The following is a 56,059-nucleotide window of genomic DNA, read 5'->3' as shown; positions in this document are numbered from 1 at the left end:
CGACGCCTTCGTGCGTCGTGCAAGTCAAGTCCATGGAGTCGCCAATGGCTGAAATGCTCAACGTTGAAGTTTGCTATGCCATGAGCAATAAGCAGGAGCTCGTTCGTGTTCGTGTTCCGGAAGGGGCAACCTTGCAGCATGGGCTTGATGCATCCGGATTGTTGGGGAAATACCCCGAGATTGATACCAAGAAAAACAAGTTCGGCATCTGGAACAAGTTGTCGAAGCTCGATGCCGTGTTGCGAGACAAGGATCGGATCGAGATCTATCGTCCCTTGATCGCCGACCCCAAGGAGGTTCGCAAGCAGCGTGCGGCGGAAGGCAAGGTTATGAAAAAAGGCGCCGGTGATGCCGATGCCTCCGAAAGCTGATTTCGGTAGCGGCTATTTGCAGGTTTCGGCAATTACCCGTCGTGCGCGTTCAAGTTCCTGATCGCGCTGCGTCGTATCCATAGTTTTCTGCTGTCCCTTGTCATCTAGCGTGGCGATAGGATTGTCGCTCTGGAGGGCGGCTAGATTTTGTTTTGCCCGTTCGCAGTTATCTTTTCGATCTGCTTCGGCGGCTTGCTCCTTGGCGAGTTTTTCTGCTTTTTCCTTGTTTTCCTGCTGCCGCTTCTTGAACTCCATGTCTTTCTCGGCTGTCGTTTTCGGGCCTTCGGCGGCTTTTTCGGCAGGCTTCTCGCTTACGACTGACGGTTGCCGTGCATTAATGGCGCGACGGCTTTTTGCATTGGAGGGTGGAGGCGTGTCTGAAATGACTGTTTGCCCGCTGCTATCCTTCCACTGATAGGTTTCGGCGTGGACTGCGTTGTTTGCGGCAACGAGAATGGTCACGGCGGCGGCAAGTACGATGATTGGTTTCGAGGTCATCTGGGTTTCCTGAGCTTTTCTGTATAATACGATTTTGTGACCTTGGATTAAAGGCCATGCGACTGCTGCAAAAAGCCCTTACTTTCGACGACGTATTGCTCGTCCCCGCACATTCTCAAGTCCTCCCGCGCGATGTCAGTCTCGCTACCCGGCTGACCCGCAACATTACCCTGAATCTGCCGCTGCTCTCGGCCGCCATGGATACCGTGACGGAAGGGCGTCTCGCTATTGCGCTCGCCCAGGAGGGTGGGATCGGTATTGTTCACAAGAACCTGACCGCCAAGGCCCAAGCTGCCGAAGTGGCAAAGGTCAAGCGCTTCGAGTCGGGCATCCTGAAGGATCCTATTACCGTTTCGCCGCTGATGACGGTTCGCGACGTGCTTGAGATCACCCGTCAATACCGGATTTCCGGCCTCCCCGTGCTCGATAAGTCGGGCAAGGTGGTCGGTATTGTGACTAACCGCGATCTGCGTTTCGAAACCAACCTGGATCAGCCGGTGAAGTCGATCATGACGCCAAAAAAGCGTCTGGTGACCGTCAAGGAAGGTGCCAGCGTCGAGGATGCCAAGGAGTTGATCCGCACCCATCGCCTGGAGCGCGTGCTGGTCGTCGATGACGATTTCAATTTGCGTGGCCTGATCACCGTCAAGGACATCTTGAAGTCGACCGAGCACCCGCTGGCCAACAAGGATGCCTCCGGGCGCCTGCGCGCCGGTGCGGCTGTCGGTGTCGGTGCCGGTACCGAGGAGCGTGTCGAGTTGCTGGCCGAGGCCGGCGTTGACGTGGTTGTCGTCGATACGGCGCACGGTCACTCGCAAGGCGTACTCGACCGAGTCAAGTGGGTCAAGAAAAATTTCCCGCAGATCGAAGTGATCGGCGGCAACATCGCCACCGCAGATGCTGCCCGTGCGCTGGTCGACATGGGCGCTGACGGCGTCAAGGTTGGTATCGGTCCCGGCTCCATCTGCACGACGCGGATCGTCGCCGGTGTTGGCGTACCGCAGATCACGGCCATCCAGAACGTATCCGAATCGCTGAAGGGTACCGGCGTTCCGATGATCGCCGACGGCGGTATCCGCTACTCCGGTGACATCGCCAAGGCCATCGCGGCTGGTGCCAATACGGTCATGCTCGGCGGCTTGTTTGCCGGTACCGAGGAGGCCCCGGGCGAGGTCGAACTATTCCAGGGCCGTTCTTACAAGTCGTATCGCGGTATGGGTTCGTTGGGCGCGATGCAGGCAGGTTCCTCTGATCGCTACTTCCAGGAAGCTACTGCCAACGTCGACAAGTTCGTGCCGGAGGGCATCGAAGGCCGTGTTCCCTACAAGGGATCGGTGCTTGCCGTGATCCACCAGTTGATGGGCGGCCTGCGTTCGTCGATGGGTTATCTCGGCAGCCCGACCATCGCCCACATGCATGAAAATGCCTGTTTTGTCGAAATCACTTCGGCCGGCATTCGCGAGTCGCACGTCCACGACGTGCAGATCACCAAGGAAGCGCCGAACTACCACCTCGACTGATCGTCCTCATGGTCCTCAGGGCGGCTCGCGTAGCCGCCCTTGTTCATTCAAGCATTGAAAATGTCCCATCAAAAAATCCTCATTCTCGATTTCGGTTCTCAGGTCACGCAGTTGATCGCCCGTCGCGTGCGCGAAGCCAAAGTCTTCTGCGAAATCCATCCGTACGACGTGTCCGACGAGTTCATCCGCAACTACGGCGCCAAGGGCATCATTCTCTCTGGCGGCCCCAGTTCGGTGACCGAAGGCGATACGCCGCGTGCGCCGAATATTGTGTTCGAGTTGGGGATTCCGGTGCTCGGCATCTGCTACGGCATGCAGACCATGGCCCAGCAACTGGGCGGCAAGGTGATGACTGCCGAGGCCGCTGGTAAGGCACGCGAATTCGGCTATTCGGAAGTTCGCGCCCATGGCCACACGGCGCTGCTGAACGATATCGCCGACTTCTACAGCCCGGAAGGCCACGGCATCCTGAAGGTTTGGATGAGCCACGGCGACTCGGTCATGGAGCTGCCGCCTGGTTTTGTCAAAATGGCCTCGACTGCCTCTTGCCCGATTGCCGCGATGGCCGACGAGAGTCGCAAATTCTACGCCGTCCAGTTCCACCCGGAAGTGACGCACACCCAGCAGGGCCGCGCCATTCTCGAACGTTTCGTGCATGGCATCTGTGGCTGCGGCACCGATTGGGTGATGGGCGACTATATCGCTGAAGCGGTGGATGCCATCCAGCGCCAGGTCGGCGACGAGGAGGTGATTCTTGGCTTGTCAGGTGGCGTCGATTCGAGCGTAGCCGCGGCGTTGATCCACAAGGCGATCGGCGACCAGTTGACCTGCGTCTTTGTCGATCATGGCCTCCTGCGCCTCAACGAAGGCGACATGGTCATGGAAATGTTCGCCCGTAACCTCGGCGTCAAGGTCATTCGCGTCGATGCGGTCGATGACTTCATGGGCAAGCTGGCCGGCGTCTCCGACCCAGAGCAGAAGCGCAAGATCATCGGCAAGGAATTCGTCGAGGTCTTCCAGGCCGAATCGAAGAAGCTCTCCGCTGCCAAGTGGCTGGCCCAGGGCACGATCTATCCGGATGTGATCGAATCGGCCGGCAAGGGCAAGAAGGGCGCACACACCATCAAGAGCCACCACAACGTCGGCGGTCTGCCGGAAGACATGCATCTGAAGCTTCTGGAGCCGCTACGCGAGCTGTTCAAGGATGAGGTCCGCGAACTTGGTGTCGCCCTCGGTCTGCCGCGCGAGATGGTTTATCGCCATCCGTTCCCCGGGCCAGGCCTGGGGGTGCGTATCCTTGGCGAAGTCAATCGAGAGTCGGCCAGTCTGCTGCAGCGTGCTGACGCCATCTTCATCGACGAGCTGCGCGCCACGCACGCCACCGAGCGCGATGTGGCGGCAGGTGCCTGTACTGCAGCCGACATCGGCAAGAGCTGGTATGACCTCACCAGTCAAGCCTTTGCCGTCTTCCTGCCGGTCAAGAGTGTTGGTGTGATGGGCGACGGCCGCACCTACGAGAATGTCGTTGCCTTGCGCGCCGTAGTGACCAGCGACTTCATGACCGCCCATTGGGCTCACCTGCCGTACGAACTGCTCGGTCGGGTGTCAAACCGGATCATCAACGAGGTTCGCGGTTTGAACCGTGTCGTCTACGATGTATCCGGCAAGCCGCCGGCAACGATTGAGTGGGAATAAAGCAATATCGTTCAGCACCGTTCAAGGACGTTCTAAAAATCCGTTTTTTCACCAAGTAAATCAACGGGCTGTCGTTCAACGTCGTTCAGCGTCGTTCAACAAGAGCTTTATTTGGATGACGGTATTTAGGTCGGTAAATTTTCGGTGTCTCGAAACTGCCCGAGGCGATACCGTCAGGCCCTTCTGACGGTATCGAGAGGCAGCAGAAAGGAACCGATATGCTGACCGATACTCAACTCAGAAGCCTCAAACCCCAAGACAAGGCGTACAAGATCGCCGACGCTTTGGGCCTATACGTTACCGTCGCCGCTTCCGGCACCCGGTCATTCCGGTACGACTACCGCCTCGACGGTAAACGGGAAACTCTTACCATCGGCCGTTATGAGGAAGGCACGCCCAGCCGGGCAGCCGATGAACTTGACGGCCTAGACTTTGGCAGCGTGCTGTCCTTGGCCGATGCACGGGCGCTGCATGATCGAGCCCGACGTATGGTCAAAGCCGGTGTCTCGCCTTCCAAGACCAAGATCGAGAAGCGCACCGTGGCCGCCGATGCTCAGACGTTCGGGGCTTGGGCCGACAAGTACTTCGAGTTCAAGGCCGACTCCAAGAGTGGGGGCGAGCAACTGGCGGACTCCACCTTGGCGCTGCGCAAGTCAATTTATCGGCGCCTGCTTGAGAAGCCCCTCGGCAAAAAGAACCTAGACGACATCAAACCGAAGGTGCTCACCGAACTGTTTGACAAGGCGAAGGCCGAGCGCGGGCCGGGGCCGGCCGTGCATGCGCGGGAATTGGTGCTGCTGGTCTATCGCTTCGCCATTGGCAAGGGGGTGGAAGTCACTAACCCGGTGGATTCGATTCAGCGCAAGACCATCGCCACCTTCCAGCCGCGAGAGCGCAACCTCGACCGCAAGGAAATCAAGACGTTTTTTGACGCCTTGCAGCACACGGCCACGCTGCCCACGCTGCGCCTGGCGGTCAAGTTCATGCTGCTGACCATGGTTCGCAAGGGCGAGTTCATCGGCGCTACCTGGAAAGAGATTGATTGGGATCGCGCGACTTGGACGATTCCGGCCGCGCGAATGAAGGCCGATAGAGCCCACACGGTCTATCTCAGCGAGCAGGCCCTCGACATCCTGACCACGTTCAAGGCGTGTTTTCCTTCGAGCCAATACCTGCACCCCAGCCGGTACGAATCAGACGAAACAATCAGCAACGCGACGTTGAACCGGGTCATCGACGCGACGGTGGCCCGCATAAACGAGAGCCTGCCGGAAGGCGCCGAGCCGTTCGAGACTTTCAGCGTGCATGACCTGCGCCGAACCGCCTCAACTCGACTCAATGAGGCGCTGTTTCCCGAGGCGCTGGTCGAGGCGTGCCTTGCGCACCAGAAGAAAGACCAAGTGGCAGCCGCGTACAACCATGCGAAGCTACCAGGGCCTCGCCGGGCTCTCATGCAGGGGTGGGCCGATATGGTCGAATGCTGGTTGCGCGGCGAAAGCGCCAAGGGGATCATTGCGGCCACTAAGGTGAAGATCGACGAGGCCGCGCACGACGACGCAGATATGGATCTTTGAGAGGTAATACCGCCGCCTGACGGTATCAGGCGAAGCGGGCCGAGGTGCTGCGCCAACAGCGCCCCGACCCTAACCACAATCGACTAAGTAGGAGTCAATGATGGCTGAGCAAGAGAATACCAAACCTGTTACCGATCACCTCAACGACGTGCTTGCGCGAATCGCTCAAGCAAAGGCCGTGTTGCGCTCGCTGGCGGAAAACTGCAAACAGGACAACGAGGGTATCCACTTCGGGGATGGGATGCCGTTAGAGGAAGTGGTCAACGTGTTTTGGGCGGTCGACGATCTATTGGAGCAGGCAAGGGATTTTTGCCACGGTGGCTATAAGGCCGCATGTGATAAACGATTCTCAAACCTCGTTGCGGCGTAGCCAACATGTTTCTCACCCCCGAAGAGCTTGTCGAACTGACCCACGCCAAGCGCCGCGACACACAAATCCGCGCGCTACGCATGATGGGCATTGAATTCAAGCTGCGACCAAACGGCACGCCGGCAGTGCTGTGCTCGCATATCGAGAAGGTTTTCGGGGGTGTTCAAACCCAGGCGCCGGTAGTCGGGGGCCTGCCGAATTTTGCTGCTCTTGACGATCCACCGGAACCGAAGCTGCGACTGCGCAAACGTTGAGAACGGCCGCTTTCGGGCGGTCTTTTTCATACGTACAAGCATAATTTTGTATTCCGTTATCGTTCATTGACGTTCAGCGCCGTTCAGGTGCTAGTGTGTCGGCATTGAGTCGCGTGTCTTGTTACCACACGTGGGCTGAGTGGCAGCGGCCAAACGAACTGTCCACCGTGCGGTAGTACGCCAACGTTTTCACATCCCGTTGGGGCTATCGGCCAACACGTTGCGGAGCACTCCGGGCGAGGGGTAGGCATGTGCCAATTCGCAAGGAGTTGCACCATGCAAATCTTTCAGGGCCGCCGTACCCTTCGCCGCGACCAAGTCCTGCAAAAAACTGGCCTCAAGCGGACGAGTCAATACAACCTAGAAAAAGGCGGTGACTTTCCGCGCCGCGTGATGCTGACGCCACGCCTCGCCGTGTGGTTCGAGGATGAAATCGACGCTTGGCTGGAAGATCGCCGGGCCAAGGCTCTGGCTGCTATGCCCCTGGGCGGCTTGATAAACCGATGGGCCAAGAGCGAAGCGGGGGCTGCAGCGTGAATGCCAAAGAGAAAGCCGAGGCGCATCTGGTTGCGGCACACGGCAAGCTGCTTGATTTCGCCGCCGAGCTTGGTCAAGGCAAGTGGGCCGGTCGTGAGGCTGACGCAGCAATGGCCGTTTGCGGCATCAGCGCAGAAATCCAGAAAGCAACAGCCCTGATATTTGCCACCGATGACGACGCCCCATCTCTCGATCTGCATTGACGTGGTGGCAGGCTGCTGTGGTGCCCGTACCCAAGTGACACAACGCGACACTGTGCGCACACCCAAGGAAAGGAGCGTGCAGTGAAACTCATCAACTACGAGGCGACCCGGTGCAAGCTGGACGCCACCAAGCCGCCCAGCCGACGAACCGTCGAGCGGATGGTAAAGCGCGGAGAGTTTGTCCAGCCCGTGCAGATCACGCCCCGGCGCGTGATGTTCGATGAAGCCGAGGTAGACGCCTGGCTCGAAGCCCGAAAGCGCAAAGGGGGTGAGCGATGAGCAACCACCTGAAAGCGATGGCCCGGCGAAACGTCATCAACACCGCAAAAGAAAACGCCCCGGCCGCAGAAGCGAGCGAGGCGCACGAAGAAAAGCACATGAATGACCGCGAAAATCTTACCGCCGAGCCAGCGGCGGGATGGGCACCCATCGCCCTTGAATTCAGCATTTTCCACGACACGAAGGCCGCAGAAATTAAGCGGCGCCGTGCTACCTGGGGCGAGCTGGTCAATGCTCTGCAAGCGCCAAAGGAGCACCCCAGCAAAGACAAATGCCCGCTCATAAAGTTGGCGACCTTCGGTGACAAACGCACCGCGAAGAATGCGCTGCGCCACGACGACAACATGCTTGCCGTGTATGGGGTTGAGGGTGACTATGACGGCGAGGAAATCAGCATCGAGCGTGCTGGCGATATGCTGGCCGTGCATGGAGTTGAAGCGCTGATTTACACGAGCCCGAGCCATACCGACGAGAGGCCGCGCTGGCGTGTCCTGGCGCCGCTTTCCAAGGCGCACACGCCGGCCGAGCGGCGACGGATGGTGGCAATGTTGAACGATGCCCTGGGCGGCATTCTGTCGCGCGAGAGCTTCACAGCCAGCCAAACGTATTACTACGGCAGGGTGCAGGGTGCGCCGTACCGCTTTCGGCACATTCAAGGCGAACCGATCGACCTCAGCCTGGTGCTGCGCGAAACCTACCCGCCCGAGGAAAAACGGCCGATCACAAAGCCCGCCGTCGACGAAGAAGAAAGCGACCTTGACCGATTGGCAGCGCTGCAAGGTGTAACCGACGAAACCATCGAGCACCTGCGCTCGGCTCTGCTGGCGCTGCGCCCGCACCGTGCTGACGACCGCGTTGCCTGGATTCAAGTGCTCGAAGCCCTGGCGAGCCTCAAGGAGACCGCCTGGGCGGACGAGGCGCACAGCTTGGCGCACGAGTTCAGCGCGCGCTGCCCCGAGAAGTATGACGGGGGCTACTTGGACGAGAAGTGGGAGGGGATGAATCCGAACCGCATCACCTACCGCACGATCTTCGACATGGCCGAGCAGGACGGGTGGTCAAACCCCTGGAAGAAGCCGAAGGTGCCGAGCGCTGCCGAGGTCATCGAGAAGCTGCGCAAGCTGGATGCCGACGACGTGCTCGCCACCTGGCTGGCGGATGCTGCGCAACTTGGCAAGGGCGCGGCGCACGAGGTCGTCGAGGAAGTCGCCCGGCTGACCGGCAAGGGCAAACGCATCCTCAGCGCCGAACTGACCGAAGCCAAAGCCGAAGCCGCCCAGGAGCGCAAGCGCGAGCAAATGCGCGAGAGGGCAGGGAAGCGTCAGATCCTGTATTACCGGCCGGAAGATCGCACGAAGCAGGCCCAGGAAGTCGAGGCCGCCATCATCAAGACGGCGAAGCCTGGCGAGTACATCGCCTTCGGCGGCCTGCTGTCGCACGTTGCCCTCAAGCCGCTGCCCTACACGCACCTGATTGACGACGCCGAGGGCGTGGCGCCACCTGTGCCGCAGATCGAGCCGCTGGGCAAGGTGGCAGTGCTGGGCATGGTCGAGAAGGTTGCAGCCTTCTGCGACGTGCGCGACGGCGCGCCGGCCATCATCGCGGTGCCGGACAAGATCGTCGACATCCTCATCGACAAGCCCGAGCACCAAGCGCCCCAGGTGGCCGGCCTCGTTACGCACCCGATTGTCCTGCGCACTGGCGAGATTTTGGCCGACGACGGTTTGCATGCTGGTACCGGGCTGTTCCTGTCGGGTGCTGCCGTGGCCGGCGTGAAGCCCTACAGCCAGGATGAGGCGCGGGCCGCGTTGCTGCGATTGCGCGCGGATTTTCTGGAAGGTTTCGAGTTCTACAGCGACCTGGATACCGATGTGGCGGTGGCCGGCCTATTCACCGGAGTGCAGCGCCGCGTGTTGGACATGGCGCCCGGCCTTGGAATTCTGGCGAGCACCCAGGCCAGTGGAAAAACGACTCTTGCGCGGCGCATTCACGTACTGCTGACCGGCCGCGATATGCCGGTGAGCACTTTCCCCCAGGGCGACGAGGCCGAGGTGCAAAAACGCCTGCTGTCCCTGCTGCTGCGCTCGCCCGCCATGGTTTGCTTCGACAACATCACGGACGGCACGACGTTCCGGTCGGGCTCGATTGCGGCCGCGATGACCGGGCCATCCATTGAGCAGCGCGTGCTGGGCCTGTCGCGGGATGCGAATTGCCTCACCAACGTGCTGTTCGTCATCACCGGCAACAACCTGGGCCTTGGGCCTGACGAGGTAACGCGCTGGATGGTGGCGCGCCTCGCGCCGGGCACCGCCCGGCCGGAAGAGAGGACATTCAAGCACCCCGATGTTGTGGGGCACGCCGTGCGCATGCGCGCGGCCATCCTGCGCGACGTGGTGGGAATTGTCGCCGGTTACTTGACCAGCGGCGCAGCCTTGGATACCCGCAGCCGGTTTGCGCGGTGGGATCACATGGTGCGGCAGCCGATGCTTTGGGCCGGGGCTTCGGACGTGGCCGACGTGTTCAGCCGCAATACCGAATCTGCCGAGCACGTGCTTGCGCTCGAAAGCCTGCTCACCGGGTTGGACTTGGCCTTCGGTGGCAAGAAGTTCCTCGCCGCCGATGTTGTCGCCGTGATTCGCAGCGACTACGAGTTCGCGGTGGGTGAGTCGGTGGCTGTCGCCGCCCGTTTGGCGGCCGCGCTTGAGAATCTGCGCGCCAAGGACGTGCGCAGCACCAAGTCAGTGGGGCGGGCGCTGGCCGGCCTCGAAGGGCGTGTCGGATTCATCGGTGCGGACGATGCACGGCGCGCGGTGCGCCTGCGCAAGGACACTTCGCGCGGCGAATCCTTCTATTCGGTCGAGGACGCCGAGGACTGATGCCCGCCGCCGTTCGCTTGATGCGGTGAGCGGGCGGTGGTGGGTTTGGTGGATTTCAAAGGCTTTTTTCTACTCGCTACTTGGTTGAAACCATGAAATAGAAATTCAAGTCATTGGTCTGTCGTCGTAGGAAAAATGCCCCAAATAATCCACCAAATCCACCACGCAAGGCTTTGCGGATGCGGCGAACACGTAAAGAACTGCACGAAAGCCCAAGGCCGAGCGCCGACGTGTGCAGGCCAATGCGGAAGGCACGCGTTAGCGCATATCGGTAAGAAGATGCGAACCGCATAGAGGCCGGGCCGCCCCGGTGCGGCTTGCAGTTCCCCTCACCATTCATAACGAATCATCAACGGCAACACGCAAACCCTTACAAAGAGCGGGTTTCTGGCGTGGCGCCTTGCGCCTTACCGTCACAAATACCGCGATTCATGCGCGGCGAACGTGCCGCGTAGGGGTGCCGATGTTGCCGAGGGGTGCCCGTACCTTCTAGGGCGACAAATACAGTCAATCCCTGACAACACCGGACGACTACCAACATGCCCAAGCTGATAACCCTTGAAGAAGCTGCCGACCGTATAGGCGTATCGCGCCGGACGGTGGATCGCTACATCGAGCGGGGGCAGTTCGTCGCCACCTACCGGCTGCCGACCGGCCACCTTCGGATTGACGAGTACGACCTCAACGAGTGGCTGGCCGCCTGCCAAACCCGCAACCAACTACCCGAGGCCATCCAATGAGAACCGCAGCCATCGATCGACAACTCGCCCAGGAGCAGACCAAGCTGGCCGAGGCCCAGGCAGACGCAACCCATGCCGCCGAGCAACTAGCGAAAGACCCGAGCCACCAGAAGCTGCGCGTCGCTGTGGTCGAGGCCCAGCAGGCGGTGGCCGAGGTGCAGATCGGCATCGACGCCCTGAATGCTGCTCGTGTCGAGGCCGTCAAGTACGACGCCAGCGACGAGGCCCAGGCTATCCGCAAGAAGCGGGCCGCAGCCGTGGCGGAAATCAAGGGGCATCACGAGAAGATGGTGCAGGCCGCCCAGGCAGTCGACGAGGCCCTGGCCCGTGCTGCTGAAACCTTGGGCGCCTTCCGAGAGCATCGAGCCGCCGCGCAACGCGCTTCCATTGCCTACGTGGAATTGATGGAGATTGACGCGACGGCCCGAAGCCACCGAGCGCATGGCCTCAACGCTATAAGCCACCGGGCCACTCATGGGATAGCCCTCGGCCTGTTCCAGATTCTTGGTGCTGCCAACCTGCTTGACTTGTCGGATTACTTGACCATCAACGAGTTCCACCGCCCCGTGCAGGATGGTGGAACCTTTGCCGATGCCGTGGCAATGAGCGCGAAGTCGGCGGCCAAGGCGATGGGCGAATGGGAGCAGGCAAATGATTGACGCCGCCAGCCTCTACCCTTCAATGTCGCAGCCGGCCGCTGCCAGCGAGGCAACCCCGCCTCAAGGAGCGGCCGCGCCTGCGGCACCCACACATTACATGCAGGAAATCGTCGAGCCCGAGCCTGTGAAGCTGGAAGCCTCGACGCCGGAAGAACGGGCGGCCACCCTGTACGCCAAGCCCGAGGTGGCCGAGATTGAGATCCCGAGCGACATCAAGGCCGAGCGCGCAGCCGACCCCACGCGGGGCCTGTATGACCCGGCCAAGACCTTCGGCGACACGCTCAACGAGCGCACGCTGTTTTCCGACCCGGTGGCCGCCGAGCAGATCGCGCCGGAAGTGCAGCGCGCCGTCGTGAAGGAACTGGCCGAAATGGCTACCGACGTGGGCATGAATAACGGCGACGTGCGCACCCTGCAAGTCGTATTCCGCCACGTGAGCGAGGCCCCCACCGAGGAAACCCGCGTGCAGTGGCGTGAGCAGGCGGTGCAGCGCCTCAATGAAACCTATGGCAAGGACGCCAAGCAAGCCCTGGCCGACGCTGCCAAGTTCGTGAAGGCAGACCCACGCCGTGCCCGAATGCTCGAACACAACGGTGCAGGGGATCACCCCGACGCCGTGCTGCTTTTCGCCCGCCTGGCTCGCCAGGCCCGACTGCAAGGGAGACTCAAGTGAATACCCCGACCGCTTTCAACGTACCGCCCCAAAATCCCGAGCGTGAGGTGAAGTCCCACGAGGTCGTACTGCCCGCCCAGGCCGGCCCGGTCATTCAGCAGCCGACGCCGACCCAGGCCGCGCAGTCGTGGCTCGATGCGCACAAGAACGTGCAGCCGCAAGCGGGGGTGCTGTGAGCGACGAAGCCAAGCGCAACGTGGTACGCGAGTACCTGCGCATCCACCCCGACGTGCAGTTTCGGCAGGCCGTGTTCGCCCTGCAACTTATTTACCGCCCCGACCATCTGGCCGTGCTGTTCGGCATGGCGATGCGCAACTATTAAGGAGACCTGACCATGCTTTCTGCCCAGCCTTTCGATGACATCCAGGTTGTCACGCCCAGCGATGACAACGACCTCCCGAATGGCACTTGCCGCGCACTGATTTTCACTGCACCAGGCGGCAACATTGCATTCACCACAGCGGCCGGCAACGACGTGACTTTGCCGGTTACTCCTGCGCTGATGGGCGTGCAGTGCATTCGCGCCCAGCGGATCAAGGCGGCCGGCACGTCCGCCACCGGCATCTTTGCTTGCTACTAAGGAGACCTGACCATGCCCCGCATGCTGTTTTCGGAAAAACCTCTGCGCCCTGGTGTTGCTACTGCAACCGAATTCCAGGGCGATGCCGTTACGCCCAACGATTCCACCGACCTGGTGAATGGCCCGTGCCACGCCATCTATGTGACCGGCGCCGGCAACGTGAGCATCAACCTGGCAGCCGGTGGCACTGCGCTACTGTCTGGTCTGTCCGCTGGCGAAATCGTGCGCGTGAATGCTTCCCGCATCAACGCGACGAGCACCACGGCCACCGGCATCTTCGCTCTGTATCACCAACAGCCGCTGTGATGAACCGGCACGAAGTTGAGGTCGACGTCGCCCAGGTAGTCGGTGCGGGCGTCGTTGCCTTGCATTTCGGCTGTGCTATCCACCTCGCGGCCGAGAAGCGCGACGGCGGCGAGCGCATCGAGGCCGATTGCTACTTCCAGCACCCGGCCGGGCCACTGGCGCCGAATATCGAGCGCACGATTTACGCCGGGGGCCAAATCGCCAAGGCGGCCTATTCGCAGGGCTCGCCCTACGACATGGAGCCCGAGGAAGCCATCGAGTACGCCCCGGACGGTTGCACGCTGGCCGACGTGGCTTTCGTCCTCGACCTGCTGCGCCGCCGCTGGCCGGTCATCGAAAACGAGGTCGCCACCATGACCCCGCAAATTCTCCACGGCACTGCAATGCTTCACTGAGGAACAAAACCATGGGAATCCCATCCGCACAACTCGCACAAGCTGGAATGGTCGGCCAAATCGGCGGGGCCTTTACCTCGGCCATCGGCAGCTATTTCAGTGCTGGCGCACAGAAGGCCACGCTGCAGGGGCAGGCTGCCATCGCCGACACGAACGCGCGAATTGCTGAACTTGGCGCGCAATCGGCATTGAGCCAGGGCCAGCAACAGGTCGCGCAATTGACCATGCGCGCGGGGCAACTCAAGAGCGCCCAGCGTGCGAACCTCGCGGCCAACGGCATCGACCTGGGCGAAGGCAGCGCGGCCGAGATACAGGCGTCGACGGACATCATGAAGGAAATCGACAAGAACACCGTCGAAGCCAACGCCGTGCGCAGCGCATGGGGGTATCGCACCCAGGCCGTGAATTACGAGAACGAGGCATTGATGAAGCGAGCCGGGGCCGGCGCAATCAGCCCGTTCATGTCGGCGGCGGGTTCCCTGCTGGGCAGTGCCGGCACGGTGGCGAGTTCTTGGTATGCCTGGCGCAAGGCGACAGAAGGGAAGTAAGCCATGCGCGAGGTAGCCGTCAACGAAGCCGGGTTGCGGATTGGTGAAGATCATCACGAGTCAAAGCTTACCGACTCCGAAATCGAGCGCATCCGTTCTCTGCACGAGGACGACGGTTTGGGCTACGGGAAGATCGCCCGGATATATGAAATCAGCAAGGGCGCCGTAGCCAAGATTTGCCGCTATGAGCGCCGGGCGCAATTTCCGACATCTTGGAAACGCCTACCAACAGATGACGACCTGCCGCGCATCGAAGAACTGCGCGCGAAAGGTATGGAGTGGCCCGAGGTGAGTGAAGCCCTTGGGATTCCTGACGTGCGCGATGCCTACAGGCGACTCGTCGCCAAGAAAGAGGAGCAAGAATATGCCTAGAGTACCGACCTACGACAACCTGCAAGCCACGCCCACCAACGTGCCACTGACGCGTTTCGACGCGCCAGATATGCCCGACTTTGCCGGGCGCCAGGCGCAGCAGCTTGGGCAAGGGATGATGCAGGCCGGTGAGGCCGCCAGCCGTATCGCCATCGACATGCAGAACGAGGCGAACGTGCTGCGCCGGATCGACGCGCGAAATCAGGCGCGCGAGGCCATGTTCGACCTCATGTATCACCCCGAGAACGGCGGCATGAACCAGCGCGGGTGGCTTGCCCTGCAACGCGATAGCGGCAAAGCCCTGCCGGACGAGTACGTCGACAAGTTCTCGGAAGTCTCGCAAAAAATCTCCGATGGCCTTGGCAACAATGCCCAGCGTCAGATGTTCGCGCAAGACGTGGCGCAGATGCGGGAAACCCTCTACGGCGACCTTTCCCGCCATATGGCGCAGGAATACAAGAGCTATCACGTGGGCGTTACCGACGCAACGGTGAGGTCGGCGCAACAGCAAATCGCATTGCTTGGCGGGCACGGCGACGACTCGGTTAATCCCGAAACCGGCGTCGGCCGTATCGACGATGCCGTCGAGGAAATCAAGGCAGCCGCCGCACAGAAGGCACGCCTCCTTGGGTTGCCGCAAACGCTGGCCGATGTGCAGGCGCGCAAGGACATCAGCAATGCGCACCAGATCGCCATCGATAACGCCCTCAAGAACGGCAAGACATCCTATGCCGCGCTCTACTTCAAGAAGTACAAAGGGCAGATGGATGCCGACGACCTGTTGCGCGTCGAGGGCTTGCTTGGGCAGGCTGTCGATGGTCAGGTGGTTGCGGCCGCAGTCCAACAGACCGAGCAGCGCTTCCGGCCGGCCTTCGAGCCCACGGGCCTGCTGCGGCTGACCAACATCGTGGAGCGGATGGAATCGGCGGGCCGACGCTACGATGCGGCCGGAAACCTCATTACCAGCCCGAAGGGCGCGCAGGGAGAAATGCAGGTCATGCCGGCGACCAGCAAGAACCCCGGCTTTGGCGTTACCCCGGCGCGTGACAATTCCCCCGAAGAACTGGCCCGCGTGGGCCGCGACTACCTGGCCGCTATGGTTAAGGAGTTCGGCGCAGTCGACCAGGCTCTCGCCGCCTACAACGCCGGCCCCGAACGGGTGAAAGCTGCAATCAAGAAGGCCGAGAAGTCGGCAAAGTTGGCCGACCCCAGCCTCAAGGTTTTAACTTGGCAGGATTTCCTGCCGGCTGAAACCAGGCAATACGTTAAGAAAGGCGTGGATGCTTACGCGGCTGGCGAGGGCATGGAGCACAAGCCAACCGAGCGCGACTATGTGGAAACAGCCGTGTCGCTACTTGGCCCCAGCGCTACGCCTGGGCAGGTCAAGATGGCGAGGGAAGAAGCCACTCGCCGCTTCACCTTGAACGAAAAGGTCATGAAGCAACGCGAGGACGAAAACGTCGCCAACGTAATGCGCATGCTGGTGTCGAATGGTGGCATTTGGCTTGACTTGCCGGCCGACGTTCGGGCGACCTTGCCACCAGGCAAAGTCGACGACGTGATGAACTTTGCGAAACGGCTTGCAGCAGGGCAAGACACTACCAACCTCGGGGTGTACAACAAGCTGGCGACCGAACCCGGTTATCTTGCGAACCTGAGCGATGCCGAGTTCTACACGCTGCAAAAGTACCTGTCGAACGCCGACTTTAAGCATTTCAGCAACGAGCGCGCCAAGATCAGGGGCACGCTGGCCGGGCAGGGCGGGCCGGCCGACTTGAATACCGAGTTCATCAAACAGGCGCTTAATTCGCGCCTGCAAACCCTGCGAATCGACCCCAGCCCGACCGATGGTTCGGGGGATGCCGCACGCGTCGGTGCCATCCGCCAGTTCGTCGACAAATACTTCATCACGGCCCAGCGGAGTGCCAATCGCAGATTCACCGATGCGGAAATCACCCAGCACCTCGACGCGCTGTTTGCGAACAATCAGACCTTCAAGGGGATGTTCTCGGATTCGCAGAGGCCCATGCTATCCCTGCGCGTGGGCGATCTGCCAGGCGATTACAGGGATCAGATCCTCGACGCCTTCAAGCGGCAGGGCGTCACCAATCCGACCGACGCCCAAATCCTCGACGCTTACTGGCACTTCAAGGTGGTGCGCAAGTGATTGAGTTGGAAGCCCTGCGCTGCAATGCGCGCGGCCGACCCGTGGGTATCTCAAACGTCAAGGCCAGGCACGGCGACGACGTGGTGGCCCGCGCTCGCGCCTTGCATGCCGAGGGAATGGGCTACCGATCTATCGGGCAGGCTCTTGGGGTTGCTCGCTCCACGGTGCAGTCCTGGATCGGCAAGAGCGGAAATCCACGTCGCGCCGTCAAGGCGGTGCGGGTTATCGTAAGGCGTAAGAAAGCATGACAGACAGCACAGAGAGCAACCGCAGCCCGAACGGCCGTTTCGTCGCCGGGCATGCCGTCAAATCGACAGGGCGACCCAAAGGCCCGAGCGCGGCCGAACAGGTGCGCGCCCTCATCGAACCCCACAAAGCGGCCATCATCGCCAAAGCGGTGGAACTGGCGAAGATGGGCGACCCGGCCAGCATCAAGCTGTGCCTTGAGCGCTTGGCGCCGATTCCCCGACCTGAGGATGAGAAAGTCGTCGTGCCGGGCCTAGCCGATGCGCCCACACTGCAAGCCAAGGCCACCGCAATTCTTGCGGCCGTCGCCGCAGGGCAGATCAGCGCGACGGCGGGCGACAAGCTGCTGCGCATGCTGGATACCTACAGCAAGGCCGTGGTGCTCGACGAGCACGAGCGCAGGCTCCAAGCCATCGAGGGCAAGCGGCCCAAGCCCGTGGCTCTGTTACACGATGCTGCCGAGGGGTTGGTATGACACTATCAGCAATGTCCCGCCGCCTGGATAAGATCGAGGCCGCCGAATTCGCTACCCTCGACCTGCGGGCGGAAATCATTAACGCCCAGCGCCAGGCGCCTACGCCGATGTACACCAGCGCCGAACTGCTGACCCTGGCTGGTGCCGGGGGCACTGTCGGCAGAATTGCACGTGGCTGGCTGCGCATCGGATTCGTCGCCGCGCAATCGCGTGGAAACCCGACGATTGACCCAACCGTTACCCTGCCGGCAATGGCCGGCTACCTCTACAACAAGCCGCTGGCGTTTGTCCTGTTCGCCTATGAGTGGGATCAAGAGCGCTCGCTGCAAGTGGTCAAGCTGCCGGATGCCTACCGCCTGACCTACGATAGTGAGTTCGGGCCTGATGCCTGGGCCTGCGATCTGCTCGACGAGGTGGCGCTGCAGGTGAGGGAGCGCCGGTTTGACGGGCGCAATGCCGTTGATTCGATTCGGTCGGCGGTAAGTTCCGGCCACGGTATCGGCAAGAGTGCAATCACGGCGTGGTTGGTGAATTGGATCATGAGCACCCGCCCGAATGCGCGCGGCGTCGTGACAGCCAACACCGCGCCGCAGTTGGAGTCGAAAACCTGGGCCGAAATCGGCAAGTGGACGAAGCGCTGCATTTTCGGCGATTGGTTCCAGGTCACGACCGGCAAGGGCTCCATGCGCATGACGATGAACGAGCATCCCGAGTCGTGGCGGTGCGACGCGCAGACCTGCCGCGAGGAAAACAGCGAATCGTTCGCCGGCCTGCACGCTGCCGACTCCACGCCGTTCTACATCTTCGACGAGGCGAGCGCGATCCCCGCGAAGATTTGGGAGGTTGCGGAGGGTGGCATGACGGACGGCGAGCCCATGTGGTTCGCCTTTGGCAACCCGACCCGAACAGGCACCAAGTTCTTCGAGTGCTTCAACGGCCTGCGCCACCGCTGGAACACTCGGCAAATCGACAGCCGCACCTGTCAAATCACGAACAAGAAACAGATCGAGGAATGGGTGCAGGACTACGGCATCGGTTCCGATTTCGTGAAGGTGCGCGTCCTGGGTGAATTCCCCAGCGCGTCGAGTCTGCAATTTATCGGCCGCGAACTTGTCGGCGCTGCCCAGGTGCGCGACGTGCCCGACCAACTCGACGAAGCGGTGGTGCTGGGCGTTGATCCGGCCCGCTTCGGCGACGACAGCAGCGTGATTTGGACACGTATCGGGCGCGACGCCCGCAGCTTCGCACCAATTCGATTGAAGGGTGCCGACACGATGACGCTGGCCGCCAAGGTGGCCGAGCACGCCAACATGCTGCGCAGTACCGGCCGCCAGGTCGTTATCAACGTTGATGGCGGTGGCGTGGGCGGTGGCGTCATCGACCGCCTGCGCTCAACTGGCTATGACGTGAATGAAGTTCAATTCGGAGCGCGAGCGCTAGATCCCCGGAAGTGGGCGAACCGGCGCGCCGAGATTTGGGGCGCGATGCGCGAGTGGCTGGTCGGCGGGGCCATTCCTCGGGACGAACTGCTGGCAACCGACCTCACCAGCGTGGAGTACGGGTACAACGCGGCCGACGCCGTGCTGCTGGAAAAGAAGGAGAGCATGAAGGCGCGCGGCCTGGCTTCGCCGGACTCTGCCGACGCGCTGGCTATCACCTTCGCGGTGCCGGTGCCGGTCGGTGAGTTCTTCGCGTCACCGTACCGATTCAGTCGCCCGGAGCGACCGGGACAGCGGCAAGAATATGACCCCTACGCCGGATTGAACCGGGGGCATGATCCTTTGCAAGCGGGGCATTGAAGAGAGCGGCGCGGCTACGAGGTCAGACACTAGCCGCTTTTCAGACCGGGGTGACACCGCTCGCCCGGCCGCCGCTCAACCCATCATAGCGTCATAGGTGCAGCGAGTCCAATACCGTCAGGCCGGTGCTTGATACCGTCAGCAGGTCAGCGAAAGCGTAGGGTTTTACCGTCAGCGCACAACCTGGCCCGCCTTGAGCGTGCGGAATAATGCAAAGTACAATGTACCCCTCGGTGGGGCAGGACACAGGCCGCCTTTCTAGCCCCGACAATTTGACGGTATGGAGGGGGTGAAGCGTGTCGTACAAACACTATAGAAAGCCTTACGTGGCAACGCTTTTCACTTTCTTATTGACAATTGAGTGGGAATAAGCCAAGTATCCTGGATCAGGTACCTTGGCTTGATCTAGGAACTTCCCTTCGGGGGCGCAATGAAAAGCTATTATCAGGTTCTCGGACTACCTTCCGCCAAGGCTACTGGCGAAGAAATCGAGGCGGCCTATCGCCGTCTGGCGGATGAGTTTTCGGCAAATTCCGATTATTTGACAGCGGTTGGAGAGGCCTATGCCTGCCTGAGCAATCCGCAGCGAAGGGCCGAGTATGACAGGCGGTTGTTACGTCACGAAGCGAAGGAGCATGCGTCGATTCAGGCTCGAAGCACCGGCGGTGGTGGCCTGAAATGGCTCGGTTTGGTCAGTTTGGCCGTGGCCGCTTTTGGCTATTACTACTCGACGCGTTCCCAGCCGACAGTTGTGGTGGTGCCAACAACTGTACCTGCATCGGTGTTTGAAACAGAGGCGAGGCAAGCGAGCGCGGTTGCGGATGACCCGGCACACGCTGTGCAGCCAACTGAGTCAGCATCCGATAGGGCGGTAGAGGGAATTATCGTGAGTCAGCAAGCCCTGACGCGCGCGAGGCATTTCGAGCGGCCGGCCAAAAAGCCGGGTTTTGATGCCGAGTATCTTTCCTGGACGACCTATCTGGTCGTCGGTGGGCGGAGCAGGGGGTCGGGCGTCATGGTGGCTCCCGACAAGATATTGACCAATTGCCACGTTGTCGCCGGCAATGCCCTGAGCGGTCTGGTGGTCGTCAATAGCGCCACCCATGAGCGAACCAAGGTCGACAAATATTCCAAGCTTGAGGATGACGAGGATGTCTGTCTCTTGAGCGCACCGGGGGCGCCATCGCATGTGGCAGAGTGGGGGCGTTCGGAATCGCTGGATATCGGAGCGGTAACGCATACGGTGAGTTTTCCTGGCAACGAGGGGCTGACCTGGTCGTCGGGGAAACTCATTCGCCGCGAAGCACCGCTCGGCATGGAGGTTTTGCTGACTTCCAACTATTGCCGTCCAGGCGTTTCCGGTGGTCCGCTTTTCAATGATGCCGGGCATTTGGTGGGCATCACCTCGGCCGGGCGCATGTACCGGGGGGGCGGTAGCGAATGCATGTCGTTGACCGCCGAAACGGCTAGGAAGGTGCTCTACAAACCGATGGTGCCAATTGCCCTGGCGCCGACCCAATATGATCCGGCGATGCTGAGACGATGAACGACGAATTTTTCATGCGCGAGGCGCTATCGCTGGCGCGTGCCGCTGAGTGTCTGGGAGAGGTGCCGGTCGGTGCCATCGTGGTCCGGGAGGGGGTCATTGTCGGTCGCGGCTTCAATACGCCGATCGGCGAAAGTGACCCGACGGCCCATGCGGAAATCTCGGCTTTACGTGATGCGGCGCGAAATCTTGGCAACTACCGTCTTCCGGGGTGCGAATTGTTCGTGACGCTGGAGCCATGCGCCATGTGTGCCGGTGCCATCATGCATGCGCGGATCATTCGCGTGGTTTACGGGGCGCGGGACCCGAAGACAGGAGTGCATGGCAGCGTTGTGGACTTGTTCGGCGTCGAGCGCCTGAATCACCATGCCACGGTCGAGGGCGGGGTGCTGGCCGAGGAATGTAGTACCTTGTTGTCGGCCTTCTTCGCTAGTCGCCGCCGGAAAACGCAATGAAACTGCTGATATCCGTTGCCCGCCAACTGATGCTGGTCGTGGACGACCGCGGTACCGCATTGCGCGAATATCCGGTGTCGACGGCACTGGCAGGGGTTGGCGAGGTTTCGGGGAGCTATCAAACGCCACGGGGCTCGCATGTCATTCGCGCCAAGATCGGGGCGGGGCTGCCGGAGAACACGGTGTTCGTCCGCCGCCGGCCGACCGGTGAAATCTGGACACCGGGACTTGCCGAGCAATTTCCGGGCAGGGACTGGATACTGACGCGCATACTGTGGTTGTCCGGCTGTCAGCCCGGCCTCAATCGTCTGGGCTGCGTCGATACCATGCGGCGCTACATTTATATCCACGGCAGCCCCGACACAGCCGAGATGGGTGTGCCGGGGTCACATGGTTGCGTCCGCATGCGCAACGCCGACATCGTCGAACTATTCGATCAGGTTCCCTGCTATACGCCGGTCGAGATCAGCGAAGATTGAAGCGCCTGCCCATTGGGGCCGAAGGTTTTTTCCTGAACGGAAACGGTGCCGTCGCAGCGCAGCCAGGCTACGGTCGATGCCCGGGTGCCGTAAGCTGCAGATCGAACGAAGATGGCGGATAGCAGCCTTTCCCATTCGAGGCTGACGCCGGTGCTTGGTAATTCATGGTCGGCGACGATTTCTGAGTCGGCGAGTAACTCGAAAAGCGCCGATGTGTCTGGTAGTTGGGGCAGGGCGGCTGCGTGGCGACGACGGGCGGTCAGCAGCTTGGGCCAGGGACTGTCGAGCAAATGGTTCGATAGCCCGTAAACGCCGGGCGGCAGAGTTCGTGGAGCGCCGTCGCGATTGCTGCAGTAGACCAGTTCGTCACCATCGGCCAGCAACAGGTTGAAGCCGGAGTATTGCTGGTTGTCGAGCTTCTGCGCGTAGTCGCTGGCAGCTAGCTCGGAGGTCAGGAAGTTGCGGGCCAAGGCCCCACGGGTGAGCACACCTTTCGCCATGCCCGGTTCACGCACGTTGGTGACTGCCGCGAAGCGTCCGCTATCGGTGATCCCGAGCCAGGTTCCCCCAGCTTCGAGGTCCCGCCCGCCAATGACATGGGGGGCGTCCGGCCAGCGCGCGATGGCAGCGCTGGGGCGCGCGTAGAACTCGTCACGGTTGGCGGCCACGACCAGTGGGTAATCTGGGTGAGTCCGCCAAGCGACGACGATCAGGCACATCTTGCCAGCTTACGGATTGACGGCGACAGCCTTGACTGCTGGGCCTTCCAGCGAGCTAAGGCGGACATTCTCCGAGTAATTCGATTGCACCACCGCCAGCGCGGCATAGCCTCCGGTCGGGGCAGGGGCGGCGGTCATGATCATGCCGCAAGACTGGTCGGGATTATCGGGAGAGTGCAGGGTATCGCCCGCCTTGAGCGGTACCAGGCTATCGAGACGGTACAAATGGCGCTTGACCTTTCCGAGGTACTGCGTCCGGGCAACAACTTCCTGGCCGGGGTAGCAGCCCTTGTGGAAGCTGACGCCGCCGATTTTTTCGAAATCGGCCATCTGCGGTACGAATTCTTCCTTGGTGGCCAGCGTGACGAGCGGATAGGCAGCCTGGATATCGAGCCAGCGCCAGGCAGCGCAACCGGCCGGACGTGCCTTGACGGTTAGCTTCTGCCATAGCGCCGCCATGCCGGACTCCGGAGCTATGACAATGAAGCGGGTCGCATCGAGTCGGATCACCGTCGTGTCGGCTTGCGACGCAACGGTCATCGGTTCGCTCGGGCAGGGCAGGCCGGCATCGGCCAGCGCCTCGGCGGCTTGCGGGCCGGCAAGACCGAGCATTGGCGTGGAGTCAGTCAGGGAAGTTAGTTTGACCTTGGAGCGCAGGACAAACATTTGCAAGCGCTTCTGGCTGGCTTCCTGAAGGTCGGCCGAGAATGTCAGCAGGTAGCGGTCGCCCTGGCGCCAGACCAGGAAACTGGCCTGCATCCGGCCCTTGGCGGTGCACCACCCGGCATGCTGCGCCTGTTGCGCACCGAGGTGATTGACGTCGTTGGTGAACTGGCTATGCAGGAAGGACTTGGCGTCTTCGCCGGAAGCCTCGATCAGGGCGAGGTGGGTCAGTGGGACGACGACGGTCTGTTTGCTTGCGGCCTGCAATTCAGCGGCGGCATCGCCAAAGTGGAGAAGTTCGGCCGATTCGCCGTCGAACTGGCCTTCAGCGGATTCGAGAAAGCTGCGCCAATGGGGATTCATGGGGGCTCCAGAGGGGGTTTCGGATATTATATCGCTCGTTATAACGTGCTCGTTCAACACGGGCAAGACCTGCTTGCTGCTGACGAGTTCCCGTGCGATTACTGTTCAAGATTTTTTTTGTCTGCCTGTTGTTGCTTGCCGGTGTGGCTGGTGCTTTGTGGTGGTGGGCCAGCCAACCGATGACACTGCGGACCTCGCCGCTCGATTTCCGGATCGCTGCCGGTAGTTCCCTACGTACGGCCATCGTCGAGATGCGCGAATCCGGCATTGCGGTAAATCCCATCTTGCTCGGCCTACTGGCGCGTGCCAATCGGGCCGATACCGCGATCAAGGCGGGTAGCTACTCGATCAACGCGGGGGCGACCCCGCACCAATTATTGGACAAATTGCTGCGGGGAAAGGTGACTCAGGGTGAGTTGACGCTGGTGGAGGGCTGGACCTTTCGCCAGTGGCGGGCGCGCCTCGACCGGCATCCGGACCTTCGCCACGACGCGATCGGGCTGACCGAGATGCAGCTTCTCGAGCGCCTGGGAATTTCTGGATCGTCGCTGGAGGGGCAACTTTTCCCGGATACCTATCTCTTCGACAAGCAGTCCAGTGATCTCGACTTGCTTGCCCGAGCGTATCGTGCCATGCAGCGCAAACTCGATGCGGAGTGGATTCAGCGGGCGCAGGGGCTTCCCTACAGGTCGCCGCAGGAAGCCCTGATCATGGCTTCCATCATTGAAAAGGAAACCGGGCGCGAGGCAGATCGGCAATTGGTGGCAGCCGTCTTTGTCAATCGATTGCGTAGGGGGATGCTGCTGCAGACCGATCCCACCGTGATTTACGGGCTGGGGGAGCGATTCGACGGTAACTTGCGCAAACGCGACCTACAAAGCGATAGCCCTTACAATACCTACATGCGAGCCGGCTTGCCGCCGTCGCCAATCGCCATGCCGGGGCTGGCGTCTCTGAGGGCGGCGCTGAATCCGGCATCCTCCGACGTGCTCTACTTCGTTGCTCGTGGTGACGGTAGCAGCGAGTTTTCCCGGACGCTCGACGAGCACAACCGGGCGGTCAACAAATATCAGAGAGGTGGGAAGTGAAGGGCAAATTCATCACTTTCGAAGGAATCGACGGGGCCGGCAAGAGCAGTCACGTGGAATGGTTGGCGGAGGCCTTGCGGCAACGCGGGCGTGTCGTACATGTAACGCGCGAGCCGGGTGGGACGCCGCTCGGCGAAAAGCTGCGAGAACTGCTGCTCAACGAACCGATGCATCTGGAAACAGAGACCTTGCTGATGTTCGCAGCGCGCCGCGAACATCTCGCTCGTCTGATCGAGCCAGCCCTGGCGCGTGGCGAGTGGGTAGTGTGCGATCGGTTCAGCGATGCGACTTATGCTTACCAAGGTGGTGGGCGTGGACTGGATCGCGCCAAATTTCTGGCGCTAGAGCATTGGGTTCACGAACACCTGCAGCCGGATTTGACCCTGCTCTTCGACCTGCCGCTTGATGTGGCACGCGAGCGCATCGTGCTTGCCAATCGCGTGCTCGACAAGTTTGAGCAAGAACGCGCCGATTTCCATGAGCGGGTGCGCCAGGCTTACCTCGAGCGGGCGCATGTCAGCCCCGGCCGATTCCGGGTCATTGATGCCAATCGTTCTATTGATGATATTCGTAAACAACTTGAACAAATTATTTCAAGTATCGGTTTATGAACGTTATTGAACTTCACGGGAAGGTTTGGTCCGGGCTGCAGGGGCGGCGGCAGCGCATGCCGCACTCCTTGTTGCTGATCGGTCAGAAAGGTCTGGGTAAATTTGATCTTGCCCGACGTTTTGCGGCCAGCCTGCTCTGCGAGTCGCCCCAAACCGATGGGCTGGCTTGTGGAAAATGCCTGGCCTGCAACTGGTTCGAGCAGGGGAATCACCCGGATTTTCGCCTTTTGCAGCCCGAGGCTTTGAGTGATGACGCTGAGGCTGAAGATGGCAAGAAAAAGCCCAGTCAGCAGATCACCATTGATCAGGTGCGTAGTCTTGATGACTTCTTCAATGTCGGCACGCATCGTGGTGGTTTGCGCATCGTACTTGTCAATCCGACCGAGGCGATGAACCGGAATACTGCAAACTCACTTCTTAAAACACTTGAAGAGCCATCCCCAAATACTTTATTTTTAATGGTTTCAAGTGAGCCAATGCGCTTGCTGCCGACGATTCGCAGTCGTTGCCAAGTGGTTCCCGTACCGGTTCCGTCGGCCAAGGTGGCGGTCAAGGTTCTGGCCGATGAAGGTGTTGATCACGCGGAGCATTGGCTGGCATTGGCGGGCGGGGCGCCTGGCCTGGCCCTCGACATGGCCGAGTCGGGGCAGAGTGCCTGGCTGGAACTGCTGGCGAATCGGCTGGGGGCTGGGCGCGGGGTGGCCCCCTTGGTTATGGCGACCGAACTCGAAAAGGCGGTCAAGGATAGCAAGGGGAAGTTATTGCTGAAGCAGGTAGTCGAGGCGTTTCAGAAGTGGTTGGTCGATTTGACTTTCGCCCGCAACGGCTTGCCGGTGCGTTATTTTCTGCAACATCAGGCCAAAATTTCTGGGCTGGCTGATATGATTCCCCCTGCACGCCTGATACGGTCGTATCGTGCGGCAATCACCCGCCGACAGGAAGCGGAGCAGCCACTGAATGCGCGTCTGTTTCTGGAAGGCCTCTTTTTGGAATATCGAGCCCTGTTTGCCAATTGATCAACGATGAGTGAAGCCAAACCTGCTCCGCAGCGCCCGAGCGTTCTCTCGCTGAACATCAATTCCAAGTCGGCGCTTTATGCTGCGTTCATGCCTCATCTGAAGGCTGGCGGCATCTTTATTCCGACAACGCGCAGCTACAAAATTGGTGATGAAGTCTTCATGCTTTTGTCGTTGATGGACGATCCCGCCAAGTTGCCGATTGCCGGCACCGTGGTCTGGGTGACGCCGGCTGGCGCGCAGAATGGTCGTGCCCAAGGGATCGGCGTCCACTTCAATAATGACGAGAGCGGCCAGGAAGCGCGCCGCAAGATCGAAGGTCTGCTGGGTGGAGTCATGCAGTCTTCGCGGCCAACGCATACGCTTTGATCGACTGCATGCTGGTCGACTCCCATTGTCACCTGGATTTTCCCGACCTGGTCGGACGGCTGCCTGAGGTCTTGCTGCGCATGCGCGAAAATCAGGTTGGTGCCGCCATCTGTATCGGTGTGAATCTTGAGGATTTTCCGAGGGTCTTGGCGCTTGCCGAGAGTCAGCCCAATCTGTATGCCACGGTGGGGGTTCATCCAGAATATACCGATATCGAGGAGCCGACCGTGGAACGCCTCGTTGCACTGGCTGACCATGTCAAGGTGATTGCCATCGGCGAGACCGGTCTGGATTATTACTGGCAGAAGGACAAGCCGGAGTGGCAGCGCGAGCGCTTCCGAAACCACATTCGTGCCGCCAAGGCGTGTGGCAAGCCTTTGGTCGTGCATACCCGCGACTCGGCCGTCGATACCTTGCGCCTTATGAAGGAAGAGGGCGCCGATGCGGTTGGCGGGGTAATGCATTGCTTCACGGAAGATTGGGCGGTCGCCACTGAGGCGCTCGACCTCGGTTTCCACCTTTCGTTTTCGGGTATCGTTACCTTCAAGAATGCATTGACCGTCAAGGATGTCGCGCGGAAATGTCCGCTCGATCGTCTGCTGGTTGAAACCGATGCTCCTTACCTGGCGCCGGTTCCCTATCGCGGCAAGCAAAACGAGCCGGCCTACGTTCGTTACGTTGCAGAGGAAATCGCTCGCCTGCGTTCGCTATCGCTTGATGAGGTCATGAAAGCGACGACCGAAAACTTTTCCCGTTTGTTCAACATTCCTTGTGCTTCCTGATGAACATGAAAAATACCCTGATGCATGGATTGCTTGTCTTGGCATTTTTGTCGCCAGTCCACGCGGCAACCTATGACGATCTGATCAGCGCGGCCAAAATGGGCGACAAGGGGACGATTTCAGGGTTGGTGAGTAAAGGTGCTTCAGTCGATACAACGGACATTGATGGCAACACCCTGTTGATGCTGGCTGCGCGCGATGGTCACGATGAACTGGTTGCTTATCTGGTCGGTCAGCGAGCCAAACTTGGTGCGCGTAATTCGGCTGGCGATACTGCATTGCGTCTTGCCGCTTTTCGCGGCCATCTCAAGGTGGTCGATCTGCTAATCAAGGCGGGAGCTCCAATCAATATGAGTGGCTGGACCCCGTTGGCCTATGCGGCCTTCGGCGGTCACCTGGCTATCGTCAAGCGCCTCATAGAGGCGGGCGCCGATGTCAATCTGCCTAGTGAAAATGGGACAACGCCGCTGATCGCTGCGGCGCGAACGGGGCATGCCAATGTGGTCAAGTTGCTCCTTGAGAAGAAGGCGAATGTCGCATTGAAGCTTGATACTGGCGAAACAGCGCTGGATGTTGCCCTCAAGGCAGGCAATACCGATATAGCATCGATGCTTCGTCAAGCGGGGGGTATGTCGGGGCGAACGGTAACGATTGAGGTGCAGTAAGCGCCCAGTTGTTGCCGGAGCGAGGCTCCGGAGAGCGATCCATTAAGCGAGTGCCTTTGCGCCCACATCTTTGGGGCGTCCCATGATGCTGGGCATGGATTTCGCATCAATATTTACAGTTTTTTCCAATGGGTGGCATTGTCTGGCATGCGCACCCCGTTGTTGCGATCGAGACTGCCGTGGCTGACGGCCTAGCGGACGATTGCCGTGATGATGTCGATATCCCGTTCGCCTGATTTTTTCCCACTGCCCCCGGGTGTTTTTTCGGCCTTTGTCGCCGCCTGATTAGCGGGCAGCTTACGCTTCGCGTGTTCTATCTTTGGGGGTGGGGCCGCGCCGTTGGCGATGTTTTGCGGTTGCCTTGGATATTCGGTGTCGGCAAGTCTGGATCGGGCCGGGTTTTCGTTCGCGGCTGTTTGCACGGTCTGCTGATCGGAGGCGTTTGTTCCTTTTGCCTCTTCACGAATGGTTGCGGCGGGAGGTGTCGCCGGCGTGGCCTGCAAGCCTTGTTTCTTAGCGTTTTCCGGCAAGGAGTCAGTGGAGGCATCCTTGTTTGCCGGGGCTTCAGCCGATTGTGCCAATGCTTGTCGGGCAGTAGTGGGTTTTCCTTCTTCTGGCGTCGCCGTGTTTGTTGATTGGGTGGCGACCCAGTAGCTGCTTCCTAGCGTTAGCAACGCTATCCCGGCCCAGGTGACAGGTTTTCGCAGCAAGGGCTCGGCGTGCAGTTTTGCGTATTGAGGGTCCAAGTCTTTCAGGATGCTCATCGTGGCCTTTGTGTATCGTTATGGAATATGAAAAATACGTGTTAGATAAATATTAGGCGAGTTGATCAGACAATTATAAACAGACCTCCATAAGTTCATAAAGAAAACCATTTGTATTAAAATAGTACAGATGACTAATGCCGTGGTTCGCGCGCTGCCTTGCTGGTGCGAATGTCTGGCTGTTTTTGAAGGCTGTGCGTGGTTGCTGCTACGGTATTTGTCTATTTTCTGGTCGTTGTGCTGGGGGTTGTTCTGGTTGTATTTCCCGCGCATCGGGAACGCATGCTTGCGTTTTTCTCGATGATGTTGGGTGCCGGGGCGCTTCCTTTCACTCGGGTGGCCAGTCGGTCCGTTGCCGGGTTGGCGGAAATCGGGCGGAGTGCAAGGAGTGCGTTCCGCAGGGTCGGGCGTTTTGCGGCGGAGAGTCCGTTGCTGGCTGCGGGGGCCTTGTTTCTGTTAGGGGCGCCGTCATTGCTGGCTCTTGCCGTGCATCGGCCGGCTGTGTTCGATTTTTCCGAGGTCAGTCGCGGTACCGATCGGCAGATTGCCGTGCTGCTGGAAGGTGAGCAGCTTGTTCCGCCGCCGCCGTTGCCGCCCGAGGTTTTTACAACCCGCGAAGTTGAAATGGTTCGTCCGGATGTGATTCATGCCAGTCGCAACTGGAGCTTGCTCGATGCGGAATTTACGCAGCGTTTGCTGGTTGTTTTCAAACTGATGAAGGAGCGCCATGGATACGAAATGGTGCTCATCGAAGGGTATCGCAGCCCGGAACGCCAGGCCCGTCTGTTTGAGCAGGGAGGGCATGTGACTCAGGCCGGGGCGAACATGAGCTACCACCAATATGGCCTGGCCGCGGATTCAGCTTTTTTCAAGGACGGGAAGATCGTGATTTCCGAGCGCGACCCGTGGGCCATGCGGGGGTATCAGCTATATGGGGAAATTGCCGCACAGGTGGGCCTGACTTGGGGAGGCAACTGGAAGATGCAGGATTACGGGCACGTCGAACTGCGTCGGCCCGGGGTTCTCACACGAGCAGCGGGGCAATGATGTGGTCGTTGCCATTGGAATGCGCATAGATCGAGAGGCACTTGATGAGCAGAGCGTTTATTTTGCTGGGTGACAAGACTGACCATGGCGGTGTTGTCATTTCGGCTTCCGAGACCAGTGATTGCGACGGCAAGGGCATTGCTCGCGTCGGGGACAAGGTGACTTGCCCCAAGAAAGGGCACGGAAGTGTGACCACGATCGTGACGGGCGATGCCACTGCGTTGATCGACGGGCGTCCGGCGGCCCGTCACGGCGACAAGACGGCGTGTGGCGCAACACTGATCGCCAGTCAGTCGCTGACGACCGATTGATCGCAACAGGCGACAAGATGCGCTCTATAGTCTTGAAGATTATCGGTGGCAGCCTGTTGACCTTGGCATTGGTCTGGGCGCTGGTGCTTGGCTGGTGGCAGTCCAACGACTATGAGCCCAGCAAGCTCGATCTCGGGTTGTATCTGGTCGCTTTGCCTTTGGCGCTGGTTGGCGGATATCTCCTGTTGAGAGGCTTCATCGATCATTTGAAATCCCCCACGATGTCGGTGCCGCCGCAGGCTCCCTCTTTACGCGATGACGACCCGTTGGCGCTGGCGGCAGCAAAATCGGAGGCCGCCGAGCGCAGTTTTGCGATCGGTGTGATTGATGGTTTTGTCGTCACCTCAGTCGGTGCTTCTGTGGACGAGGTGTTGACGGCCGTCGAGGAGGGCAAGCGGCCAGAGCCCAGTTCGCGCCTGACCGATGAATCAGGTTTTCCAGTGTTTCTCGCCGAGGTCCCCGATCTGGATGTCGACGCAATGCGCGAACTTGTTCAGTTGGGGGAGTTGTCCAGTCACGACTCGATCATGCGTTCATTTTCCTTGCTCGAAAGGCTGTTGGAGACGCTGAGTGAGCGTCTGCCAGACATTCTTGAGCGAGCGGGCGATGCGATTGCGCTGAGGGCGGTCTGGATCGTACCGGCGGCCTGGAAAAATAAGGATTTTCAGGTCATGAAGGCCTGGCTGCAGGCCGGGTTGTCTTCATTGCCGGAAAAACTCCGACCGGAAATATCGATGGTGCCGGCGACCGGCGAACTTGAGGCATTACGGGTCTTGGACGAGATCAACTTGCGAATCAATCGCGATCCTTCAAGTCAGGAATTGACCTTGCTGCTTGGTGCCGTGTCGGATGTCGATGAACAGGGTGTCGCCCAAAGAGCCGGTAACAATCGCCTGTTTACATCCGAGCACCAACAACGACAGATCCCTGGCGAGGGCGGGTTTGCCATGTTGCTGGCCAGCAAAGCCCTGATCGCCCGATTGCAGTTGAGTGATTGCGTCCTGATTTCCCGGGTCAGCATGGGGGCTCGCGACAAACCCGTCGATTCGGGGGGGCGCGTGAGCGGCAAGCTGATCAACCAGTTGACCACAGGGTTGCTTGACGTGACCGGGGTCGAGCATTCAACGATCAAAACAGCTGTTCTCGATACCGATCATCGTGCCAATAACCTGACGGAAGCCCTGGAGGGACTGGGGGCGGGCTTCGAGCACCTCGATCCGATCAAGGATTGTCCCGCTGTCGGTGCGAGCGTGGGCGATCTGTCTCCCATTGGCGGACTGGTGGCGCTGGCTTGTGCCAAGGCCAAGGTTCTCGCCACCGAGTCTCCCGTGTTGTGCATTAGCAACCAGCATCATCTTGGGCGTGCTGTGATTCTCGCACTGCCCATTCCGATAGAAGCCGATATCAATACCGGCAGCATTTGAGTAAAGCAAAACTACGATGTCTCGACTCCGCAACTTGTTGACCGATTCCCGGTTTCTTTCCTTCGTCGGTGTAGCCGCCGTGGCGGCCTTCTTCTTTTTGGGGGCGAAAACGCTCAAGGTGGCGATGATCTGGGCTGCGATTGCCAGCCTGGTGATCTTGGCCTTGTGGGGGGGCGTCTGGCTTTACCGCCGCCGCAAATCCCGCCAGGCTGGCGAGGCCATTGGCTCGATGCTCGAGCAACAGGCCGATTCAGTGAGCAAGCGGGGCGGTGGTGCTTCCGCAGCAGAGATACAGGCGCTTAAACAGCGTATGCAGGAAGCGGTCAAGACGATCAAGACCTCGAAACTCGGGCAGATGTCGGGGGCGGAAGCGCTTTACGAACTTCCGTGGTACATGACCATTGGCAACCCGGCTGCCGGAAAAAGCACGGCGGTGGTTAATTCCGGTTTGAAGTTTCCTTTCGACGATGGTGGCGATGCCATCATCAAGGGGATTGGGGGAACGCGGAATTGCGACTGGTTCTTCACGACTGAAGGCATCCTGCTCGATACCGCCGGGCGTTATTCGGTGCATGAAGAGGACCGCGAGGAGTGGCTGGGCTTTCTGGGCCTGTTGAAAAAGCATCGCCCGCGCGCGCCGATCAACGGCATCATCGTGACGGTCAGCATTGGCGAGCTGATGGGAAATGCGCCGAGTTTTGCGATCAATCTGGCCAAAAACCTGCGTCAGCGGGTTCAGGAGCTGACTGAAAAACTGGAGGTGTTTGCACCGGTCTATGTGCTCTTTACCAAGGCCGATCTGATCCCCGGTTTCCATGAGTTCTTCCTTGATCTTGATTGGAATGAACGCGACCGCGTCTGGGGGGCGACGATTCCCTATGAGCAGGCAGGCGGTAACGAATTGATCGCACTATTCGACCGTCACTTCGATGAGCTCTACGAGGGACTGCGTGCCATGAGCGTCGCCCAGATGTCGCGCCTGCAAAGCGAAAACACTCCGCCGGGGCTGCTCACCTTTCCGTCGGAATTCGCTTCGATCAAGCCGGCGCTTAAGGCTTTCATCGCCACGCTGTTCGAAGACAATCCTTTCCAGTTCAAACCGATTTTCCGCGGGTTTTACATCACTTCGGCGACTCAGACCAACGACATCAAACCAGTGGTCAGTGACCGCATCCTGCGGAAATTCTCGCTGCAGGGCGCGGGTAACGGCCAGGTTCGTACGGCGCTCAGCCATGGCTACTTTCTCAAGGAGCTGTTCTCCAGGGTGATTTTCCCGGATCGCAATCTGGTTCGCCAGCATACGACCCGGAGCAAGACCCGTCTGCGCCAGTTTGCCGTGCTCGGAGCCTTGTGTTGCCTGGGGCTGGCCCTGGGTGGCTGGAGCTGGTCGTATGTCAATAACCGCAGCCTGCTCGCCAACGTCGAGCAGGATGTGGCCAAGGCGATCAAGATTCAGGAAGGGCGCATCGACTTGCAGTCTCGTCTCGAAGCGCTGGAAATCATTCAGGATCGCCTCGCGCAGCTCGAGCAATTCAACAGTGAACATCCCATTTCCATCGGCCTCGGCATTTATCAGGGCGAACGGATGGCCGATCACTTACGGCGGGAATATTTCTCGGGGGTCGGCAATATCATGCTGTTGCCCGTGAAGGAGAATCTCGAGGCTTTCCTCAATGAGGTCAATGCGCAGGGTGATCGCCTCAAGCCACAGGCCGCCAGTGCCGCCAAGCCGGTGCGCACCAAGCAGTACAAGGATGCTTCGCCGGCCGATGTCGAGGACGGATACAACGCGCTGAAGACCTATCTCATGCTTTCCAGCCGCGATCACGTGGACGTCGGGCATTTGTCCGACCAGATAACCCGTTTCTGGCGCGGCTGGCTGGAGGCCAATCGCGGCACCATGACGCGCGAGCAGATGATCCGCTCGGCAGGCCGCATCCTGACCTTCCATCTGGAGCACGCAACGCATCCCGAGTGGCCGACCATCGCCAACAATCTGGTTCTTGTCGACGAGGTACGCGACAAGTTGCGCCAGGTGGTTCGTGGGATGCCTGCGGCCGAGCGGGTGTATGCGGAAATCAAGGCACGCGCGTCGACCCGCTTCGCGCCGTTGACCGTCGCCAATATCGTCGGTCCCGACAATGCCGCCCTGGTCGCTGGCAGCCACGTGGTTTCCGGTGCATTTACCGTCGAGGCATGGCGGGAGTATGTGCAAAACGCAATCAAGGATGCGGCAACCAACGAGCAAAGCAATGCCGATTGGGTGCTGCAGACATCGACAAAGGACGACCTCACGCTGGAGGGCAGCCCCGAGCAGATTCAGAAGTCCCTTATTGCCATGTACAAACGCGACTACACCGAGGAGTGGAAGTCGTTCGTGCAAGGTATCAGCGTGGCTTCTTTCGAAACCTTCCCGGAAGCCATTGCGGCGATGGACCGCCTGGGTGATCCCCAGATGTCGCCAGTGGGCACGTTGATCAAGGTGGTTTTCGACCAGACGGCGTGGGATAACCCGGCCATGGCAAACCTCGGGCTGGAGCGCGCGCAAAAGGGCTTTGTCGAGTGGTTCAAGCGTTCTGTCCTGCAAATGTCGCCGAGTCGCGTCCAGCTGGACGTTAACGTCTCGGCCAAGCAGGCCGAGATTCCGATGGGGCCCATCGGCAAGGAGTTTGCCGGTTTCGGACGGCTGGTGATTCCGCGCGACAAGGCAGACCCCTTGGTTGATACCTATCTCAAGCAGCTCTCCAAGGTCAGGACACGCCTCAACCAGCTCAAGAACCAGGGCGACCCGGGGCCGGGGTCGCTGAAGCTGATGCGGGAAACCATCGATGGCAACGGTTCGGAAATGGCCGATACGCTGCGTTTCGTCGATGAACAGATGCTCACCGGCCTTCCCGACAATCAGCGTGCCGTTTTGCGTCCATTGCTGGTCAGGCCGTTGCTGCAGTCTTACGCGGCGATCGTCAAGCCTGCCTCCGAAGAGTTGAACAAGACCTGGGAGGCTCAGGTATTCGAGCCGTTTAACCGCAAGCTGGCGATCAAGTACCCCTTTGCCGCGAAGTCGAATATCGAGGCATCGCCCACCGAGATTGCGCAGATGTTCGGCCCCGACGGTGCCATATCCAAGTATGTCGAATCGTCGATGGGGTCTCTGGTCGTTCGTCGTGGCAACACCATCACACCGCGTACCTGGGGTGATCTGGGCATTACCCTGCAGCCGGAGTTCATGAACGATTTCGCGCGCTGGGTATCGCCGTTAGACGGGGGGGCGGCAGCCGATTCCGGCGGCGGGGGCGGTGCAGCCCAGGCGCAGACGGTTTTCATGCTCAGGCCGCAAGCCGCCCCGGGAACAACTGGCTATGTCATCGAAATCGACGGCCAGAAGCTGAACTACCGTAACGGTGTGGCGCAGTGGGCCAATTTCGTATGGCCGAATGCAACGGGGGTGCCTGGTGCCAAGATCGTGGCGACCACGTTCGAGGGGCGGATTGTCGAAGTTGTGAATATTCCGGGACGCTTCGGTCTCGAGAAGATGATCAATTCGGCCAAGCGCACGCGCCTGTCGGATGGTTCCTTCCATTTGACGTGGTTGGCGGAAGGCGTTGAGGTCGGTATCGACCTCAAGGTGGTCAGCAGCGCCCAGGTCCAGTCAGGCGAAGGCGCTACGGGGCAGCGCGGTCTGGCCGGCTTGATCCTGCCGCGGAGCGTGGCCGTCGGCAAGGTGGGCAAACCGGTGGAGCAGGTGGCCGAATCCACTGAGCAGCAGGCGATGGCTGGCCAGCAAGCCGGGATGGCTGGAGGTGCGCAATGAGCAGCATTGTGAATTCTTCGGCAACCTGCTTTGGCAAGATTCCCTCGCGTGGCGATTTCGTCAAGGGGGCAGGGCAGCACCAGTTGATTACCGTGCTTGATCGCTGGGTATCCCAGGGAATGGAGCGCCTGTCGGAAGATCCGCGCTGGAAAATGGCTTACGATAATGCCTGTGCGGTCGATTTTGCCTTTGTCGGCGCGCGCAGCAGGCTTGCGGTCGTCGGGCATTTGCGACCGAGCCTGGATTCTTCGGGGCGCCGCTTCCCCTTCATTGCGGCCGCAACCATCGAGCGTGACGATGCCTTGATTTTTCGCTGCGCCCCCGTCGGGCTTTCCCATTCGTTCGGTGCGCTCGCGGCCATTTCGGAGGCAGGTGTTCGCGGCGGAGAGGTTGCCGATCTGCTGGGCGAACTGGAGAGCGTCAACTGCGCTGCCGACTTCGAAGCCGCCATGCAAAGCGATCCATTGGGAAATTTCGTCCGCAGAAGCAGTCTGGAATCCCTCGCCACCCTGATCGGAGCGTCGGATGTTGATTCCGTGAGGCGGATCATCCTGGCTATCGGGTTGTTGATGCGACCCGCCCTGGGGCAGGGCAACCTTGCCATCGACAAGGAAATCGTTCTTCCTCTACCCAGCGACGAGCGTAACCGAAACCTGGTGGCCGGTTTGTGGCTCTATCTGCTGACTGCCTTTCTGCGTCGTACGATGGTTGAGTTGCAGTTCATCATCGAGCGTCGCCCCGACAACCCACGGTTGATCATCGGATTCAATGGTTCCTCACCCGCACCCCTAGTCGCCGCCTTGTCGCCCGATACCTCGGTTGATCGGATCATTCCCTTGCTTGACCCGGAATGGATTGAGGAGCAGGCAGAGGTGGTCAACGACTACGGTGTGGCCAAACTTTCCGCCTATCTGGCGCAACCGCATGTCTCCCTGGAACAGGCTATCTCTACCTTCCGCGAAGTATTTCTGGGCGAATGATCATGAAACTCACCCCATTGCTTATTGCTGGCTCTCTCTTCTTTCACATCTCGACCTGTGCCCAGGCCAACCCGGCAACAGCCAGGCAGAGCGAGGATCAGGGCAAGGTGGTCGCCAGCGGCAGCGTGCCCGACGAGGCGTCGCGTGCGGCGATCCTCGCCCGGCTGCGCGAGCTCTATGGCACGCAAAACGTCGTAGACCGATTGGAGGTGGGTGGCGTGGTCCCGCCTCCGAATTGGTCGGAGAACATGACCAAGATACTGACGCCCAATCTGAAACAGGTGCATAAGGGGCAACTGCAGGTGAGCGGTACGCAGGTCGCGCTCAAGGGCAACGTAGCCAATGAAGCCTTGCGGCAACAGGTGGTCAGTGAGATTGCCACCTCGCTCAACCCGACCTATTCCATCGATAACGGGCTGATCGTTGCGGCTGGCGAAGCGCAGGGCGTCCTCGACAAAACGCTCTCGAACCGCGTTGTCGAGTTCGAGAGCGGTGCGGCAACGTTGACGCCGGCAGGGCGAGCCATTCTGGATGAAATGGGGGGGGCAATCAAACAGATCGGGACCCCAAAGATTCAACTGATCGGCCACACCGACAGCCAGGGCAATCGTCAGGCCAATGTCGCGCTCAGCTTGGCTCGCGCCAATACCGTGCGCAATTATCTGATCGACAAGGGAATACCGGCCGAGACGTTGAGCGCATCCGGCGCCGGGCCCGATCAGCCCGTTGCCTCCAATGATACGGTTGAAGGCCGGGCGAAAAACCGTCGAATCGAGTTCCGCCTGGCCGGACGTTGATGCTATCCGGCAGGGCAGCAGCCACTGCCGAACAGCATCAATTCATGTCATTGCGCCCGGGTTCGACGCCAAGCAATTCTTCCATCCGCAATAGCGCGCTGTCGTCCTTGACGACGGTGCGCAGCCATTCATGCAATGGCATCGTGCCCCATTTGGCAGCTTTTTCGGCCAGATAGGCCACAGGACTGTGCGGTTCCGTACGCCGGAAAAAAGCCGCGATCTCCTGCAGTTGGCTAATTGCCTGGGCACGCGAGCGGATCGGGCCGGTGTCAGCTGCGAGCGGTTCGCCGATGGTCGGTTCGCGCCGTTCGATCTGGGGGCTACCCGTGACGACTTGGGCTCCTGCTATTGGCGCCGGTGTCGCAGGGGAGCTGCTGCCCGCATGGCGTTGGTAGAAGTGGGCGAGGTCGTCGAGAACTTCGAAGCTTTGTCCGAAAGCGGGTGCATATTCACCCATCCGTTCATCGAGCAGGGCCTGGAGATGCTTGACGGCTTCGCGCGCCCGTTCGGTGTTGCGCAAGCTATCGGCGAACCACGTCTTGGGTGTTTCCTTGACCGCCGCCTCGAACTGTTCGAGCGATACGTGGGCGCTACGGGCGATTTCCTCGGCCTGGCCCGGGTTGCGTTCCATCTGCTTGGCCGTGGCCCGTGCGGAATCGTTGTCCAATAGCGAGAAATTGCCCTTTGCCGAGTCGGTCAAGGGCGTTTCGCGCAAAAGGCGTGGGGTTTGATTGGCAAGCCAGTCCAGCACTCCGGTTCGCTGTTCAATATCGCCATCTTCCGGTTGTGGGTGAATGTCGTTCCAGAACGCCTCGCAAAGCTGGGCAAGCAGCGCATAGCCGTCGGCCAGGCCGCTCAATCCGGCAATCTTGCTGCGCGCCTCGATTAGCCAGCAAGCAACGCGCAGATCCTTGGACTTGTTGATCAGGACGTTTTCGCAAACCCGGGCAACACCGTGCCAGTCGGCCTCCTTGACATCGGTAACCCATTCTCCCTGCGAGAGCGAAGGGTCATCGAAGCGACGTGCTTCCTGGATCTGATCGAATTCGGCCGAATAGATGAGGTCTTCCCCGCAAGGGCCATGCTTTGATGCCAAGGGAGATGTAATAGGCAAATGATCCATGTTTCGAGGCAGTATTTGAAATTGGCATAGTTTAATAGCATATTGTGCCAAATGTCCCGGTGTGCTTAGCGATCTGTCGAATGAGGGGCTGAAATCATCCAAGAAATTCATGGACGGCATGTTTGTTGGGGCAGGCTCCAGGGTTTGAATGGGGCTTTTAGCCAATCATCGGATCATCCGGAATGAATAAATTTTCTTTCAGTGATCCGTGATCGTCACGTAAAATTGCATGCTATTTGAATTGTTGGCGGCAGTTTTCCAGCCGGTACAACTAAACCCTACAGTCCGACACCATGGATATCCCCTTCCTCTCCACGACCCGTCTCTACGAACTTCACTGGCGTGACGGTTCCGGCCCCGACATGCCGGTTGAAGCCTGGTGGGGCAGGGAGGCGCTATCGGCGGGTTTTGAGTTTTGCATTGATCTGCTCTCCACCGATGCCCACCTCGAACTCAAGCGCCTGCTCGGCCGTTCCGTCACGCTCGACACCCGCCTCTCCGACGGCGGCCGGGCCGGGCGCAGCGGCCTTGTCCGCGCCGCGCAGAAACTCGGTAGCGATGGCGGTTTCGCCCGCTACCGCCTCACCGTCGTCCCCTGGATCTGGTTGCTCGGCCGAGGTCGGCACAATCGGGTATTCCAGAACAAGACCGTCGTCCAGATCGTCGAAGCCGTCTTTGCCGACTACGCCGATATCGCCGCCTGGCAATGGACCGACGAAGTCAGCGACTTCCTCACCGACACCCGCCCCCGCAGCTACTGCGTGCAATACAACGAAAGCGACTACGCCTTCATCGCCCGGCTACTCGCCGAAGAAGGCCTCGGCTGGTGCGTTGACGAAGACAAGGAGGCCCCCTCTCGCAATCCGCCAATGGCGGACAAGGTCTTCGCTACCACCGTGCCGACTCCCAGGAAGAGCAGGACACCATCGTCGCCTTCGGCCAACAACGGCGGCTGACCAGCAACCACATCACGGCGATCAGCTACGACTACAAAGCCAAGAAAAGCGTCACCCTCGGCATCCCCGGCAATCAAGCGGCTGGCGGCAAAAACGCCTCCTCCCTCGAAAGCTATGACGACCCCGGCCTCTACGCCTGGGCCACCGCCAGCGAAGCCGAACGCTACGGCCGGCTCACCATGGAATCCCGCGAAGCCCGGCAAAGCGGCTGGCTGGCCCGCAGCACCGTACGCAGCCTGCGCCCCGGCACCTACTTCGACCTCATCGGCCTGCCGCTCAATCCTGCCAATCCGAAGGCCGAACACCAATACCTTGCCGCCGACATCACCCATGTCGGCATCAACAACCTCAGCGGCGAAGCCATTGCCGCCATCGCCCAGCGCCTGGAGCAAGGCCATCTGAACACCGACAGCGAAGGACTCGCCACGGGAGACAGCCTCACCCCCATTAGCGCCCCCGGCGAACTCCCGGCCGAACTATTGAAACTCGCCATCGAGCGTGGCTACGGCAACACCTTCGACGCCCACGATCACACCCAGCCGTGGCGCCCGCAACTCGAAGACCGCACGGGTGCCCGCATCAACCCGCGCCCCACCGCCCCCGGCCCGATGAGCGCCCGCGTCGTCGGCCCCGACGGCCAGACCACCCCCAGCGGCCCCGACGAACTCTGGTGCGACGCGCTGGGCCGCGTCAAGATCCGCTTCCACTGGCAACAAGCCGAAGTACCGGAAGACCGAGACAGCTGCTGGGTCCGCGTCATCAACCGGCAAGCCGGACCGGGGATGGGCTGGCAATGGCTGCCGCGCATCGGGCAAGAAGTCCTTGTCGACTTCATGGGCGGCGACATCGACCGCCCCGTCATCCTCGGCGCCCTCTACAACGGGCAAGGCGAGGGCGGCATCACCGCCACGCCGGGCGGCCAAGGACAACAAGCCGCGAGCGACCCCCTGTTCACGCCCGCAGCAGACCACCGCCCCAGCGGCCAAGGCAACACCGCCGGCGGCCATAGCCCCGCCTGGCACGGCGCCGCCGAAACCAGCCACCACCACCCCGCCGCCCTCAGCGGCTTCAAGAGCAAAGAATTCGGCGGCGCGGGCTACACCCAACTCGCCCTCGACGACACCGACCAGCAACAACGACTCCAGCTCAAGACCACCCAACACGCCAGCGAACTCAACCTCGGCCACCTCATCCACCAAGCCGACAACTACCGCGGCAGCTTCCGCGGCACCGGCATCGAACTGCGCACCGACGCCTGGGGCGCGCTACGCGCCGGACAAGGCCTCGTCATCAGCACCTGGCCCATCACCCCCGCCCAACCTGCCGGCGACATGGCCCCCGCCATGGCACTCCTCAAACAAGCCGGCGAACTCGCCCAAACCCTCAACCAAGCCACCGCCACCCACCACACCGTCCAACTCGCCGCCCACCTTGGCACCCAAGGCAACAACCAATCCCGGGCCGACAACCAGGCAGCCCCCCTCAAAGCACTCCACACCATCGCCAGCGGCATGGTCGACGCCAAGGACCAAAACGCAGCCAAGACAGACGCCCACAACAAGAACACCCAAACCGCCGACAAACGCCCGCAGCTCACCGACCCCGCCATCCTCCAGGCCGGCAAAGCCGGCATCGCCACCGTTGCCGGGCAGAACCTGCAATTCGCCAACGGCGAAACCCTCGTCCTCGAAAGCGGAGAAGACACCAACCTCGCCATCGCCGGCAAAGCCAGAATCCACGCCGGCCAAGCCATCGGCCTCTTGGCCGGCGCCATCCAGGCAGGCGAGGGCAACACCGGCATCAAGCTCATTGCCGCCAAGGACGACATCGACCTGCAGGCGCAGAGCGACGAGATGAAGGTCCTCGCCAAGAAAGACGTCAAACTCATCTCCGCCACCCAGCACATCGACTTCGCGGCGGCGAAGAAGATACACCTCGCCGTCGAAGGCGGGGCGAGCATCACCATTGATGGCGGGATCACCGTGCAGTGCCCGGGGACGATCAAGGTGCATGCCTCCAAGAAGTCGTTCAGTGGGCCGACGAGCTTGAGCCGGGAGATGAATACGTGGCCGAAAACCAGGACCGATGAGGAGTTGGTCCTGAAATGGCCGATTGACGACAAACCTGTAGCAAACCGCAAATATGAAATCGTAAGAGCCGATGGCTCAATGATCCGAGGCATGACGGACGCCAATGGAAAAACTGGATTGCAGAAAAGCGATTTTGTAGAGCAAATCAAATTGCGTCTATTGCCGGAGGAATGATAGTGGGCGACGTAAAAAACTCACCGGAACAAAGAGCCATTGGCGTCCAGTATGACAACAAGGGTAATCCCTATTGGCAATCCAACACAAGTCCGCCCGACGATTCGGTGGGTGTGTGTTACATGGTTCCTGATCGCGTCATCCCCGTTATTTTTGTGCCGGGTGTGATGGGGAGTAATTTGATTGGGAGCGGTAAAGGCAATCAAGGGCAAAAATGGTTGCTCGACTCTGAAAAAACCATGTTGGTCTGGCTGGGACGAGGCCCGGAGTCCCGGAAGCGTATCCTGAACCCAAGCGAAATGAAGGTCTATGGCGATGGAAAAACCGGACTGGGTAGCTCCTTGCCGGCAGAAGAGATCAAACGCCGCTACTGGGGTGAGATAGGCCATATGAGCTATGGTGAAGCGCTCGTATGGCTCGAGAATGCCTTGAACGACTTCGATAATCATGGAGGCGGAGTCCGAAAAACCTTGATGGCTATGGATCTTCACGCGGAAAAAGGCGAAAAGCCGCCTACGCTCGATGAGGTGGCATTGAGCTATCGCTATCGCTTTCCGGTGCACGCTTGTGGTTATAACTGGCTGGCAAGCAATCGTGAAAGTGCCAAACGGCTTGGCCAACGCATTGACGACATCATCGGACGCTACCGAAAGGAAAAAAAGAAGGTCGAGAAGGTCATTGTCGTCACGCACAGCATGGGCGGGCTGGTGGCTAGATGTTGCTCAGAGGTTCTTGGGTATCGCGAAAAAATACTGGGCGTAGTGCATGGCGTCATGCCAGCCATTGGCGCTGCCGCAGTCTATCGACGTTTCAAAGCTGGGACAGAAAACCCTGGCGGCGGTGTCAAGCAATGGGCTGCCGGTAAAGCAGCGTCCGAGATACTGGGTGGGGATGGTGCAGAAATGACTGCTGTGTTGTCCAGTGCACCGGGGCCATTGCAACTCCTGCCTACTGCCGAATATGGCAACGGATGGCTTCAGATCGAGGATGGCAACAAAAAACACGCACTACCGACGGGAGGGGATCCCTACGAAGAAATTTATACCGTACGCGGAAAATGGTGGAGCATGTGCGAGGACCATCTGATGAATCCGTTGAACAAGGAATACGATCCGGTCAAGCGCAAGATGCAGATGGATCGCGATTGGATAGCTTTCAATGATTTGATCAACAAAGTAGTGCTTCCATTCCATACCGATATAGCTGGTAAATATCACCCCTCGACGCACGCCTTCTACGGTAGTGGCGAGGGCAGAAACTCCTTCGGAAACGTGATCTGGAAAGGCGACGGCGGTAGTTGGTTGCGTGGCAAGCGTGAAGCCGATGTCTTGGGAGCGCGTCCGCTTGATCACGGTCAAATTGACGAAGAACGAACCGTGGCAGCGCCCCTGTCGGGCGAAGGCTGGTTGAAAGGTGAGCATCAAACCTACACCCTGGCTGGTCCCGACGAACAAGGCGACGGTACGGTACCGCGTCGCTCGGGCATCGCTCCTCGCCAGCGCTGTCATTCGTTTTTGCGGGTCGAGGTTGGACACGAGCCGGCTTACAAGCCAAGCGAAGGCGCAGACAATCTGCGTGCCTGCCAATTTACGGTACGCGCCATCGTCCAGATAGCGCAAGCCATCCAGAACACTTCACTGCGCTACGAATGATGCGCGCCTATATCCTTGCGGCGATGGCCGCTCTGCTGATGACCGCATGCTCCCCCTCATTCAAGGTACCCGAGATGACACCGGAAGAAACATCACGCCTCGAAGCGCTGACCCAACGCATGACAACCCGCTGCGTAGGACGTTATTTGATCGATTTGCCGGAGGACTTCGTACTCAACCCGGCAAACCCCGTTACCGTGGAAGGGATTCCCATCAAGGTGACACCGATGACAGAGCAGGACCCGGCTGTTTGGACAGATTTTCGACGGTGATAAGTGGAGCCCTGCGGGTGTAGCGTTATCCACGGTGACGGTTGCCGAAGGTCCGTTCAGACCGTAGGCGGCCGGCGCGGTGGGTAACGCGGGTTTCATGCGGCGAGGGGTTCCTGCGGCAAGCCGGCGAAGTAAATCATGTCCGGTGTCTTGCCGGCAAATGCCTGATGAGGCCGCCGGCTGTTGTAGAACGTGATGAACTGCCCCAGGCTCGCCTTGGCGTGGGATACGGACTCATAGGCTTTGAGATACACCTCGTCGTACTTGATGGTCCGCCAGAGGCGCTCGACGAAGACGTTATCACGCCAGCAACCCTTGCCGTCCATGCTGATACGAATGCCGTTCGCTTTGAGCTGCCCGGTGAATTCGCTGCTGGTGAACTGGCTGCCCTGGTCGGTGTTGAAGATTTCCGGCGTGCCGTAACGCGTTATCGCTTCCTGCAATGCCTCGAGGCAGAAGTCGGTGGTCAGCGTGTTCGATAAACGCCAGGCCAGAACCCGGCGACTGTACCAATCAACGATGGCGACCAGATAGACGAAGCCTCGGCGCATCGGGATGTAGGTGATGTCGGTCGCCCACACGTGATTGGGCCGCTCGATGCTCAGGTTGCGCAGCAGGTAGGGATAAATCGGGTGGGCCGCATGCCGACGACTGGTGTTCGGCTTGCGATACAAGGCTTCGATGCCCATCTGCCGCATCAGCCGGCGGATCCGCTTGCGGCCGACGGGCTGCCCCTCATTTCTGAGCAGGTCGCGCAGCATCCGGCTTCCGGCGAATGGGAACTCCAGATGCAATTCGTCCATCCGGCGCATCAGCGCCAATTCCTCGGTTGAGGTCGGTTTCGGCGTGTAGTAGGCCGTCGACCGTGCCAACGCCAGAATCTGGCATTGCCGGACCACTGGCAGGTCGTGATTGCGGTCAATCATCTTCTTGCGCTCAGCATGCCCGCCTTGGTGAGCGCCTTTTCTAAAAAATCGTTCTCCAACGTCAGCTGACCAATCTTGGCCTGCATGGTCTGGATGTCCGGTCCTATTTCCTTCGCCGGCTTCTCGCCAAACACAACCGACGAACGTTCCAGCAGTTGCATCTTCCAGTCCGTAATCTGGTTCGGATGCACATCGAATTGCTGCGCCAGTTCAGCCAGCGTCTTGTCGCCCTTCAAGGCAGCGATCGCCACCTTGGCCTTGAATTCCGGCGAGTGATTCCGCCGCTTCCTTCTCGTCATGCTCTTGCTCCTCATTCAAGCCGCTACGCGGCCGTGGGTGAAGCAAGGCTATCACTTATCCTACTGTCCGATTTTCCGGGGCCGGCTCTGACACGCGGCCTGTTTGAATACCAATTACAGGAACGAGAAAGAGAATTGCGTAGCGAACATATGGATGGAAAACCTGACAGGCCACTCCTAAAGAGCATGGAGCCTGTTACAGATGGTTTTGTTGGGCGAGTGTTCAACCGTGTGGAATCGGGCGGAACAGCCGAATTTGGGCGGGTGCTGGAATTGCTTGGCTGGAAAAACGGCTATCGGATCGACATGGAAATCAAGGCAACGGATGGCAGGGATTTACGACCAAACCCGCAAAATGCAGGAACAGTTTGGGAGAGTATTGAAAAGAGAGTCATAGAGGAATACAAAAACAGAAATGACACTCCCCAAAAGCTTGCTCTTCTGCAATCGCTCTACGAACGTGTTCATGGCAGAGCGGAAAACACGATCCCCACTGATAAGGGTTTGTGTATTGCCAACGGTTTCATCAGCGGTCCGGCAATTGAGGAGGAGGGGTTAAGCATGGCTTTCGATCTGAAAGGGTCACCAGATGTTTACTTCATGCTTCAGGAACATGGCGATCTGCACGAAGAGAAATCCTTGCTTGAACGAAGTGGTCAGGTTGAAAAGGAAATGAAGGAATCGGGTACGCAAACCATCCGCAAGGGGAAAAAAGATATTTCGGGGCACCCCTTCGAAGAGTGGTTGTGGCATGGCCCCACGCCTGATCGTGTACAGGGAACGATGTTTGCTCTCCATGGCAATGAGGTTGCAAAAGGAGCAGACAAGCCATTTGTGATATTTGAACTGTTCAATGGCTTCCGCGTATTGCAGTCGTCGGACTTGTCCGACGAGCAGAAAGAACGGCTTGGTTTGTACAAAGATCTGGAAAAGGCAACGCTTAGCCCAGCTGCGGCGCTAGCCTTGTGGGACAAGATTATTCCGACGTTACGTCGCCGTCCAGGTGCCTTTTAGGCTTGTCGTTTCACCCCGCGGGCCTTCTGGGAGTTTGACTGCCTCGCCATGGAAGCCCGGCAAAGCGGCTGGCTGGCCCGCAGCACCGTACGCAGCCTGCGCCCCGGCACCTACTTCGACCTCATCGGCCTGCCGCTCAATCCTGCCAATCCGAAGGCCGAACACCAATACCTTGCCGCCGACATCACCCATGTCGGCATCAACAACCTCAGCGGCGAAGCCATTGCCGCCATCGCCCAGCGCCTGGAGCAAGGCCATCTGAACACCGACAGCGAAGGACTCGCCACGGGAGACAGCCTCACCCCCATTAGCGCCCCCGGCGAACTCCCGGCCGAACTATTGAAACTCGCCATCGAGCGTGGCTACGGCAACACCTTCGACGCCCACGATCACACCCAGCCGTGGCGCCCGCAACTCGAAGACCGCACGGGTGCCCGCATCAACCCGCGCCCCACCGCCCCCGGCCCGATGAGCGCCCGCGTCGTCGGCCCCGACGGCCAGACCACCCCCAGCGGCCCCGACGAACTCTGGTGCGACGCGCTGGGCCGCGTCAAGATCCGCTTCCACTGGCAACAAGCCGAAGTACCGGAAGACCGAGACAGCTGCTGGGTCCGCGTCATCAACCGGCAAGCCGGACCGGGGATGGGCTGGCAATGGCTGCCGCGCATCGGGCAAGAAGTCCTTGTCGACTTCATGGGCGGCGACATCGACCGCCCCGTCATCCTCGGCGCCCTCTACAACGGGCAAGGCGAGGGCGGCATCACCGCCACGCCGGGCGGCCAAGGACAACAAGCCGCGAGCGACCCCCTGTTCACGCCCGCAGCAGACCACCGCCCCAGCGGCCAAGGCAACACCGCCGGCGGCCATAGCCCCGCCTGGCACGGCGCCGCCGAAACCAGCCACCACCACCCCGCCGCCCTCAGCGGCTTCAAGAGCAAAGAATTCGGCGGCGCGGGCTACACCCAACTCGCCCTCGACGACACCGACCAGCAACAACGACTCCAGCTCAAGACCACCCAACACGCCAGCGAACTCAACCTCGGCCACCTCATCCACCAAGCCGACAACTACCGCGGCAGCTTCCGCGGCACCGGCATCGAACTGCGCACCGACGCCTGGGGCGCGCTACGCGCCGGACAAGGCCTCGTCATCAGCACCTGGCCCATCACCCCCGCCCAACCTGCCGGCGACATGGCCCCCGCCATGGCACTCCTCAAACAAGCCGGCGAACTCGCCCAAACCCTCAACCAAGCCACCGCCACCCACCACACCGTCCAACTCGCCGCCCACCTTGGCACCCAAGGCAACAACCAATCCCGGGCCGACAACCAGGCAGCCCCCCTCAAAGCACTCCACACCATCGCCAGCGGCATGGTCGACGCCAAGGACCAAAACGCAGCCAAGACAGACGCCCACAACAAGAACACCCAAACCGCCGACAAACGCCCGCAGCTCACCGACCCCGCCATCCTCCAGGCCGGCAAAGCCGGCATCGCCACCGTTGCCGGGCAGAACCTGCAATTCGCCAACGGCGAAACCCTCGTCCTCGAAAGCGGAGAAGACACCAACCTCGCCATCGCCGGCAAAGCCAGAATCCACGCCGGCCAAGCCATCGGCCTCTTGGCCGGCGCTATCACGCCGGGTGAAGGCAATACCGGCATCAAGCTCATTGCCGCCAAGGACGACATCGACCTGCAGGCACAGAGCGACGAGATGAAGTTCCTCGCCAAGAAAGACGTCAAACTCATCTCCGCCACCCAGCACATCGACTTCGCGGCGGCGAAGAAGATACACCTCGCCGTGGAAGGCGGGGCGAGCATCACCATTGATGGTGGGATCACCGTGCAGTGCCCGGGGACGATCAAGGTGCATGCGAGCAAGAAGTCGTTCAGTGGGCCGACGAGCTTGAGCCGGGAGATGAATACGTGGCCGAAAACCACGTTTGATGACGCCTACCTTATCCGCAATCCGGCAACCGGCGAGCCACTGGCCAACACGGCGGTTGAAATCACCCGGGGAGATGGCTCGAAACTCAAGGTGATGACCGATGCCGCAGGCAAGACGCCGATTCAAAAGAGCGACCTTCTCGAAATCATCAAGATCAGCTTGCTGGATTAAGCAAAATGACTGAAGCCAACCACATCCTCTACGGCAGCGTTGTTGACAAAAATGGCGATCAATACAGCCAGGCGACCCTGACGCCGACTGACGACACCCAAGAAAAAATCGTGCTCGCCAAACCCTACGTCATTCCCATTCTGTTCATTCCGGGGATCATGGGGACAAATCTGCGCCACGCAAAAACCAAAAAGAAAGCTTGGCGCCCTCCCAATGCTGATCTGGCCGGTGCAGCGGACCTGATTGCCCAGCTTTTCAGCTACGCATTCAAGAGTACGGAAAAGCGGGCCGCCGATCTCACCACCCCTGCCGTCGAAATCGACCCCAGCGGTCCCGTGGATACCGGCGATAGCGGTTTGCCGGAAAAGGTTCTCGTCGCCCGTGGCTGGGGTGCCTTGATGCGCTCCAGCTATCATCCCTTCATGGGGAAACTGCAGCATCAACTGAATCAGCTTTCGGTCTATGACTTCAACCGTTGCGAGGCCGATTTGCAGGAATGGGCGAAAGAACAAGGGCAGGAGGCTCCTGCCGACTGGGGAGCGGCGGGCGGAGCGCCGTTGACCAAGGAAGAAATCCTGCATGCCGCCAATTACCAGTTCGACATCTGGGCTGGCGGCTACAACTGGCTGCAAAGCAACCGCGACTCCGGCGCCGCGATCAAGGAAGCCATCGAAAACGTCATCCTGCCGTATTACAACGAAGGTAAGAAAGTGACGGTCAAAGAAGCTCCGGATGGAGAAGGCAAGAACGAATGCAGCATCCAGCGTAAAAAGCCGAGCCGACCCCTTGCGGAAAAAGTGATCGTGGTCACGCATTCCATGGGAGGGCTGGTCAGCCGCTCGCTGACCGAGATTCACCAGTGCAACAAGGTGATGGGTGTTTCCCACGGTGTCCAGCCGGCGACGGGCGCCCCCGCCACCTACAAACGCATGCGCTCCGGCTTCGAGGGGGTGGAACAACTCTTCCTGGGGCGGAACGCCGCCGACGTGGTGGCAATTCTGTCGCAGGCGCCGGGGGGGCTGGAATTGCTCCCGACCGCCGATTACAACGACGGCAAGCCGTGGCTGAAAGTACGCGACAAGACCGACAAGGACAAGGTCATTCTTGCCCTGCCGGAAAACGGCGATCCCTACGAGGAAATCTACAACTCGCCGGCATGGTACGGCATGGTGCCGGAGGCCAATCTGGGCTTGATGACGCCGCGAGAGAAAGATTCTGGTGATAAGAAAGCTGAGGGAGAAAAATCACCACGCAGGACCTTAACAAGGACCATCAACAATGTACGCAAATTCCACGAAGCCATCGAGAAGAAATACAAGACTCCGACCTACGCCCACTACGGCGCGCAAGGGAAGCGCGACAAGGACAAGGGGCGCGGCGGCGTGCTGGGGAGTGGTCTGATGGCGAGCAAGAATCTCTTTACCTGGGGCGAGGTGGCCTGGGAAGGCGAAGGGGTTTCCAAGCTGACGCCCGGGCAGATTCTGATTGCCGACGATGACGGCAACGGTGAACTCAAGACCACCAGCGGCATCAAGCTCAGCATCGGCGAACCGGACTGCCCCGGCGACGGGACGGTGCCACTGCCCTCCGGCGAAGCGCCGGGCAAGGCTGGTATCGCCCTGAGCTTTGCGCACGGCCAAGGCAATCCGGGCAAGTGCAACGAGCATTTCAGTTACGACCACCAGGGGAGTTATGGCGACAAACATGGGCGTTCGCTGTATGCCTCGATGTATGCCATCATCAAGATTGCCCAACAGGCGCAATGGCACAAGAAATGAGCAAAGGAACGAGCATGAAAACAGGCTGGAAGACCCACGCCATCGGGCGGCATCTGGTAGATGTGCCGGGGGATGTGAAGCTGTTGGAAGATTGGAAAATTGCGGGTGATCCTTTGGAACCGCTGCCAATCAAGAGCGACACGCATTTCAAGCTGGTTGTCGAGCAGCGCGAGGCAGAGCTAAAAGCGACACCGCACAAGAAGCATCCTTCCCTGTTTATCGAGAAGGCAATGCATGCTCAGGGGGCGGTAACTCTGATTTCATGGGATGAACCGCATTCAGAGATTTTTTATCGCTCTGATAGCTACTTTCGAGCGGGTAAAAAAGCGATGAAATACTCAGGAGAGATTGATCCTGAACGTAAGAAAATTGCCCTTGATCGCCGTGAACGCTACGCTCAAGAATGGCGCGAACTCCGCCCCGGAGAAATTCCTGAAGGCATTGGTTTTGTGGCCGGTGACATGATCCTTGCGGACAACCGGTTCAATCGAGAAAGCTGGTCGCTGGTCATCCAGTTGGCAGGCAAGCCGGATGTCTCGCTCGAAATCTCGTCATTTGCGGTAGGCAAGGTCGATCCGGAACAAACACTGCGCAAACGGGCTGGTGGTATCGTGGCTGGCATGCTTGGTCTGGGACTTGGGCTGGTCCGCCTGCGCAACCGCGAGCGTCCTGTCGGGCCGATCTGGGCGGAGGAAATCCTCGTCGCGGGCACGCAGAACGGCAAACGTGGTTACGGTTTCAAGTGGGAAGCGCCGGGCAAAGCCGACTCGCTCGCCGAGCCACAACTGAACATCGAACTCGAAGTGGGCGAAAGCGCTTATAAGACCAACGCCCAATCCTTCGTCAACGACGAAGAGGCTCTCGCTTTGTGGGATGCCATCGTCGATTCCATTCGCCTGCGACCGGGAGCGGCATGATGGCAAACCGGCAAAGGCGACGGCTGCTTATCGGCGCGCTGCTCACTGCGCCCCTCGGCCTGATTCCACTACTCACGAAGCAGAATCAGATACCGACTCTGACTGTGCACGACGCCATTCGTTACCTGAACCACAAGGTCTTCAGAGTGGCGCATGAACAGCATATTGACGGACCTGCCAGAATCAAAACTTGAAAATCGGGCCGAGTCCTCTATTGGCGACAGGGCGGCATTCTTGAGGACTGGCCGGCTCGCCATGGAATCCCGCGAAGCCCGGCAAAGCGGCTGGCTGACCCGGAGCACCGTACGCAGCCTGCGCCCCGGCACCTACTTCGACCTCATCGGCCTGCCGCACGATCCGGCCAATCCGAAGGCCGAACACCAATACCTTGCCGCCGACATCACCCATGTCGGCATCAACAACCTCAGCGGCGAAGCCATTGCCGCCATCGCCCAGCACCTGGGGCAAGGCCATCTGACCCCCGACGACACAGGACTCGCCACCGGTGCCCCCCTTTACCTCTATCGGTACTCCCGGCGAACTCTTGAAATTCCTGAAATTGGCTGTGGACAGCGGCTATGGCAACCGCTTCGACGATCACGCTTCGCAAAGGCAAGCGCCAGATAGCCGGCTGGGCGAGGAATTGCTGGATTCCGGCAAGCGGGATGGCAAGGTCCAGCGTTATTTCGTCGCCGATAAACCTCTATTCGGTTATCCGGCTCTTTCATCCGCTATTCGAATAGATTCAGCAGCGAATCCAGGCCACCGTAGTTGATTGCGACATCCGCCTTGGCGCGGGTTGCCGGCTTGGCGCGGAAGGCGACGGAGAGGCCGGCCTGGGCCATCATCATCAGGTCGTTGGCGCCGTCGCCGCAGGCGATGACCTGTTCCTTGCGCAGCCCGAGTTCGTCGGTCAGGCGGGCGATGTGGCGGGCCTTGGCGGCGGCGTCGACGATGTCGCCGACGACCTTGCCGGTCAGCTTGCCGCCGGCGATTTCGAGTTCGTTGGAGGTGGCGAAGTCAAAGCCGAGTTCGATGCGCAGGCGCTCGGTGAAGTAGGTGAAACCGCCAGAGAGGATGGCGGTGCGCAGGCCGGCATTCTGGCAGGCTTCGAGCAGCTCGCGGGCGCCTTGGGAGAGGAGCAGGCGTTCGCCGTAAACACGGGCCAGGACGCGGGCGTCGAGGCCGGTGAGCAGGGCCAGGCGGCGGCGCAGACTTTCGCGGTAGTCGATTTCGCCGCGCATGGCGGCTTCGGTTACTTCCGAAACCTCGGCTTTCTTGCCGGCGAAGTCGGCGAGTTCGTCGATGCATTCGATGGTGATCAGCGTCGAGTCCATGTCGAAGCAGATCAGGCCGAAATCGGAGAGCTTCTTGCCCGGTTGCGCGAAGGCCCAGTCGAGCTTTTCGGCTTCGATCAGCGGGATCAGCGCATCGAATTCGGCGCTTCGGCTGGCGCCTTTCAGGCAGACCACTTGCGGCGGGCGCGGTTCGACGGCGGAGGCGCCGGTGGCGGATACGATACGTTCGAGCAGGAAGGTGGGCAGGGCGCCGCCCTGGATAATCAGGTTCATTCGGATATCAGAAGTCGGATCGTTGCTGCATGGTTGCCTTGCGCTCGACGGTATAGGTCCACCAGGGCCGGGCTACGTCGCCGCCCATGAAGCGGGTGATCGAGATGAAGGTGTCGAGCACACAGGGATCTTGCCGCTGCCCGGTAGCGATGCACAACTCGCCGTACAGCGCGTAGGGGTCGCGCCCCTTTAACTGGGCGGGTGCGTTGATGCCGAGCAGGTGCAAGTCTTTCGCCATGGCCCGGCCGATATTCGGCAAGTCGGTCAGGGTCTTGACGCGCTCGCGGACGACCTTGGCCGGGTTCATGGATGCGTCGGTGTTAGGCCAGGCGTTCCGGCAGCACGTCGCGCAGCAGCACGGCGGCATCGCGGATCATCTTTTCGGTGGTTTCCCAGCCGACACAGCCGTCGGTGACCGAGCAGCCGTACTTGAGCTGGCTGAGGTCGGCCGGAATGGGCTGGTTGCCGGCTTCGATGTTCGACTCGATCATCACGCCGACCAGCGACTTGTTGCCCAAGCGGATCTGGTTGACCACGTCGGCCATGACCAGCGGCTGCAGTTCGGGCTTCTTGGAACTGTTGGCGTGCGAGCAATCGACAACGATGTTGGCCGGCAGCTTGGCCTTGACCAGGGCCTGTTCGGCGATGGAGACCGAAACGGTGTCGTAGTTGGGGCGGCCGTCGCCGCCGCGCAGTACGACGTGACCGTAGGCGTTGCCCTTGGTGCGGACGATGGCAACCTTGCCGGTACCGTTGATGCCGAGGAAGGAGTGCGGCCGCGACGACGACAGGATGGCGTTGACGGCCACGCTGAGATCGCCGTTGGTGGCGTTTTTGAAACCGACCGGGGTGGACAGGCCGGAGGACATTTCGCGGTGGGTCTGCGATTCGGTGGTGCGGGCGCCGATGGCGGTCCAGGTGATCAGGTCGCCGTAGTATTGCGGCGAAATCGGGTCGAGGGCCTCGGTGCCGGTGGGCAGGCCGAGTTCGTTGATCTGGAGCAGGAATTCGCGGGCCTTCTGCATGCCGACATCGACGCGGAAGCTGTCGTCCATGAACGGGTCGTTGATGTAGCCCTTCCAGCCGACGGTTGTGCGCGGCTTTTCGAAATAGACGCGCATGATGATCTGCAATACGTCGCCGACTTCATCGGACAGCGCCTTGAGCCGCCGGGCATAGTCGAGGCCGGCGACCGGATCGTGGATGGAGCAGGGGCCGACGACCACGAAAACGCGCGGGTCCTTGCGGTCGAGAATCTTGCGCAGGAGGTTGCGGCCATGGGTGACCGTCTGGGCAGCCTTGTCGGAAATCGGCAGCTTGGCGTGGATTTCCTCCGGGGTCGGCATGGCGTCGAAGGCGCCTACGTTCAGGTTCTCGGTATTCTTGGTCATTTGGTCAGCTCGCGAATCATGTCCTTCACCGCCAATACCTTGTCGTTCAAGGTTGGGCAGTGACGTAAAAGGGAAATTTTATCCTGTCCGGCTAATTTATAGTTTCGGTTGTTCTGGATCAAATGAATAATCTTGATCGGCTCGATTGGCGGGTTTTTCGCGAACTCCGGGCCGAACTGCAGCGTGATCTGGTCGGCGGCGGCGTCCAGCTTCTGGATAAACAGCGGCTTGGCCATCAGGCGCAGGCGATGCGTGGCGAGCAGCGACTGGCCTTGCAGCGGCAATTCGCCGAAGCGGTCGATCAGCTCTTCCTGCATGGCGTCGATTTCTTCCGACGTTTCGCAGTTGGCCAGGCGTTTGTAGAGCGTCAGGCGCTCATGCACGTCCGGGCAGTAGGCGTCGGGCAACAGTGCCGGGGTACGCAGGTTGATCTCGGTGCTGATGCCGAGCGGCTGCGTCAGGTCGATGTTGGCCAGGTTCTTGCCCTGCTTGAGGTGGGCGACAGCGCGGTTCAGCATGTCGGCGAAGACGTTGAAGCCGACTTCCTGCATGTCGCCGGCCTGGTTTTCGCCGAGCACTTCGCCGGCGCCACGGATTTCCAGATCGTGCATGGCCAGGAAGAAGCCGGAGCCGAGCTCTTCCGACATCTGGATCGCTTCCAGGCGCTGCTTGGCCTGCTTGGTCATCGCCTTTTCGTCTTGCACCAGCAGGTAGGCATAGGCCTGGTGGTGCGAACGGCCAACGCGGCCGCGCAGTTGGTGCAGCTGGGCGAGGCCGAACTTCTCGGCGCGGTTGATCAGGATGGTGTTGGCGTGCGGGTTGTCGATGCCGGTCTCGATGATGGTTGTGCACAGCAGCAGGTTGGCGCGCTGGCTGGTGAAGTCGCGCATCACGCGCTCCAGCTCGCGCTCGTTCATCTGGCCGTGGCCGATGACAATGCGCGCTTCCGGCACCAGCTTTTCCAGCTTTTCGCGCATGTTCTCGATGGTGTCGACCTCGTTGTGCAGGAAATACACCTGGCCGCCGCGCTTCAGTTCGCGCAGTACCGCCTCGCGGATGATGCCGTCGGAAAACTTCGAGACGAAGGTCTTGATCGCCAAGCGCTTCTGCGGCGCGGTGGCGATCACCGAGAAGTCGCGCAGACCCTCCATCGACATCGCCAGCGTGCGCGGGATCGGCGTTGCCGTCAGCGTCAGCACGTCCACCTCGGCGCGCATGGCCTTCAGCGTTTCCTTCTGGCGCACGCCGAAACGGTGTTCCTCGTCGATGATGACGAGGCCCAGGCGGTCGAACTTGACCTCCTTGCCGATCAGCTTGTGCGTGCCGATGATGATGTCGATCTTGCCTTCGGCCAGCTCCTTCAGGGCTTGCGCCGATTCCTTAGCGGTCTTGAAGCGGGAAATCTCAGCCACCTTCACCGGCCAGTCGGCGAAGCGGTCGACGAAGGTCTGGTAATGCTGCTCGCAGAGCAGCGTGGTCGGGCAGAGCACGGCTACCTGCTTGCCGCCGGCCACGGCGCAGAAGGCGGCGCGCAGCGCGACCTCAGTCTTGCCGAAGCCGACATCGCCGCAGACCAGGCGGTCCATCGGCTTGCCCGACTTCATGTCTTCGATCACGGCGGCAATGGCCTGCGCCTGGTCGGCCGTTTCCTCGAAGCCGAAGCCGTCGGCGAAAGCCTCGTAATCGTTCGCCTCGAAAGCGAAGGCGTGGCCCTGGCGGGCGGCACGGGCGGCGTAGAGCGCTAGCAGTTCGGCAGCAGTGTCACGTGCCTGTTCGGCGGCCTTGCGCTTGGCTTTCTCCCATTGGCCGGAACCGAGGGTGTGCAGCGGCGCGGCATCCGGCTCAGCGCCGGAATAGCGCGAAATTACATGCAGCTGGGCTACCGGCACGAAGAGCTTGGCCTCGTTGGCGTAGTGCAGTTCGAGGAATTCCTGCTCGCCGGTGCCGAGGTCCATGCGCACCAGGCCCTGATAGCGGCCGATGCCGTGGCTTTCATGCACCACCGGGTCGCCGACCTTGAGCTCGGTCAGGTCCTTCAGCCAGTTGTCGAAGTTCGCCTTGCGCGCGGCCTCGCGCCGGGTGCGGCGCGGTGCGCCGGCGTACAGCTCGGTTTCGGTAATGAACGCGAATTGTTGTCCACTCGCCGGCAGCGCAAAGCCGGTGTGCAGCGGGGCCACACCCAGGGCCAGCGGCGCAGCACTGGCGATAAAGCCGGCGAAATCGGCGCTGGCCTCGGGCTTGACGCCGTGTTCGCCCAGCATGGCGGCCAGGGTTTCGCGGCGGCCGGCCGATTCGGCCAGCAGCAGCACGCGGCCCTTGAAGTCGGCCAGGTGGTTTTTCAGCTTGTGCAGCGGGTCTTCGGCACGACGGTCGACGGCGATGTCAGGCAGGGCGGTCGTCGCGGCATCAGTCTTGTTTTCCAGCACCAGCCGGCCGTAGTCCTTGGCGGCGGTGAAGAAGGCTTCGTCGGAGAGGAAGAGTTCTTCCGGCGGCAGCAGCGGGCGCGCCTTGTCACCTTGCAGCAGCGTGTAACGCGAGCGGGTTTCCTTCCAGAAGGCGGCAATAGCCCCCGGTGCGTCGCCATGGGTGACGAAGACGGCATCCTTCGGCAGGTAATCGAAAACGGTGGCCGTTTCCTCGAAGAAGAGCGGAATGTAGTACTCGATGCCGGCGCTGGCGATGCCTTGCGACACATCCTTATAGACACCGGACTTGGCCGGGTCGCCTTCGAAGGCTTCGCGGAACTTCTGG

General features: G+C 60.3%; 58 protein-coding genes (2 of these 58 cut by a window edge). 48 read left to right on the top strand and 10 right to left on the bottom strand.

The genetic code is table 11. The features are described 5' to 3' along the window. Both AB6Q56_RS07540 and AB6Q56_RS07535 read left to right on the top strand, forming a co-directional pair. Nucleotides 1–52, top strand: partial view of a type II toxin-antitoxin system RatA family toxin gene (locus AB6Q56_RS07540; protein ID WP_434516459.1) — the 3' portion only. The gene continues 392 nt to the left of window position 1, outside the view; 52 of the gene's 444 nt are visible here — the last part of the coding sequence; its start codon lies off the left edge, out of view; its stop codon occupies nt 50–52. Continuing rightward, nucleotides 45–371: an RnfH family protein gene (locus AB6Q56_RS07535; RefSeq protein WP_434516458.1), complete on the top strand. Its 327-nt coding sequence runs from the start codon at nt 45–47 to the stop codon at nt 369–371. Before AB6Q56_RS07540 ends, AB6Q56_RS07535 begins: the two co-directional genes overlap by 8 nt. Nucleotides 372–383: 12 nt before the next feature. On the opposite strand, the gene AB6Q56_RS07530 is transcribed toward AB6Q56_RS07535, so the two are convergent. Continuing rightward, nucleotides 384–869: a DUF4124 domain-containing protein gene (locus AB6Q56_RS07530; protein WP_434516457.1), complete on the bottom strand. Its 486-nt coding sequence runs from the start codon at nt 867–869 to the stop codon at nt 384–386. Between the two features lie 56 nt (nt 870–925). On the opposite strand from AB6Q56_RS07530, the gene guaB reads away from it, so the two are divergent. From guaB to AB6Q56_RS07405, 25 genes are all read left to right on the top strand, one after another. Further along, complete coding sequence (gene guaB, locus AB6Q56_RS07525) at nt 926–2,389, top strand: IMP dehydrogenase (RefSeq protein WP_434516456.1); 1,464 nt, start codon at nt 926–928, stop codon at nt 2,387–2,389. Between the two features lie 60 nt (nt 2,390–2,449). Next, on the top strand, nt 2,450–4,084 hold the full coding sequence (guaA, locus tag AB6Q56_RS07520) for a glutamine-hydrolyzing GMP synthase (protein WP_434516455.1): 1,635 nt from the start codon (nt 2,450–2,452) through the stop codon (nt 4,082–4,084). Nucleotides 4,085–4,302: 218 nt separating this feature from the next. Beyond that, nucleotides 4,303–5,658 (top strand): tyrosine-type recombinase/integrase, encoded by a 1,356-nt coding sequence (locus AB6Q56_RS07515; protein ID WP_434516454.1) that lies wholly within the window; start codon nt 4,303–4,305, stop codon nt 5,656–5,658. A 97-nt stretch (nt 5,659–5,755) separates the two neighbouring features. Further along, nucleotides 5,756–6,028, top strand: a complete 273-nt coding sequence (locus AB6Q56_RS07510) for a hypothetical protein (RefSeq protein WP_434516453.1) — start codon at nt 5,756–5,758, stop codon at nt 6,026–6,028. Nucleotides 6,029–6,033: 5 nt separating this feature from the next. Further along, a complete protein-coding gene (locus AB6Q56_RS07505) occupies nt 6,034–6,282 on the top strand; it encodes a DUF4224 domain-containing protein (RefSeq protein WP_434516452.1) in 249 nt (82 codons plus the stop codon). A gap of 276 nt (nt 6,283–6,558) precedes the next feature. Beyond that, complete coding sequence (locus AB6Q56_RS07500; protein ID WP_434516451.1) at nt 6,559–6,819, top strand: AlpA family phage regulatory protein; 261 nt, start codon at nt 6,559–6,561, stop codon at nt 6,817–6,819. Next, a complete protein-coding gene (locus AB6Q56_RS07495) occupies nt 6,816–7,022 on the top strand; it encodes a hypothetical protein (protein ID WP_434516450.1) in 207 nt (68 codons plus the stop codon). Before AB6Q56_RS07500 ends, AB6Q56_RS07495 begins: the two co-directional genes overlap by 4 nt. Nucleotides 7,023–7,103: 81 nt before the next feature. Continuing rightward, a complete protein-coding gene (locus AB6Q56_RS07490) occupies nt 7,104–7,301 on the top strand; it encodes a helix-turn-helix transcriptional regulator (RefSeq protein WP_434516449.1) in 198 nt (65 codons plus the stop codon). Beyond that, entirely contained in the window at nt 7,298–10,177 is a 2,880-nt protein-coding gene (locus AB6Q56_RS07485; RefSeq protein ID WP_434516448.1) for a PriCT-2 domain-containing protein, read from the top strand. The genes AB6Q56_RS07490 and AB6Q56_RS07485 overlap by 4 nt, the downstream gene beginning before the upstream one ends. A gap of 539 nt (nt 10,178–10,716) precedes the next feature. Further along, complete coding sequence (locus AB6Q56_RS07480; protein WP_434516447.1) at nt 10,717–10,917, top strand: helix-turn-helix transcriptional regulator; 201 nt, start codon at nt 10,717–10,719, stop codon at nt 10,915–10,917. Beyond that, the gene (locus tag AB6Q56_RS07475; RefSeq protein WP_434516446.1) at nt 10,914–11,576 is read left to right on the top strand and encodes a hypothetical protein; all 663 of its coding nucleotides are present in this window, start codon (nt 10,914–10,916) and stop codon (nt 11,574–11,576) included. Before AB6Q56_RS07480 ends, AB6Q56_RS07475 begins: the two co-directional genes overlap by 4 nt. Continuing rightward, entirely contained in the window at nt 11,569–12,249 is a 681-nt protein-coding gene (locus AB6Q56_RS07470) for a hypothetical protein (RefSeq protein WP_434516445.1), read from the top strand. The genes AB6Q56_RS07475 and AB6Q56_RS07470 overlap by 8 nt, the downstream gene beginning before the upstream one ends. Continuing rightward, nucleotides 12,246–12,425: a hypothetical protein gene (locus AB6Q56_RS07465; RefSeq protein WP_434516444.1), complete on the top strand. Its 180-nt coding sequence runs from the start codon at nt 12,246–12,248 to the stop codon at nt 12,423–12,425. The genes AB6Q56_RS07470 and AB6Q56_RS07465 overlap by 4 nt, the downstream gene beginning before the upstream one ends. After that, complete coding sequence (locus AB6Q56_RS07460) at nt 12,422–12,571, top strand: hypothetical protein (RefSeq protein WP_434516443.1); 150 nt, start codon at nt 12,422–12,424, stop codon at nt 12,569–12,571. The genes AB6Q56_RS07465 and AB6Q56_RS07460 overlap by 4 nt, the downstream gene beginning before the upstream one ends. A 12-nt stretch (nt 12,572–12,583) precedes the next feature. Further along, complete coding sequence (locus tag AB6Q56_RS07455; protein ID WP_434516442.1) at nt 12,584–12,829, top strand: spike base protein, RCAP_Rcc01079 family; 246 nt, start codon at nt 12,584–12,586, stop codon at nt 12,827–12,829. 12 nt (nt 12,830–12,841) lie between these two features. Beyond that, nucleotides 12,842–13,135 (top strand): spike base protein, RCAP_Rcc01079 family, encoded by a 294-nt coding sequence (locus tag AB6Q56_RS07450; RefSeq protein WP_434516441.1) that lies wholly within the window; start codon nt 12,842–12,844, stop codon nt 13,133–13,135. Further along, nucleotides 13,135–13,530 carry a hypothetical protein gene (locus AB6Q56_RS07445; protein ID WP_434516440.1) on the top strand — a complete coding sequence of 132 codons (396 nt, stop codon included), beginning with the start codon at nt 13,135–13,137 and terminating at the stop codon, nt 13,528–13,530. The genes AB6Q56_RS07450 and AB6Q56_RS07445 overlap by 1 nt, the downstream gene beginning before the upstream one ends. A 47-nt stretch (nt 13,531–13,577) precedes the next feature. Continuing rightward, the gene (locus AB6Q56_RS07440) at nt 13,578–14,078 is read left to right on the top strand and encodes a virion core protein, T7 gp14 family (RefSeq protein WP_434516439.1); all 501 of its coding nucleotides are present in this window, start codon (nt 13,578–13,580) and stop codon (nt 14,076–14,078) included. Between the two features lie 3 nt (nt 14,079–14,081). Next, complete coding sequence (locus AB6Q56_RS07435) at nt 14,082–14,450, top strand: hypothetical protein (RefSeq protein ID WP_434516438.1); 369 nt, start codon at nt 14,082–14,084, stop codon at nt 14,448–14,450. Beyond that, nucleotides 14,443–16,617: a transglycosylase SLT domain-containing protein gene (locus AB6Q56_RS07430; RefSeq protein WP_434516437.1), complete on the top strand. Its 2,175-nt coding sequence runs from the start codon at nt 14,443–14,445 to the stop codon at nt 16,615–16,617. The genes AB6Q56_RS07435 and AB6Q56_RS07430 overlap by 8 nt, the downstream gene beginning before the upstream one ends. 244 nt (nt 16,618–16,861) lie before the next feature. Beyond that, a complete protein-coding gene (locus tag AB6Q56_RS07425) occupies nt 16,862–17,338 on the top strand; it encodes a hypothetical protein (protein ID WP_434516436.1) in 477 nt (158 codons plus the stop codon). Between the two features lie 11 nt (nt 17,339–17,349). After that, nucleotides 17,350–19,137 (top strand): hypothetical protein, encoded by a 1,788-nt coding sequence (locus tag AB6Q56_RS07420; protein ID WP_434516435.1) that lies wholly within the window; start codon nt 17,350–17,352, stop codon nt 19,135–19,137. 430 nt (nt 19,138–19,567) lie between these two features. Further along, nucleotides 19,568–20,683, top strand: coding sequence for a trypsin-like peptidase domain-containing protein (locus tag AB6Q56_RS07415; RefSeq protein WP_434516434.1), 1,116 nt, complete (start codon nt 19,568–19,570; stop codon nt 20,681–20,683). Continuing rightward, entirely contained in the window at nt 20,680–21,138 is a 459-nt protein-coding gene (gene tadA, locus AB6Q56_RS07410; RefSeq protein ID WP_434516433.1) for a tRNA adenosine(34) deaminase TadA, read from the top strand. Before AB6Q56_RS07415 ends, tadA begins: the two co-directional genes overlap by 4 nt. After that, complete coding sequence (locus AB6Q56_RS07405) at nt 21,135–21,617, top strand: L,D-transpeptidase family protein (protein ID WP_434516432.1); 483 nt, start codon at nt 21,135–21,137, stop codon at nt 21,615–21,617. The genes tadA and AB6Q56_RS07405 overlap by 4 nt, the downstream gene beginning before the upstream one ends. On the opposite strand, the gene AB6Q56_RS07400 is transcribed toward AB6Q56_RS07405, so the two are convergent. Continuing rightward, nucleotides 21,587–22,336: an NRDE family protein gene (locus AB6Q56_RS07400; RefSeq protein WP_434516431.1), complete on the bottom strand. Its 750-nt coding sequence runs from the start codon at nt 22,334–22,336 to the stop codon at nt 21,587–21,589. The two genes, AB6Q56_RS07405 and AB6Q56_RS07400, sit on opposite strands and share 31 nt — an antisense overlap. A 9-nt stretch (nt 22,337–22,345) precedes the next feature. Beyond that, on the bottom strand, nt 22,346–23,362 hold the full coding sequence (locus AB6Q56_RS07395) for a YgfZ/GcvT domain-containing protein (RefSeq protein ID WP_434516430.1): 1,017 nt from the start codon (nt 23,360–23,362) through the stop codon (nt 22,346–22,348). 92 nt (nt 23,363–23,454) lie between these two features. Between AB6Q56_RS07395 and mltG the strand changes: the two genes are divergently transcribed. Genes mltG through AB6Q56_RS07365 form a run of 6 tightly spaced genes read left to right on the top strand, consistent with a single transcriptional unit; the run spans nt 23,455 to nt 27,893 of the window. Then, nucleotides 23,455–24,450: an endolytic transglycosylase MltG gene (gene mltG / locus AB6Q56_RS07390; RefSeq protein WP_434516429.1), complete on the top strand. Its 996-nt coding sequence runs from the start codon at nt 23,455–23,457 to the stop codon at nt 24,448–24,450. Further along, complete coding sequence (gene tmk, locus AB6Q56_RS07385) at nt 24,447–25,061, top strand: dTMP kinase (protein WP_434516428.1); 615 nt, start codon at nt 24,447–24,449, stop codon at nt 25,059–25,061. The genes mltG and tmk overlap by 4 nt, the downstream gene beginning before the upstream one ends. Continuing rightward, nucleotides 25,058–26,077 carry a DNA polymerase III subunit delta' gene (gene holB, locus AB6Q56_RS07380; protein ID WP_434516427.1) on the top strand — a complete coding sequence of 340 codons (1,020 nt, stop codon included), beginning with the start codon at nt 25,058–25,060 and terminating at the stop codon, nt 26,075–26,077. The genes tmk and holB overlap by 4 nt, the downstream gene beginning before the upstream one ends. A 6-nt stretch (nt 26,078–26,083) precedes the next feature. Then, nucleotides 26,084–26,446: a PilZ domain-containing protein gene (locus AB6Q56_RS07375; protein ID WP_150428735.1), complete on the top strand. Its 363-nt coding sequence runs from the start codon at nt 26,084–26,086 to the stop codon at nt 26,444–26,446. Nucleotides 26,447–26,454: 8 nt separating this feature from the next. Then, complete coding sequence (locus AB6Q56_RS07370; RefSeq protein WP_434517142.1) at nt 26,455–27,228, top strand: TatD family hydrolase; 774 nt, start codon at nt 26,455–26,457, stop codon at nt 27,226–27,228. Nucleotides 27,229–27,233: 5 nt separating this feature from the next. Continuing rightward, the gene (locus AB6Q56_RS07365; protein WP_434516426.1) at nt 27,234–27,893 is read left to right on the top strand and encodes an ankyrin repeat domain-containing protein; all 660 of its coding nucleotides are present in this window, start codon (nt 27,234–27,236) and stop codon (nt 27,891–27,893) included. Nucleotides 27,894–28,084: 191 nt separating this feature from the next. Here the strand turns inward: AB6Q56_RS07365 and AB6Q56_RS07360 are convergent, their stop codons facing one another. Then, nucleotides 28,085–28,657, bottom strand: a complete 573-nt coding sequence (locus AB6Q56_RS07360; protein ID WP_434516425.1) for a hypothetical protein — start codon at nt 28,655–28,657, stop codon at nt 28,085–28,087. 549 nt (nt 28,658–29,206) lie between these two features. On the opposite strand from AB6Q56_RS07360, the gene AB6Q56_RS07355 reads away from it, so the two are divergent. The 6 genes from AB6Q56_RS07355 (at nt 29,207) to AB6Q56_RS07330 (ending at nt 37,027) form a co-directional block, all read left to right on the top strand. After that, complete coding sequence (locus AB6Q56_RS07355) at nt 29,207–29,704, top strand: M15 family metallopeptidase (protein ID WP_434516424.1); 498 nt, start codon at nt 29,207–29,209, stop codon at nt 29,702–29,704. A 44-nt stretch (nt 29,705–29,748) separates the two neighbouring features. Next, nucleotides 29,749–30,015 carry a PAAR domain-containing protein gene (locus AB6Q56_RS07350; RefSeq protein ID WP_434516423.1) on the top strand — a complete coding sequence of 89 codons (267 nt, stop codon included), beginning with the start codon at nt 29,749–29,751 and terminating at the stop codon, nt 30,013–30,015. A 68-nt stretch (nt 30,016–30,083) separates the two neighbouring features. Then, nucleotides 30,084–31,439, top strand: coding sequence for a hypothetical protein (locus AB6Q56_RS07345; protein ID WP_434516422.1), 1,356 nt, complete (start codon nt 30,084–30,086; stop codon nt 31,437–31,439). Between the two features lie 16 nt (nt 31,440–31,455). Further along, nucleotides 31,456–35,250: a type VI secretion system membrane subunit TssM gene (gene tssM / locus AB6Q56_RS07340; protein WP_434516421.1), complete on the top strand. Its 3,795-nt coding sequence runs from the start codon at nt 31,456–31,458 to the stop codon at nt 35,248–35,250. Then, entirely contained in the window at nt 35,247–36,230 is a 984-nt protein-coding gene (gene tagF, locus AB6Q56_RS07335) for a type VI secretion system-associated protein TagF (protein WP_434516420.1), read from the top strand. Before tssM ends, tagF begins: the two co-directional genes overlap by 4 nt. 2 nt (nt 36,231–36,232) lie before the next feature. Then, nucleotides 36,233–37,027, top strand: coding sequence for an OmpA family protein (locus AB6Q56_RS07330; RefSeq protein ID WP_434516419.1), 795 nt, complete (start codon nt 36,233–36,235; stop codon nt 37,025–37,027). Nucleotides 37,028–37,064: 37 nt separating this feature from the next. Here AB6Q56_RS07330 and tssA read toward each other — a convergent pair whose 3' ends face one another. Then, a complete protein-coding gene (gene tssA, locus AB6Q56_RS07325; RefSeq protein WP_434516418.1) occupies nt 37,065–38,315 on the bottom strand; it encodes a type VI secretion system protein TssA in 1,251 nt (416 codons plus the stop codon). Nucleotides 38,316–38,443: 128 nt separating this feature from the next. On the opposite strand from tssA, the gene AB6Q56_RS07320 reads away from it, so the two are divergent. Genes AB6Q56_RS07320 through AB6Q56_RS07305 form a run of 4 tightly spaced genes read left to right on the top strand, consistent with a single transcriptional unit; the run spans nt 38,444 to nt 43,294 of the window. Beyond that, nucleotides 38,444–39,106 carry a type VI secretion system Vgr family protein gene (locus AB6Q56_RS07320; RefSeq protein ID WP_434516417.1) on the top strand — a complete coding sequence of 221 codons (663 nt, stop codon included), beginning with the start codon at nt 38,444–38,446 and terminating at the stop codon, nt 39,104–39,106. After that, nucleotides 39,076–41,370, top strand: a complete 2,295-nt coding sequence (locus AB6Q56_RS07315; protein ID WP_434517141.1) for a DUF2345 domain-containing protein — start codon at nt 39,076–39,078, stop codon at nt 41,368–41,370. The genes AB6Q56_RS07320 and AB6Q56_RS07315 overlap by 31 nt, the downstream gene beginning before the upstream one ends. Nucleotides 41,371–41,372: 2 nt before the next feature. Further along, nucleotides 41,373–43,022, top strand: a complete 1,650-nt coding sequence (locus tag AB6Q56_RS07310) for a hypothetical protein (RefSeq protein ID WP_434516416.1) — start codon at nt 41,373–41,375, stop codon at nt 43,020–43,022. After that, nucleotides 43,019–43,294, top strand: coding sequence for a hypothetical protein (locus tag AB6Q56_RS07305; RefSeq protein WP_434516415.1), 276 nt, complete (start codon nt 43,019–43,021; stop codon nt 43,292–43,294). The genes AB6Q56_RS07310 and AB6Q56_RS07305 overlap by 4 nt, the downstream gene beginning before the upstream one ends. 95 nt (nt 43,295–43,389) lie before the next feature. On the opposite strand, the gene AB6Q56_RS07300 is transcribed toward AB6Q56_RS07305, so the two are convergent. Next, a protein-coding gene (locus AB6Q56_RS07300; protein WP_434513533.1) for an IS3 family transposase occupies nt 43,390–44,519 on the bottom strand; the annotation gives its coding sequence in 2 pieces (ribosomal slippage) (nt 43,390–44,270 and nt 44,270–44,519; 1,131 coding nt in all). Here AB6Q56_RS07300 and AB6Q56_RS07295 point away from each other — a divergent pair. From AB6Q56_RS07295 to AB6Q56_RS07275, 5 genes are all read left to right on the top strand, one after another. After that, nucleotides 44,493–45,533 (top strand): T6SS immunity protein Tli4 family protein, encoded by a 1,041-nt coding sequence (locus AB6Q56_RS07295; RefSeq protein WP_434516414.1) that lies wholly within the window; start codon nt 44,493–44,495, stop codon nt 45,531–45,533. The genes AB6Q56_RS07300 and AB6Q56_RS07295 overlap by 27 nt on opposite strands. Nucleotides 45,534–45,581: 48 nt before the next feature. After that, nucleotides 45,582–47,651: a DUF2345 domain-containing protein gene (locus AB6Q56_RS07290; RefSeq protein ID WP_434516413.1), complete on the top strand. Its 2,070-nt coding sequence runs from the start codon at nt 45,582–45,584 to the stop codon at nt 47,649–47,651. Nucleotides 47,652–47,656: 5 nt separating this feature from the next. Next, the gene (locus AB6Q56_RS07285) at nt 47,657–49,429 is read left to right on the top strand and encodes a hypothetical protein (protein WP_434516412.1); all 1,773 of its coding nucleotides are present in this window, start codon (nt 47,657–47,659) and stop codon (nt 49,427–49,429) included. Continuing rightward, nucleotides 49,414–50,346, top strand: coding sequence for a T6SS immunity protein Tli4 family protein (locus AB6Q56_RS07280; RefSeq protein ID WP_434516411.1), 933 nt, complete (start codon nt 49,414–49,416; stop codon nt 50,344–50,346). The genes AB6Q56_RS07285 and AB6Q56_RS07280 overlap by 16 nt, the downstream gene beginning before the upstream one ends. Nucleotides 50,347–50,601: 255 nt before the next feature. After that, nucleotides 50,602–50,973 carry a hypothetical protein gene (locus AB6Q56_RS07275; protein ID WP_434516410.1) on the top strand — a complete coding sequence of 124 codons (372 nt, stop codon included), beginning with the start codon at nt 50,602–50,604 and terminating at the stop codon, nt 50,971–50,973. A gap of 104 nt (nt 50,974–51,077) precedes the next feature. On the opposite strand, the gene serB is transcribed toward AB6Q56_RS07275, so the two are convergent. The 4 genes in view from serB to mfd are tightly spaced (at most 13 nt apart) and all read right to left on the bottom strand, a layout consistent with a single transcriptional unit that may run on beyond the window. Then, entirely contained in the window at nt 51,078–51,917 is an 840-nt protein-coding gene (serB, locus tag AB6Q56_RS07270) for a phosphoserine phosphatase SerB (protein WP_434516409.1), read from the bottom strand. Nucleotides 51,918–51,924: 7 nt separating this feature from the next. Then, a complete protein-coding gene (locus AB6Q56_RS07265) occupies nt 51,925–52,224 on the bottom strand; it encodes a helix-hairpin-helix domain-containing protein (RefSeq protein ID WP_434516408.1) in 300 nt (99 codons plus the stop codon). A 13-nt stretch (nt 52,225–52,237) separates the two neighbouring features. Beyond that, nucleotides 52,238–53,308 carry a 3-deoxy-7-phosphoheptulonate synthase gene (locus AB6Q56_RS07260; protein ID WP_434516407.1) on the bottom strand — a complete coding sequence of 357 codons (1,071 nt, stop codon included), beginning with the start codon at nt 53,306–53,308 and terminating at the stop codon, nt 52,238–52,240. Further along, nucleotides 53,305–56,059: the 3' portion of a transcription-repair coupling factor gene (mfd, locus tag AB6Q56_RS07255; protein ID WP_434516406.1), read on the bottom strand. The gene runs 698 nt beyond the window's last position; the window shows 2,755 of its 3,453 coding nt (coding positions 699–3,453); the start codon falls outside the window, past its right edge; its stop codon occupies nt 53,305–53,307. Before mfd ends, AB6Q56_RS07260 begins: the two co-directional genes overlap by 4 nt.

This window comes from Dechloromonas sp. ARDL1 (assembly GCF_051122455.1).
Classification (GTDB): Bacteria; Pseudomonadota; Gammaproteobacteria; order Burkholderiales; family Rhodocyclaceae; genus Azonexus.
This window is presented reverse-complemented; position numbering and strand designations above follow the sequence as displayed.

What these genes read in the sequence shown, in the direction of transcription:
- AB6Q56_RS07420 (WP_434516435.1), top strand. Translation starts at nt 17,350, where the DNA reads ATGTCCCGCCGCCTGGATAAGATCGAGGCCGCCGAATTCGCTACCCTC.
- AB6Q56_RS07505 (WP_434516452.1), top strand. Translation starts at nt 6,034, where the DNA reads ATGTTTCTCACCCCCGAAGAGCTTGTCGAACTGACCCACGCCAAGCGC.
- AB6Q56_RS07375 (WP_150428735.1), top strand. Translation starts at nt 26,084, where the DNA reads ATGAGTGAAGCCAAACCTGCTCCGCAGCGCCCGAGCGTTCTCTCGCTG.
- AB6Q56_RS07285 (WP_434516412.1), top strand. Translation starts at nt 47,657, where the DNA reads ATGACTGAAGCCAACCACATCCTCTACGGCAGCGTTGTTGACAAAAAT.
- AB6Q56_RS07400 (WP_434516431.1), bottom strand. Translation starts at nt 22,336, where the DNA reads ATGTGCCTGATCGTCGTCGCTTGGCGGACTCACCCAGATTACCCACTG.
- AB6Q56_RS07530 (WP_434516457.1), bottom strand. Translation starts at nt 869, where the DNA reads ATGACCTCGAAACCAATCATCGTACTTGCCGCCGCCGTGACCATTCTC.
- AB6Q56_RS07275 (WP_434516410.1), top strand. Translation starts at nt 50,602, where the DNA reads ATGGAATCCCGCGAAGCCCGGCAAAGCGGCTGGCTGACCCGGAGCACC.
- AB6Q56_RS07320 (WP_434516417.1), top strand. Translation starts at nt 38,444, where the DNA reads ATGGATATCCCCTTCCTCTCCACGACCCGTCTCTACGAACTTCACTGG.
- AB6Q56_RS07480 (WP_434516447.1), top strand. Translation starts at nt 10,717, where the DNA reads ATGCCCAAGCTGATAACCCTTGAAGAAGCTGCCGACCGTATAGGCGTA.
- AB6Q56_RS07415 (WP_434516434.1), top strand. Translation starts at nt 19,568, where the DNA reads ATGAAAAGCTATTATCAGGTTCTCGGACTACCTTCCGCCAAGGCTACT.
- tssM (WP_434516421.1), top strand. Translation starts at nt 31,456, where the DNA reads ATGTCTCGACTCCGCAACTTGTTGACCGATTCCCGGTTTCTTTCCTTC.
- AB6Q56_RS07370 (WP_434517142.1), top strand. Translation starts at nt 26,455, where the DNA reads ATGCTGGTCGACTCCCATTGTCACCTGGATTTTCCCGACCTGGTCGGA.
- holB (WP_434516427.1), top strand. Translation starts at nt 25,058, where the DNA reads ATGAACGTTATTGAACTTCACGGGAAGGTTTGGTCCGGGCTGCAGGGG.
- AB6Q56_RS07305 (WP_434516415.1), top strand. Translation starts at nt 43,019, where the DNA reads ATGATGCGCGCCTATATCCTTGCGGCGATGGCCGCTCTGCTGATGACC.
- AB6Q56_RS07290 (WP_434516413.1), top strand. Translation starts at nt 45,582, where the DNA reads ATGGAAGCCCGGCAAAGCGGCTGGCTGGCCCGCAGCACCGTACGCAGC.
- AB6Q56_RS07450 (WP_434516441.1), top strand. Translation starts at nt 12,842, where the DNA reads ATGCCCCGCATGCTGTTTTCGGAAAAACCTCTGCGCCCTGGTGTTGCT.
- guaB (WP_434516456.1), top strand. Translation starts at nt 926, where the DNA reads ATGCGACTGCTGCAAAAAGCCCTTACTTTCGACGACGTATTGCTCGTC.
- AB6Q56_RS07365 (WP_434516426.1), top strand. Translation starts at nt 27,234, where the DNA reads ATGAAAAATACCCTGATGCATGGATTGCTTGTCTTGGCATTTTTGTCG.
- AB6Q56_RS07500 (WP_434516451.1), top strand. Translation starts at nt 6,559, where the DNA reads ATGCAAATCTTTCAGGGCCGCCGTACCCTTCGCCGCGACCAAGTCCTG.
- AB6Q56_RS07470 (WP_434516445.1), top strand. Translation starts at nt 11,569, where the DNA reads ATGATTGACGCCGCCAGCCTCTACCCTTCAATGTCGCAGCCGGCCGCT.
- AB6Q56_RS07280 (WP_434516411.1), top strand. Translation starts at nt 49,414, where the DNA reads ATGGCACAAGAAATGAGCAAAGGAACGAGCATGAAAACAGGCTGGAAG.
- AB6Q56_RS07265 (WP_434516408.1), bottom strand. Translation starts at nt 52,224, where the DNA reads ATGAACCCGGCCAAGGTCGTCCGCGAGCGCGTCAAGACCCTGACCGAC.
- AB6Q56_RS07360 (WP_434516425.1), bottom strand. Translation starts at nt 28,657, where the DNA reads ATGAGCATCCTGAAAGACTTGGACCCTCAATACGCAAAACTGCACGCC.
- AB6Q56_RS07435 (WP_434516438.1), top strand. Translation starts at nt 14,082, where the DNA reads ATGCGCGAGGTAGCCGTCAACGAAGCCGGGTTGCGGATTGGTGAAGAT.
- tadA (WP_434516433.1), top strand. Translation starts at nt 20,680, where the DNA reads ATGAACGACGAATTTTTCATGCGCGAGGCGCTATCGCTGGCGCGTGCC.
- AB6Q56_RS07430 (WP_434516437.1), top strand. Translation starts at nt 14,443, where the DNA reads ATGCCTAGAGTACCGACCTACGACAACCTGCAAGCCACGCCCACCAAC.
- AB6Q56_RS07515 (WP_434516454.1), top strand. Translation starts at nt 4,303, where the DNA reads ATGCTGACCGATACTCAACTCAGAAGCCTCAAACCCCAAGACAAGGCG.
- AB6Q56_RS07260 (WP_434516407.1), bottom strand. Translation starts at nt 53,308, where the DNA reads ATGACCAAGAATACCGAGAACCTGAACGTAGGCGCCTTCGACGCCATG.
- AB6Q56_RS07330 (WP_434516419.1), top strand. Translation starts at nt 36,233, where the DNA reads ATGAAACTCACCCCATTGCTTATTGCTGGCTCTCTCTTCTTTCACATC.
- serB (WP_434516409.1), bottom strand. Translation starts at nt 51,917, where the DNA reads ATGAACCTGATTATCCAGGGCGGCGCCCTGCCCACCTTCCTGCTCGAA.
- AB6Q56_RS07475 (WP_434516446.1), top strand. Translation starts at nt 10,914, where the DNA reads ATGAGAACCGCAGCCATCGATCGACAACTCGCCCAGGAGCAGACCAAG.
- AB6Q56_RS07440 (WP_434516439.1), top strand. Translation starts at nt 13,578, where the DNA reads ATGGTCGGCCAAATCGGCGGGGCCTTTACCTCGGCCATCGGCAGCTAT.
- AB6Q56_RS07425 (WP_434516436.1), top strand. Translation starts at nt 16,862, where the DNA reads ATGACAGACAGCACAGAGAGCAACCGCAGCCCGAACGGCCGTTTCGTC.
- AB6Q56_RS07445 (WP_434516440.1), top strand. Translation starts at nt 13,135, where the DNA reads ATGAACCGGCACGAAGTTGAGGTCGACGTCGCCCAGGTAGTCGGTGCG.
- AB6Q56_RS07535 (WP_434516458.1), top strand. Translation starts at nt 45, where the DNA reads ATGGCTGAAATGCTCAACGTTGAAGTTTGCTATGCCATGAGCAATAAG.
- AB6Q56_RS07395 (WP_434516430.1), bottom strand. Translation starts at nt 23,362, where the DNA reads ATGAATCCCCATTGGCGCAGCTTTCTCGAATCCGCTGAAGGCCAGTTC.
- AB6Q56_RS07455 (WP_434516442.1), top strand. Translation starts at nt 12,584, where the DNA reads ATGCTTTCTGCCCAGCCTTTCGATGACATCCAGGTTGTCACGCCCAGC.
- AB6Q56_RS07405 (WP_434516432.1), top strand. Translation starts at nt 21,135, where the DNA reads ATGAAACTGCTGATATCCGTTGCCCGCCAACTGATGCTGGTCGTGGAC.
- AB6Q56_RS07510 (WP_434516453.1), top strand. Translation starts at nt 5,756, where the DNA reads ATGATGGCTGAGCAAGAGAATACCAAACCTGTTACCGATCACCTCAAC.
- guaA (WP_434516455.1), top strand. Translation starts at nt 2,450, where the DNA reads ATGTCCCATCAAAAAATCCTCATTCTCGATTTCGGTTCTCAGGTCACG.
- tagF (WP_434516420.1), top strand. Translation starts at nt 35,247, where the DNA reads ATGAGCAGCATTGTGAATTCTTCGGCAACCTGCTTTGGCAAGATTCCC.
- AB6Q56_RS07485 (WP_434516448.1), top strand. Translation starts at nt 7,298, where the DNA reads ATGAGCAACCACCTGAAAGCGATGGCCCGGCGAAACGTCATCAACACC.
- AB6Q56_RS07350 (WP_434516423.1), top strand. Translation starts at nt 29,749, where the DNA reads ATGAGCAGAGCGTTTATTTTGCTGGGTGACAAGACTGACCATGGCGGT.